The following is a 57,671-nucleotide window of genomic DNA, read 5'->3' on the forward strand; positions in this document are numbered from 1 at the left end:
TGAGAAAACTCCCCTCATAATAGACGTAGAAGTTTTGTTTTTTTCTACTGTCTACTATGGGGGGAGCATATCACATTGGCGAAAAAGGGCGTTCTTCAGTATATATCTATGCCGCATCGATGTGCTGTTGATGATTATGGGATCAATATTTGGCTGACTGTGCACCATCGATTGGAATAATAGCTCCATTGATAAATGGTGCTTCGCCGGACAGCAGGAAGGGAACGAGGCGCCTTTCAGGACTTCATAGCCTCATGGGCTGCAAGTAATTCCTCTACTTCTACTCCGTTGATCTTCATCCCGATCACTTGACACTGTTCCAACTGCACTCCAGATAGATCGCAATCGATAAAACGACTTCCCCCAAGATCACAATGCGCCCACTGCATGGGTACACGGTTAGATCCAAGGTGTGTATCTTGGAATTGAACGCCATCCAAAGCACAGAATTCAATCTTGCTGTCGGTTAGGCGTAAATCAGCTAGCAATATATTGGTCATATTTAGATTGGTAAATTTGCTTCCACTTAAGTTGCAGTCGGTTATCCGACTATTGGTCAGATTACTGGTGCTGTAACGGACTGAGTCCAGATTAGCTTGAACATATTCAACCACCGACTCACCCGAGTCCTTGGCTAATGTCTCATCACATGTTGGATCAAAAGAATCAACCAACATGTTCTTCTCATATACAAACTCATCCTCAGATGCATAGATACAAACATATCCCATTTTTTCGTAAAAATGATGATTATCCAGCTGCCGACCTGAGGTCTCCAGCTTCCAGGTTTCAATCTGCGGAAATTCAGCCTCAATAAGCCTCATGACTTGAGTTCCCACGCCACGGCCCTGGCATACGGGGTCAATATAGATCTTATCGATCCTGGCATGTTTTCGTCCAAGCACGTTAACACTCACTCCGCCAATAACACATCCATCTGATTCTACAACATAATAATCCCATTCACGGATCACGTAACGATGCATGCGAACTGACGAATAATCAGGCGGGCATAGATTGCTATCGATATCCTCCTCATTATCCGCCCAGAATTTTATGACATGATCAAAAACACGAGTGCAAATCTCTGTAAGTACAACAGCATCTTCCTGCTGTGCTCGTCGTAAGCGAATTTCAGAATGTATCTGCTTCGGTTGCACTGGTTCGGTCTTTACTTTGAGCAGTTCAAAATAATCGTAGCACTCCTTGTCCATAAACATTCTGCGAGAGATATAACGAAAACCCGCATGCTCCAGAACTTTGCGTGACGGCTGATTGAGGGGCTTCACAATGCCCACAATTCGATCCAGCAAGGTATGCTCAAATAAATATGCTGTTAGGGCTCGAACTGCCTCTGTAATGTATCCTTTATTCCGGTAATCCCGGGAGATGGCGTAAGCCACTTCACGGTCATCACGATCCAGCAGGTCATTTGGAAATACGCCACACCAACCAATGACACGCTGATCTTCATTGTGTACAACGGCAAACAGGATACGTACATCTTCCGGGTTGAACTGTTCATAACTGCCAACAACAAATTGTAAAAATTCGCGCAACTGCTCCTCGGTCATCTTCCAATCGGGCAGGATGTCTGTGATTTCAGGTTGTTGGGTTAATGCATACACAGCAGCCTGATCTTCCAGCGTAAATGGACGCAACGTAATCGAGTTTGAATGGATGAATAATTGGCTTTTCATATACAACACCTCTGGGGATTTATTTAGGATGACACAACAAAGAGGAGCACCTCTAATAGAGGCACTCCTCGATCCGTTTCATCATTTCAGAAACGCCGAAGTTCCTCGTAATGGGTCAAAAGGACACACGTATCCCGTTCATGGTCTAACGGAATTTTTGCGGTGTTCTTTTCACAATCATTACGAGAAATCTGGCATACTCTGAAATCCCCTCTCTAACTAAGGCTTACTTATAACGTCTCAATTAAGGACGGTCAATGTAAATCCAGCCTGTTTCTTGTTCCTTATCTACAGTAGCTCCAAGGGATTCAGCCATAAAGCGCAGCGGCACATACGTCTTGCCGTCCTTGCCTACATAAGCGGATTCCACCATGGTTACTTCTTTACCCGCAACGGTTGCCTTCTTGGAACCTACAGTCAGGACAATCTCATCACCAGTGATGTCGTCAATGACAACGATTTGGTTCGAGCCTTTGGTCCATTTCACTTCAGCATCCAATTCTTCAGACACGTAGCGAAGCGGAACAAATGTTGTATTCTTAACCGTGATCGCCCCAGCGTATTCATCATCCGGGAAGAGCACTACACTTTTACTCGTGATTCCAGCTTCATCTTTCAGCAATTGGTATGCCAGTGAATTGGAATCAAAATTGCGCAGCATCTGACCAGGTGTAATATCATCCTTCATCAGATCCATAACGCCACCCGATACATCCACTTCATCAACTGCAACCGTGCCACCGATATTCCACTGTTCACTATCTCCACTTACCGTTACAGAGTTCACCGGCAGATCTTCGGAAGCAGGCAACGCTACTTTCAGCTCAAAGTTTTGCTTGCGTACATCCAGCTTGCTGTCGAGATAAAAATCCAATTTCAGTTTGGTATCTGTGCCAAAGACCGTTTTGAATTCAGGGGTCTCATTCAACAGGTTGTTCAGCTCCTGATCATAATTGACCAGCATACTGTCCAGTCCTACTTTGATGATGGCATATAGTGATGCAACGGCTTCATCTTTCGATTCAGGAACGATGGAATTCAGCGTTTCATCTCCCCCGCCTTCTACCTCATTCACAGCTTCCAGTACAGGGTAGAACACATCGTACAGATCTCCAATCAGATCCTTGAGTCCCTGCTCATCCTTCGAAATACTCGTCAGGAACGGTTTAACCATGGCAAGCATCTCTTCACCACTAACTTCCAGATGCAGCTTGGAGAGGCTGAGTGCTTCGCCATTCACGGATTCCTGTACCGGTGTTACGGAAATGGTCTTCGGATTGGATAGATGCTTCAGGACAAAAGAGAACAGTTTCGGGGAAAGCTCCTCGAGTTGTTTCTCCAGAGCCTTCGTATCCACCATTGGAAGAGCCTGTGCATCCTGGAACGTATCCAGAGACATGTACAGCGGTTTCTGGGCTCCGTCCAGATCAATGACCAATTGGGACTCATTCATGGACAGGTGGAAAGGTAACTTCGTTCCCTCCATGCTCAGTGTACCTTTGATCGATGCAGTCTTCGCATCTTTCATTTTGGCTTGATCAATATCCAGGGATATGGAATTAATAAGTTCAATCATTTCAAGGTCTTTCTCTGTAGCAAATTCCTTAGCCGGTTCTACGTTTATATTCATGGATTGTCTGGATTCACCGGACTTGATACTCGCGCCATTGGCCATTGCTTTGCCAACGTCTACTCCACCCACAGCCTGACATCCTGTAAGAACAACCATTAATAATACAAGTGGCACTGCCATCCATTGGACTAACTTCCGATTCTTAATATGATCTCCTCCTCAGAAAAATATGGTTCATTTCCATTATGAAGGCATAGGTAATTCTTGTAAACGGATACGCAAAAAATAAACCAAAAGGCCGGAACATGTCCGACCTCTGGTCTATCTATATTTCAGCATATTGTATGTTTCGATAAAACATCCTGCTTCATTATGCAATGCTGGGAGTTATTCTTGCTCCTGATCTTCTGCGAGTTTCTCATCCGTTTCTTCATCTTCCGCAGTTGCGGGAGTCTCGAATTGATCCGGCTCGTCCTCTTGAATCGCTTTGTTCTCTTCGTTCTGATCCTGTGTCATATCGCATTCCCTCTCTTCTAACGGATTGTCATGTATCAAGGCCTGAGCCTTGTGTCTATCAATAACCCGAATAGGCGTAGTTCAAACCTGTCCCAATGTCGGCCTGACATTTTCCATCATCATTTCAGTGCTCACTTAGAAAACATAAAAGATGAACCCGTTCCCACTTGCAGCCGTGGCCTGAAACAAAACCTGGATATCATCCACGGTCTGAACGATCTCCTGAAATGTCTCTTCCGCGTCCCAATCTTCCATGACAGGATAGACACCTTCAGCGATCATCTGGTCCAGACTATACCGCTCCTTTAATTCTTCCGGTGTGAGCTGCTCCAATGCCATATAGGCCTCCAACACCTGCTCTAGGGTCAACGGTGAAAAGATTGACTTATGGAAACATTTGTCTCAGAATCGATCTTGTTACTGTACATTTTCAACCATTATATTGGAGAAAAGAGGCGCATCCGATTATGACAGATTCGTTTATCCACTTAAACACAGGCCAGAATATCAGTATCGACGAATTCACCCAACTTCGGGTAACTATTCAATGTACATCATCTCCTTCTCCCTTGGATGTTAGCTGCTTTATGGTGAACGAAGAGGGAAAAGTCCCATCTGACGACTATTTTGTATTTTATAATCAGAAGGCCGATCCCCATCAAAGTGTGCTTCTGCAACAAGCAGAGGAACTGAAATCCTCTTTTGTACTGGATACGAATACATTACGGCAGGCCCCTGTGGAAAAGTGTGTGTTTACGGCTACTCTGGATGCGGGAGGTACTTTCGCCGATGTTCAGGCATGTCAGGCGATTGTGCAAGCCGGTTCCCAACAGATCATTTATGAGATCACGCAGGTCACTGCGGAAACAGCTCTTATTTTTATTGAAATCTATAAGTATCGTGACGGGTTCAAAGTTCGTGCGATTGGACGAGGTTTCTTTGGTGGGTTGCAACCGCTGGCAGAGTCATTCGGTGTTGAAATTGAGAGTAACGACACCTCGGAAGCCGAACAGGTTCTTCTCACGGCACAAGCTGAAGTAGCAGCCGCCTCTCCAGAAGTCTTGACACCTGTTGCTGCGCCAAACACGAATCATGCGCCGCTTAACCTGACCAAGATCGATCTCCTTAAGCGTAAAGTAACCCTGTCTTTGCAAAAGAAAAAGATCGAACCAATACAGGCACGTGTTGCCGTTGTATTTGATGCATCAGGCTCCATGTACCATCTGTATCGCAAAGGTATCGTGCAAGAAGCCTTCGAGCGTATCCTGGCGATTGCATCAGCGTTTGATGATAACGGAGAGTTGGACGTCTGGTTCTTCGCCAAAGACTTTTTGCGTGCCCCAAGCGTCACCGCCAGGGATTTCGAGAATTATATTGAACGCACATATACGCTGGGAAGCAAAGGCGGTACCAATAACGAACCACCTGTGATGCAGGATGTCATTCGCAAATATACGATCGAGGAACCCGATGTGAAAATTCCAACGTATATTATCTTTTTTAGCGATGGTGGAGTCAGTCAAAAAGGGAAAATTATGCGGCTTATTACCGAAAGCTCAACCAAAAACCTGTTCTGGCAATTCGTTGGCCTGGGACAAGCCAATTACGGTATTCTGGAGAAACTCGATGACATGACTGGACGTTTCATCGATAATGCTGACTTTTTTGCTCTCGACGATATCTCCAAGATCAGCGATGAAGAATTGTACGATCGTCTGCTTACTGAATTTCCAGATTGGATAAAGGAAGCTCGGGCCAAAGGCATTTTGGCCTGAAGCTTTTACTCAATACCACTAATCAGACCTGAATATTTTCTGCTTTACCACCCTTGGAACGTGGACGGAGCATACTTCCTACGATTCGCAACATCAACTTGCGTGATATGAAGCGGGTGAACTGCGCTGTCCAATAATTCCTGGCCCCCGGCACAGCATAAGGTTTGCCTGACTCCAGTGCCCTCATGGCCACGGCCACGACATGCTCAGGTGTATCACGTTTGCCCACCGAGGCTTCATCAGCGCCCACTACATCAAAGAACGAGGTCTCGGTTGAGCCTGGGCATAGTGCCAAAAACTGAACGCCCCGCTTTCTGTTTTCTTCGTACAATGCCTCGGTAAAAGAAAGTACATATGCCTTTGTCGCTCCATACACAGCCATATACGGATCAGGTTGAAAGGCAGCCGTCGACGATACATTAATGACAGCACCATTTCGCTTCTGTAACATGTCTGGCAAGAAAAGATGCGTCATGTTCGTCAAGGCAAGCACGTTCAACATAATCTCCTCCTGCTGCCGGGAACCATCCAGTTGTTCAAAACATCCATGGGTAGCAAATCCAGCATTGTTGATCAGTATATCGATGTGTATTCCCCGATTCTTGCATTCCTCATATACGTTCTGAGGTGCCTCTACTTCGGAAAGATCTGATACGATTACCTCAGCCCTTACTTGATATGTACGTTCTATACGTTCTGCCAATTGAATCAGTTTGGACTCTGTTCTGGCCACCAGCACGATATTTTTACCCTTGGAAGCCATTTCAAGTGCAAAAATTTCCCCAATACCTGAAGAAGCACCTGTAATAAGTACCCATTGATGCTGTTCCTTTATCATCTCTCATCCATCCTCTGTGTATAATATGAACACTTGTTATCATTTAGAAACACTGTTTCTTTATAGAATCATCGTAACCAAAATCCATGGAGCTGTCAAATGCATTTGTTAATTTGAATCTGGAACGTGGTGCTTACTTACTAGATTCGGATTAAATTGACGTTATCCGGCGTAAAACAGTAGAATGACCATAAGAAAAAAATATATCGACGTACTTTCTTAATTTCTGTTCAACAACAATACGGTTACGAGGATGAAATCAATGAAGGATCTTAATTCGGGTTCCACGGAATCTGCACATACGGTAACAACCTTTCAGGAAGCCAGATTGCAGCACTCAGATAATCTGCGGCAAAATATTGTGCATGCTGCTGCTGCTTTACTGCAAGAGCATGGACCAGAAGCTGTCACAGTACGCCGTGTAGCTGAACGCATGGAGTGCTCCACCAAAATCATATATAATCTCTTCGGCAAAAAAGAAGGGTTAGCCAAACATCTATATTTAGAGGGATGTTCCCTCATGGCCAAGTATTTTGAAGTTATACCCCGTCAGGCATCGTTCGAACAATATTTCCGTGATCTGGCCTACGTCTATTGGGACTTCGGCATTTCTCAATCCAGCTTCTATCAGCTGATGTTTGGAGGATCTTTTTCCGAATTCAAACCAGACGGAGAGACCTTACAGGGAACAGCAACTGCACTGAAACAAGTGTCTGCCTTGGTTGAGGTAGCGATTGAACAGGGAATGCTTCAGGTGCACGATCCCCTGCTGGCGGTTCGGATGATCTGGGCTCCCTTACACGGTGTTATTCATCTGTATTTGGGAGGCCATATTGAGAGCGAAGAAGCTGCCAAAACCCTCTATGATCATACGTTGTCAATGGTTATACACTCCCTCGTGAGTACATCTGCGAATGGATAAGCATTAAATCTGTACTGTTTAAGATGCTTTTAGAAGATAACCGAAAAAGGAGCAGACCCATTGGCGTAATACGCCTAGGGCATGCTCCTTTATTTGGTTGACTCTATATAGTTCCGTATTGGTTTTAGTCGATTAACGTGCCTCTTCGTTCTCAGCTTCCCAACGTGCAATTTCTTTACGCACAATTGGAGCGACTTCTTTACCAAGCAGTTCGATCGCTCTCATGACCTCGTTGTGCGGCATTGTGCCGAGTGGGGTGTGCAACATGAAGCGTGTAATCCCAACTTCTTTACGCAGGTAAATAATTTTCTGAGCTACGGTCTCCACATCACCCACGTACAAAGCACCCTCAAGGCTACGCGCCGCATCAAATGTCGCACGGCTGTAGTGTCCCCATCCACGTTCACGACCCAGTATGTTCATGACCGCTTGCGCTGGCGGGAAGAATTTCTCCACAGCTTCGTCTGTTGTATCGGCAATGAAGCCGTGAGAGTGAGAAGCAACGGTCAGCTTGGAAGCATCATGTCCCGCATGTGCAGCTGCTTTCTTGTACAGTTCCACCAGTGGTGCGAATTGTACCGGACGGCCACCAATAATCGCAAGCACCAGTGGCAAACCGAGCAGTCCTGCACGAACTACGGATTCCTGATTACCACCACTGCCAATCCATACCGGAAGTTTCTCCTGTACCGGGCGCGGGTAGATGCCCAGATTGTTAAAGGAAGGGCGGTGTTTACCTTCCCAGGTTACTTTTTCCGAATCACGCAGTTTGAGCAGCAAATCCAGTTTCTCGTCGAATAACTCATCGTAGTCGTTCAGATCATAGCCGAACAGTGGGAACGATTCGATAAATGATCCCCGCCCTGCCATAATCTCTGCACGTCCGTTCGAAATGCCGTCCAGTGTCGCAAAATCTTGATATACCCGTACCGGATCATGCGATGACAGCACGGTTACAGCACTCGTTAGGCGAATATTCTTGGTCTGTGAAGCTGCGGCAGCCAGAATGACAGCTGGTGATGAAGCGGCGTAGTCAGCACGATGATGTTCTCCCACGCCATATACATCCAAACCCACCTGATCTGCCAAAACAATCTCTTCAACAACATCGCGAATGCGCTGCGCATGACTGATAAGTTCTCCCGTTTTTACATCCGGATTCGTCTCCACAAATGTACTAATTCCGATTTCCATTGTCTGTTCCTCCCTGGTATGAAGCGATCCGTTGCTCGTCTTACCTATTGTAAGTAGATCACCTTTTGTTATGTATCTTAATATTGAACTATTTTGATGAAAAACACAAGTACCCCCTGTTTCCAGAGGGCACTTTTATGCTTATTTTCTATAGATTACAGCTTATCTATACTTAGTTCCATTAGGTTGGCATTAATTACAACACCGGTCTGTTTCATAAAATTAAATCCCAGAATTCCGTCAATCTCTAAACCATAATTCATATTTCCTATTTCAACTTGAAAATCATTAATCGTTGTTTCATCTACAGTTATAGAATCGAGCGACTTGGTATAAACATACTCTATACCGCCTACACCTCTTATAATATCAACGAGATCATCCTCTTCAGGAACCATTCCTACTTCCCGAACTGCATCTGCATTCAACAATGTACTAGCTGATCCGGTATCCAAAAGGACTTTTTCTAATTGTAGTACTTCTCCTCTAAATTCAAGCTTTATGCTTACGAAGGGTAGACCATAAACCTCTGAAATTTTCATCGAGGACCTCTCATGCCAACATATCGTTCTCTTGCCACAACTTCTGGACGTGAAGTGTGAAAAAAGCAGTATTCCCGTCTGGGATCTTCCTGATGCAATTCACCATAACGTTTTAGTGCCTTCGTAGAATCATCAAATGAATCAATCACTGCCATCTCTTCGATATAACGCTGGCCTTCTCTAGAATGCGCCTTGGTTGCCTCAAAAACGACCCATTCATTAGGGAATCGCTCCTGAACTTCCTTCCATTGCATAGTGACACCTCCAGACCATTAGATAGAGATATTATATCATGTGGAAACAGTATTTTACGGGCTGACATTCTAAAATACATAGATTTTTAGAGCATTGCCTGTAAGTCTATTATTTCTTCCTCCCGATGTACAGCAGATGCGATGAGATTCCCAATATGGAAGGGTCTTTGGCGGCTTCAATCATATATTGCATGAGTTCATCATACTCGCCACGCTCTTTCCAGTATTGCTGCTGCTCGTCCGTGAGCATCGCTCTAAGGCTGGATGAACCAATCAAATCAACGGTTTCAAATCCATATATTGCTCCATGAAGGGCGTAACGTCCTGAATATTAAAATAGTATGCTCCCGTAAATCGTCCTTGATCCTGATGATCGAATATGCCCTTTTCTACAAAAGAACGGATGGCTGCCATGTTATCATTCGGTTTCCAGTGCTGCGGGGATTGCAGCGAATTGATACTCATGCGCATTCGGCTTTGCATGGCTACAAACACCACGCCCCCTGTCTTGGTCACACGGTACAACTCCCGTACAGCCGCCATGCGCTCGTCGTCTGTCTGCAGATGATATAACGGCCCCAGCATGAGGGATGCATCATACGTCTCGTCAGCCATACCGGAGAGCGAAGTGGCATCGAGAACATGGAACCCATCGAATTGCTTTGTCAAACCGAACTCCTGAGCCTTTTGCCGCGCAGTGTCCACGGAGGAAGGTGTCAGATCCGACAAAGTGATCTGGTACTCCAGCTTCGCAAGCTCCATGGCATACTTCCCCGGACCTGCGCCATTATCCAGAATACAACCAGTAGCAGGGAGATGTTCCCTGATGTAATGCATGTTAATGATGAATTCAATCGGTTCCCGCTCCAGTCTGCCCCACTCATCAAACCCGGAATAATATTCAATGATATGATCTCTCTTCATCGATCTGACACCTGCCTTTTCTTATATATAGACCACCTAACCATGTTCAGAATTTAATTCCAACCAGTATATATATACTAAATATTTCCTGTCAAACAAAAAACGTTCAATTCCCATTGAATGCGGAACTGAACGTTTCTCGATTTTATCTTATATCTTTTTCACAAACTCAGACTTCAACTTCATTGCACCCAAGCTGTCGATCTTGCAATCAATATCATGATCCCCATCAATCAGGCGGATATTCTTCACCTTCGTGCCCTGTTTGACTACAAGCGAGCTACCTTTAACCTTCAAATCTTTAATGACCGTAACGGTATCGCCATCACTTAGCACATTTCCGTTGGCATCACGGATTACTTTTGTATCCTCTACATTCTCATTGTCTGCTTCCAAAGACCATTCATGCGCACACTCCGGGCAAACCAGCAGTTGACCATCCTCGTACGTGTACTCCGAATTACATTTGGGGCAGTTAGGCATACTAGACATATGTATTATACTCTCCATTCTACGATTGGCTTTCCCGCAAGTATAAGGGATTTCGACGGTATATTCCATACGCTGCTCACTGCAAGGATGAATTTAAACCAAATTTAAGGTTCTTGCATCCCTCACTTTAAGGGTAACTACTTATGATGTAATTACTAGATACACACGACAACCACCTACATTCTCTATGTCTCCACGAATGTTACTATATTGAATACCAAAGGAGTGCCTGCTCATGTCCTCGTATGTTTTTCCTGTGCAAACGGCTTTTTTTATCTTCATCGTTGCGGCCATGTTCTTGCTGGTGCCGTGGCTGATCTATGGTTATCGCAAAGACGGCTTCTTCAGCTGGTCACGGTTTGGCGTCAGTTTTTCGTTTATCTTTTATATTCTGGCTGCCTATTGCCTCGTCATTCTCCCGTTTCCCACTACGCGAGATACTTGTGCGCAGCAAGCCGCTGACACGATCTACTACAATCTGGTTCCATTCACTTTTGTCAAAGACATCATGAAAGAAACACCCATTGTATGGACTCAGCCATCCAGCTATATCGGAATGATTCAGGGCAGAGCCTTTTTGCAAGTGTTGTTTAACGTCCTGCTTCTCATGCCGCTGGGTGTATATATCCGTTATTTTTTTCAAAAGAGATCGTTCTGGACGTATGCTCTGCTTGGTGGATTCGGACTTTCCTTATTCTTCGAGATCACTCAAATCACCGGATTCTACGGGTATTACAATTGTCCCTACCGTCTGTTCGATGTAGATGACCTATTATTGAATACTTCAGGAACCGTGCTTGGATTTTTCACAGCTCCCATCCTGCTTGCTTTATTCCCATCACGTGCAAGCATTCAGGCGAAGAGTGAACAGATTGTGGAGCAAAACCAAGTGTATACTATGCCTCAATTGCTCGCGTTAATTATCGATGGCGTCGTTGTTGTCTTCCTTTCAAATCTGATCTCCATCTTCACAGCATCTGATGTGATCAGTGATGCACTGAGTACGTCCATTGCTATGGTCATTGTGCTGTTCTTCATTCCTTGGGTACGAAATGGGGTAACTCCAGGCTCGGCCATCTTGCGATTCCGCTATGTGGATCGTCAGACCGGCACAACCACCAGTGAATCGTTATTCAAAAGGTTTGTCGCACTCTATGTTCCATGGCTGCTAGTTACGATCATTCGCCTGGTCAACGATTATGCTTTTTCCGGTAACCAGGATGTTATGCTTCAGCCTTATCAAATATGGATCTCCTTGGGGACATCTGGCATCTATATGTTAGTCTACGCCGTGCTCTTTGTTCATGTCTTGATCGTGCTTTTCTCCCGTGAAAAACGTTCCTTCTACTTCGATGAGGTGGCCCGCACGCAGGCCTCTCGTAAATAATGTTTGACATATAACAATGTATGATTTTCCTTGAATCGATTCTTACGTTCTGCTTCTTCGGTCAAATCAAAAAAAGACGACGTTTCATTGTAAAAATGAACGTCGTCTTTTGATTGGCTAATAACAGTTATTCAGAGTATCCATACACAATAACCGGCCTGGATTATAACCCCAACAGCTCTCGCTTGGCTGCATCCGGATCATGTACAACTTCAATCTCATGGTTAAAGATTAGTGTCGCACGATCCTGCTCATATTCAGGCCAGTTCACACCCGCAACTTCAGGTTGACCGTTCTTGGCAAAGGAAATCCAGGCATCCTGTACCTTGAGGGCAAGTGCCGCCGCAGCTTCATCCGGCTCGGCATTCATGAATTTGAGGACATGCAATGTATTAAACACAAAGAACATTTCGATGCTGTGAATCGCTCTTTTTAACAGGGGATGTTCCGGCATCACCCAATCAAATCGATACATCCACACCGGGGCATATTTCTGTTGTGCAGCAGCATATTGCAGCGCTGACCGCCAGAAGAACATATCGGTCATGACTTGGGCTTGTCCATCTGCCGTTTTGGGATAACTATCCGCGATGGCTACCCGGTTCTCCAGATCTGGTGTCATAAAGTCTACGCCCTGAACCATATCGATCTCTTTTGAATAAGGCACATGCGGCTGGATGAACAGTGCTCCCTCGTGCAATGTCGTACCAATCAGCACCGGAATGTTCTGCGCTGAGCCTTCGCTCACCGCCTGAAGTGGTACCTGTGGTAGTGTCTGCCCATCCATTACAGGTTGGAAAAATAATGCCATACCTGCTCCACTCTGCTGTTTGATCGTTTCACCCGCTGCAATAATCTGCTCTACAGGGATTGTATTTAGCTTCTGCAGGTTGTCCCGGTCCACCCCAAGAATCTTCAGCATCCCTTCCCGCATGGCTGAAGCTTGCTCCGCAGGCATGAACTGGGATGCACCACTCTCCATAATGGCACGTTGGAAGAGTCCTTTGGCCACTGGCATCGCCATCAGTGCTGCAATACTCATGCTGCCTGCTGATTCGCCGAACACCGTAACTTGATCCGGGTTACCACCAAAAGCAGAAATATTATCCTTCACCCACTGTAATGCCGCAACCTGATCCAGCAGACCTGCATTGGATACATATGAATCACCCAATAGAGCCATATGAAGGAAACCCAAAGGTCCTAATCGGTAGTTGATCGTCACAACAATGACGTCCCCCCGAACCGCTAACTGTGTACCATCATACATCGGCTGGCTACCCGAACCTGACACGAAGGAACCGCCGTGAATCCATACCATGACTGGCAATGTGGATGCTTCCTTTTTCCCAGGAGCCCAAATATTCAGATAGAGACTATCTTCTGACTCGTTCGGGAGTTCTGTCAGGCCTTCTGGTTGATGATTTCGAGGTTGTATATTCTCGGGTCCATATTGAGTGGCCTGTCTGATTCCATCCCATGACTCGGGCTGTACCGGAGCCTTGAAACGCAGCTCACCTACCGGGGGTTTCGCATAGGGAATGCCTTTCCATACGCTTGCACCGTGCAAAAGCTCGCCTTGAACGGTACCGTATTTCGTTTGAATCTCAAGTTCTCTCATGAGTCACATACATCCTCTCTACTGATCGATAGTTCCTACTTACGACTGGTGTTGCTCAGATCCAGTGTAAAATTGGGCTGCCGAAATTCTGTCTCAAGGTTTATTAAATATCGTACACAAAGAATAATCTTTCACTTGCTTCATCGCCCTTTCGTCTACTGGCAGGCGCGTTTCCACTTATTTGAGTATAGATCTCCGCGAGACCCATTTACAAGTTTGTCCAGATTCAAGCGCTAAAGCTACGTTTCACGTGGAACTTTTACAGGAATAATAAAGACTTCGTATAAACTCTCACTACCCTCAAGGTGCTCATCCTCATCCGTTGCAACTCCTGACATTCTTGCAGCACCACGGCCGCTATACCATCATGGGCAGATTGCCGAAAGCATTCACAAGCGAGACTGTACTGCACCTGTGCTTTCATCCGCCATTGATACATAACCTAATTCGATTGAGTGACAGATTCCCCTCTCCCTCGTGTCTTAATTTTGTTCAGATTTTGTTCAGATGTACTTCGTTAAATTAAGGACATAACTTATCAAACTGAAATTAAACTTCATGAGGAGGAAATTGTGAGATGAATAAAAACACAGTATTATATGACAAATTTTTCAAAATAGCACTTGCTACAACGATAGCAACAAGTGCACTTAACGTTGTGGCACCGGATTATATAAAAGCGAGTGAGAATGGGGAAACTTTTACAGATATCAAAGTTGCTTCGGATTATTATGAATATGTGAATGAATTATTTGAGCGTGGTTTTGTTAGTGGTTATAAAGATGGTTCATTCAAACCAGGAGGATTGTTAACACGTGCAGAAGCTTCAAAAATTTTGGCACTCAATCTAGGATTAAATATTACTAAATCTTTTAATCCTACGTTTAAGGATGTTCCAGCGAGTGACTGGGCATACCCGTACATAGAAGCATTAAAAGAAGCAGGTGTTATCGATGGATTTCAGGATGGGACATTTAAACCAAACTCACCTATTACACGAAATCAAATGGCAAAAATTATTGTCAATGGCTATGGTCTAGAACCTGCTAAAGAAATTAATTTACCATTTACGGATACACAATTAAAAAATAATTGGGCTGCTCCATATATTCAAACCTTATTTGATCTAGGTATTACAAACGGACAATCTGCCCAAAAATATGGTGGAATTTCGACAGTAACACGTGGGGAAATGGCAGCAGTTACAATAAGATCCGAGAAAACAACGGAATATCGTGATAACCGCCAACCAGATGAGAAAGTTATTTCTGATATTAGCGGCAATAAAATGACTATGGGTGGTCAGGTATATTACATCAAAAAAGAACTTCAGCCATTGCTTCATACAAAAAATTTAGCAGCATTAAATGAGGCGAATTTAGATTTTATCAAAATTGGCACAAAAATTATCGGTATTCGTAACCTGGAATTGACCAATGGAGGAACTATTGATAACCCGCTAACATTGGATTTGGCTGGAGGTACTGTCGAAGCCAATATAAGCATTGCGGGCGATTATATTAAGCTGGAAAATGCCAATATTAATGGTGATATTACGGTTAAACAAGGTGACCAAAAGCAAATTGAATTCAATGGGCTTTCATTAAACGGGCACTTGATCATTAAAGGGGAAGCAAAACGTGAGCAAAAATCAGTTATTAAGCTTACGAACACGACAGTAGGCGAAATTGTTGTGAATCGTGACAACATTGAAATTGTCACGAATAATGCTACACCATCTATTAAGGTTGGTAATAATGTCTCAGGTATCGAAGTTGCCGGTAAAATTAATTCAATCCATTTTAATGGGAATCAGAACGTAGTCGTAAAAGGACAGCTTGAAACAAACCATTTAACAATTGACACGCCAATAAAAGTAACACTTGAAAACAAAGCCCAACTGTCGAAAGTAGAAACGAAACAATACGGAAGTCAACTGATTGTGCCAAAAGACACTACAATTGATACTTTAATTAAGCCAGTAAATATAAAGCCTGAAGAAGCTGTAAAATACCCGGGAGGTATATCTTCAGCAATTAAAAATGTGACTAATACCGCGCAGGTAGAACGCTCTACCCCCCCGATAATTCCAACAACACCGACAGCACCTTCGAGTGGAGGCGGATCTAATGGTGGCGGATCAACAGACGGTGGAAACAATGGGAGCACACCGAATCCATTTGTTTCTCAAACTTTAAAAGCCAATAATATTGAAGATACAGACAACGAAGACCCACTTGCTGTAGGCATGATTGGTACAACAGTTACATCAAGTAATGAAATGGTCGCAACCGCTGCCTTAAAGGATGGAGAAATCGCCATCACATCCAAAGGTCCGGGTACAGCTACTATTTCGATTAAAGAAGATGCACCTTCCTTAAACGAATCACAAATTATTGTAACAGTGGATGCTAATGGTAAAATTACACATACGATTAAACGCCCTGTAGAGGTAATGCAAGATAAAATCAATGCAACACCAGCACCGGGTGCAGATGTTTTAATCAAACTATTTGCAGGCATTGATATTAAGGGTGTTACGCCGGAAACTATCACAGATGTAACCACAGCAGTGAAAAAAGCGATTGTTGAAAAAGGTAAACCGTTAACAGAGAATGAATTAAAGTTAGTAGTTGATACGGCATTGCTTCCATCACTTATTAAAAAAGACAACCCAAGCTTAGAGCAGGTGTCTACTCCACTTGATTTAGTTACAGTGGGACCGAATGGTACAATCTTTAAATGGGATTCAGCTACAAAAGTGGGTGACCATAACGCAAGCATTGATCTTTCAACAGGAAACGTAATGCAAGATGCTGCAGATAATGAGAATGATAAACTTTTGTTAAATGTTACAGCAACGAATGGAAATGCAATCAAAGAGGCTTCCATCGAAACTACAGTGTTAGAATCGAAAAAGCCTTACCTAGTGAGTGCCATTTTAAATGATATCGATAAAGACGGAGATACTTCACCAGGAGATACAATTACATTCAAATTTAGTGAACCCGTTCGATATAGCGGGAACACAGAGGATCATAGTATTGATGAGCATCTTTTTGGGAAAGATTTCGTCTTTGGGATGGGTACTGATCACTATCCAATCCAAGCTGTTTGGTCTGAAGATGGGACAAGCCTCACCATGACAATCGGTGGAGACACTACCAGTGCTAATGTTTTTAAAGTTGGCTCTGAAATTTCCCTAGTGGAAGGCTCAGTAAAAGATGCAAATGGTGGTCAAAGTATAACCAATTCGGTCAAATTACAGCATGTACCATTTGCCTATGAAATGGTTCAAAATAACTTAACAGGTGACTTTATTTGGGAGAATGGTGCAGTTGTAAGTGAAGCAGCTGGGAAAATAAAAAATTCGATTACTTTCTCACAGAATGGGGAACCCGTTGAAGGCTTAGAAATCTCATACACAGATGAAGATATCGCTCAAGGTTCCATCGCATCAGGTACATTCTCTCTCAAATCTGTAACTGTTACAAAAAACGGTAATTCGCAAAAAATCACTTTTGCAGACGGGGAAATTCTTAAGGTTACCACTTCTACTGTTTTACGTGTAAAAGACCATACGGAAGTAGTAAATAGTGTTAATCATAACTATGTGAAAAATGGTTTGGTAAAAACAATAACAGTGGATGATTCCGTGACAGATACTATTTCAGTTCCTAGAGTCGACCTAGCTAACCCCATTATTATTGACGGTCAGAATAAATTGGTATTTACGGCTGGAGTGGCGGTCACAGCAAGTTCAAGTGAAGTTTCAATGAAAAATCTAACAGTTAAAGGTAACTATTCGATTATAGCTCAGGATGGAGAACGTGGACCAGTTTATATAAGTGGATCTGCAGACGTTATACTTGATCATGTAACGGTGGATTTTCCAGCAGGTGGTGGTTTTGGAGCTTCAGGGGTTCTATTAAAAAATGCTAATGCAAAACTAGAAATAAAAGATACAACTATTTCAGTTCATTTTACGAATTCTGACAATATTTCTTATTATGCATCTGGAGTACGAGCTGATGTAGAAGGTGCTTCAATAGACATTATTAATTCTACAATCTCATCAAATGGTGCAAACGGAGGTTCCAATGGTATTAAAACTGCCAAAGGTGCTACTGTAAATATCACTGATAGTAAAGTAAGTGTGGAAGCAAGTACTTTCACTGGTGCCGTATATGGAATTCTTTTAGGAGAAGGCTCTAGTTTAACAACGAGTGGTGCAAGTGAGATTGTTGTCAAAGCTCCAGTTGCTAATGGATTTGGGATTGGAAATAATATTAACTATGCAAATTTAAACGTTTCAGATACTACTATATTTGATATAGATGCTGCTGGTTCTGGAAAAAGAAAAGATGCGTATGAGTATGATCCTGAAGCTTTGGCAACACTTGATGAGGCCCGGGCAAAAATTGATGAAAACTTAATTAAAGCCAATAACCCAACCTTACAGGGAGTAACTGAAGCTTTAGAATTACCAACGGATGTAGATGGCGTTGCAGTCGAATGGACTGCAGATACAGTTGATGGTGCAACAGTCCATGCTAATGGTACGGTAACTAGAAGTAGCAATGACGATGCAGATGATCTGGTGACATTAACAGCCACACTTACACACAATGGGATGCAGAAAACGAAAGTTTTCCAAGTCACTATTAAGGAAAGTAAAGCTCCAACCATTACTTCAGCAACATTAGTTGATAATAATGCTGATGGAAAAGGTACTATGGGTGAAAGTGTTGAGCTGACATTTAGTGAACCTGTAACTTTCAGTCAGTTATTTATCGGTGACCAAGAATTCAATTCAGAATCGGGAGTTTGGTCAGAAGGTAATACGAAGTTGACTGTAACTTTGCAAGCTGATATTACAACGGCTGATACAGTATCTGTGAAGGTTACTAACTTAGAAGATGCTGCCCATAATACTAAAGATGAAAGCGTAGTGGAATTAACCGTTCTATAGGTGTAAGTGCTGCAAAGGTAATATCTGTATATAAGAAGTGTGGCTAAAGGATAACACCCAGTCCAGGATCTTAACCTTGACTGGGTGTTTTTGATATGAATACATGTTTTAGAACCATAATCCGTTGTTCAGATTTTGTTCAAGCGCAGTATGATAACATTCCAAAAGGAGTTGATTGAAAAAAACATTAACCATATGATGTAAACATACATAAGAATTCACTCGTATATGGAGGCATGATAATGAAAAGGAATATCCTAATCATTTTGAGTATTATCATGCTGTTTGTTATTGTCTTTTCACTTGGCAATTGGCATTATATTACCAGTAACCATTCCAAAATTGTACATAATGGAATGGTAAAGATAGCTACTGAGCAATTACAAAGACCGGTTAAGCTGAAAGGCGATTGGGATTTTTACCCAAACGTTTTAATTCCTTCTATGGAAGAACTCGATAACGATCAGAATAAACGAATCACACTTGAAGTGCCATTTAATTGGAGGGAGTACGTAGAGCCCAATAAAGAGGGAATTTCAGTCGGAACCTATCATGTCAAGGTACATGTACCAACGGAGGGATTCTACGGTTTGTTTATACGGACTATTCGTCAAGCGAATCGTGTATTTATAAATGATGTAGAGGTAGGAGCGAAGGGGAAGACAAGCACAGTTTTAAGTGAATATGGGTCCGAGAATGATGATAAATATACAGTATTTGCTCGTAGCGAACATAAAGAACTGAATATTGTTATCCATGTAACCAACTACAATTCCCCACAGGCTGGTATTGTTTATCCTATTGAATTTGGTACGATGGCAGCCATTCAGCACCAATATCGTTGGAAAGTATTTTTAGACGCATTAGTATCTATTGGGCATGTGTTATTCGGAATCATTTATATCTTTACATTTTTACAGAATCGGAAACGCAAAGAAGAACTGTTTTTTGGTATTTTTACCATTTCATTAGGACTTTATATGTCATTTATTAACCAAAAAGTGTTTTTCCTGTTATTTCCGGACATCCTCCCTTTCAATCAATTGCGTCTACAGCTCAGTATTATCCCGGTAGCGCTACTAGCTTTAACACTGTTTATTAATTCGATGTACCCGCATGTACAAAAACGAAAAACAATATATATGCTTATGATTTTACTTGGGTTTGTAATTATTTTTTATGGTATTTATAACCCAATTACCCAAAATCAAAGAGCTTCTTCAGATTTGGAGTTATTCCTTAGAAAAATAGCGTATATCTGTGTTACGGCACCAGTAATATTCTATAATTTATGGGCTCTTATTAAAGTAACGCTGCATCGTCTAGAAGGCGTTCGTTATATTCTAATCGTGATTTCGGCTATTAGTTGTTATACCATTTTACTGACTTTTAACTTTATAATGGGCGTTCCCATAGATTACACAGAATTCGCATTATTTTTACTTATATTATTCGGGTTTGCTTCGTTATTAAATTTCCGTGCGAACCAGGCTATTTTGAAAATCCAGGCACTATCAGAGGAATTGCTTGCACATAATCAAATGAAGGATGTATTTTTACTGAACACTTCTCATGAATTACGCACGCCTCTTAATGGTATTTTAAATTTATCAAAATCCTTAATGGAAGGAGCTCAGGGACCCTTAAAACGGGCTCAACAGGAGCAAGTCATTTTAATTCATAGCGTCACTCAACGTTTAGGACATTTAGTAGAGGATTTGTTGTTCTCTTCAAATCAAATGACAGGAGAAGTACGGGTTGACCCTTGTAGTGTTCCACCCTCTGTTATTACTGAAGTCGTGTTGGAAATTCGCAGTGTGATGCCAAAGAATCATCAAGTAAGTGTTACTGCAGAAGTGGATTCGGAATTACCGAATATATACACAGATGAATTACGTTTTAAGCAGGTTCTATACAACTTGCTGCACAACGCTATTAAATATACAGAGGTTGGGGAAATTGCTGTTACAGCCTATGTCCATCAACATCAGATGGTCATCCAAGTAAGAGATACAGGTTGTGGTATTCCGGCACAAATTATTGATCGTATCTTTGATGCCTTTTACCAAGGAAATAATCATCATAAAAAAGAAGGGCTCGGTTTGGGATTAAGTATTACTAAAAACATTGTCGAAAAGTTAAAAGGCGAGATTTATGTTACAAGTACGGTAGGAGAAGGTACTACATTTACATTTACAATGCCATTGGCCACTGACGAACAGATGAGCATTGAGCAATCATCTACAATTAACGGGCATGGAGCTAAAGAATTACAGCTTCAATTGCCACTCATTTATAAAGGAAATAATAAAAAAATACTTGTGGTAGACGATAACCATGTCAATATAAAGGCATTAGCTGAGGCACTAAAACTTAATGGATATACAGTTATTGCAGTAGATAATGGTTTCGATGCAGTAGACTATATTAAAACGAATCAGGTAGATTGTATGTTAATTGATTTAATGATGAACGGAATGTCAGGGTATGAGCTGTGTAAGCGAGTACGAAAACAATATGATATGCTGGAACTACCGATTATTATCTTAACAGCGATCATGAAGCATTCTGATTTAGTGTTATCTTTAAAAGTCGGTGCAAATGATTACTTACAAAAGCCTATTTCAATGGATGAACTATTTATTCGCATTGAATCTTTGTTAGCCGTCCGGCAATCTTCAATCGATGCAATAGAAGTAGAAATGAATTATTTGTATTCACAGGTCACACCGCATTTTGTTTATAACACGCTTAATACAATTATTGGTTTAAGCTATACGGATATGGACAACACGCGTGAAGCACTTTACTGTTTGGCAACCTATTTCCGTGCCAAACTTAATGTCCATTACCGAAATAGCTTTGTCTCTGTTGAAGAAGAGATGGAGCTTGTCAAAGCATACTTATATATTGAAAAGATGCGTTTTGGTGATCGTTTAAATATTAAATATGATATTGATGAATCCATTCAATTGATGATTCCGGCACTTTCCATTCAGCCATTAGTTGAAAATGCTGTTTTCCACGGTATCTCTAAGAAACAAGCAGGCGGTACTATCGAGGTAAGTATTCAGCGGGAAGGTCAATTTGCCCGAATTAAAATCTATGATAATGGTGTAGGTATTCCAGAGGAAAAACTTCAGAAGCTGATTAATGAAGAAAGCACACGCATTGGCTTTATGAATCCATTAAAAAAATTCAAATTAATGAAAAATGCAAGTTTACGTCTATACAGCGAGGAAGGAAAGGGAACAACTATTGTCGTTTTATTACCAGAGGGTGGTGGAGCATGAACATAATTATTGTTGATGATGAAAAAATGGCGATCGATGTATTAAGTATTATGATTAAACGGCTAACACAATTCCAGGTTTCAATCCAAGGGGCATTTACAAATGCAGTAGATGCCCTTCGTTTTCTGGAGAAAGAGGCCATTGAACTTGTATTTTTAGATATCGAAATGATCGATGTGCACGGTATGCAAATAGCTAGACAAATGTTACAAAAACACCCCTCCTTACAAATCATTTTTGTGACAGCACATTCGCAATTTGCAGTGGATGCTTTTGAAGTAGAGGCTACCGATTATTTATTAAAACCTGTACATGAAAAGCGATTGATTAAAGCGCTAACAAAGGCACAGAAAAAATCGCAATTACAAGGTAAGGTGCCCCCTATTAATAAAAAAAATCTGTTATACGCTCATACTTTAGGCAGTTTTTATCTGCTTGATCCTCAGCAAGAGGTAGTAAAATGGCGTACAAGGAAAGTACGCGAACTTTTTTTATATTTATTATTTCATCAAAAAAGACCAATGTTAAACGCCATCATCGTAGAAGAGTTATGGCGAAATTTGGACTTTGAAAAGGCCTCAAGTAATTTACATACATCTATTTATCAATTGAGAAAGCTTTTAAAAGAAAGGGGAATACAAGATCCAATTCAATTAGTAAATAATCACTACCAATTAAATGTCGAAATTGAAAGTGATTATGAGGAGCTCTATCAATTGTTAGAGCGGGAAAATCATGATGAAAAATCTATTCAACAGTTAATTAATTGCTATGAGGGAGATTTTTTAGTGGAGGAGGAATACTTATGGGCTATCCAAATAAGACTCCGGTTAAAGCAAGGCGTATTGCATGCGCTTGAACAATATGTTACTTGCACAAACTCAGTTAATTCCTTATTAAAATACAATTGCTTACAAATGCTGCTTGAACTAGATGAATTCAATGAACAATATATGTTTATATTATTAGAATTCTTAATTGAACAAAACAAAAAACAAGATTGTATAAAATTCTTTGAAACTATACAGGCCAAATTAGCTGAAATTAGTCTTTCTGTTCCCGAAAGGATTTATAGGAGATTTAACGAATATCTGGCCAATACGTAAATTAACATAAGACCAAGATAAGTGACGGATGTGGTAGAATATTCAATTTCCTCATCCGTTTCTTCTTAATTGAATTTAATTCTTTGTTAGCGTTCGTTACGGATGCAATGATCTCCGGTAGCAGTCTGTTCATGTTTTCTGCGCAGTGTCAGCTCCACACAGTGGGACTGATGCTGATGGTGTTTGGGCTGAGCCACTTGGCCTATTTCCCGTTCGCCACACCTGAGTATGGATCCAAGCTGGTCCTGTTCCTCGTCGTGTTAACACAGCTTAACGATGTGGTACATTATTTGTTCTCTCTATCTGGGCAAACGAAAAGTGGTGCCCACCGCCAATCCGTTTGTCACCTGGGAAAGGTTCGCCTGTGCATTATGGTAACCGACAGCAACTTCTTCTTTCATCCATCACTACCTGACGCCATTCGATTGGAAATTCTCGCTGTTCATCGGGGTACTGATCAGTCTGGCCGGATTTTTTGGCAGTCTGACCGTTTCTGTACTGAAGCGCGATCTGTTAATCGGGGATGACAACAAGTTTGATTCGCTCAAAAAAAGTTACCTGAGCCGGGTTGACAGCCTGACGTACACTTCTCCTGTTATGTTCCACGTGGTCCGTTATTTCTTTGACTTTATGTAGCAACTATATAAAATGAACTTAAAAATAGTATTTACACTTGGCACTCCGATGACAGAACAACCTTCAGATCGCTGTTATCCTCCAATTTTTTTATACTTTTATAAAGGTGAAAATCAGGGGATAAAGGCGAACGGCCTAAACGGCCTTCTTGGCCTGCCGGTCGAGGGAATACGAGTACTTGGATAACAAAGAAACCGAACTCTCGAAAGAGAACCGGGTTTCTCGACAATCTGAGGGACACTCTTAGAGTGCCCCTCCTCCTAATTACCCCAGAATATGCGCTACACTCGGATATCGCACCGTAAACTCAGCACCCTCGATCCATTCGCCCGCGACAAAGTCCCGTCCTTTCACAACGACTCGATCCTTATAAATCTCCACATGAAGCCCTTCGCTGCCCTCCAGATGTTCATCCTGATCCGTCCAGAGATAACCTACAGACGACGCATTGAACATCGTTGGCATGTGGCCTGCACCATCGTACATCGTATGCTGTGCCTCCAGCTGCCAATGGGTGTGACCTGAGAAAAGGATCGCTTGCGGGTATTTGGCTAGAACGGCCTTGAGTTCTGCATCCTGATTCACACCATACCAGCCTTGTTCCTTCATCGAACCTGCCACCGTATCCATAAGCGGCTGGTGTAAGAAAATGAAGATGGGATGATCTAGTGTTGCACGTTCAGACAATTTCGCATCCAGCCACTCCAATTGTTCGGCCGACATATCACAATCCTTCGGATGAGGTTGCTCGGTGCCCAGGAAAATATAATGATACCCATCAATCCAATGGTCGTGGTAAGAGCCCTTCATGCCTGTTGTCCCTTCAAAATCACTTAATCGACGATGCCATAACCCTGCGACTGTAATGGGGTCCACTTCTGAAGAGATCGGTCCCCCGTCTTGGCCCTCCTGCTCAGAAGTTACAGCAGACAACGTATAGGTTCCGCCGGATAGTTGCTCAATTAGTGCAGCTGATTCAGCAGCGGTTTGTTTTGTGACCAGTTCCATATCTGCTTCCTGTTCCAACAACTCGGCCACTTCACCCTCTTTCATCTCAAGCAAAACGATCGGTGGATCTTGCCATACCACGGCGCCAATATCATGATTACCTACCGTGTAACGAATGTTCGGCAAACTCTCCGCATGTTGCTTCCATATGCGTTGCAACTCACGATATTCGCTCGGCAGCCCCCGATCCGTCACATCACCCACATGCATAATCCCGCTGCTGTCCTGACTGAATGTAGCTATGTCAGCTAATGCTTGCTCCAGATGCCGGTTATGAATATGATCTGATTCATCACGCACATGTGTGTCCGTAATCACCTGGAAGCTGGCAAGAGGTTGCTCAGGTGTATGTTCATTTCTCATCAGGAATCACTCCATTTCAGTCCAATAATGCCAATCAGAATAAAACTGATCCATACCATCGACGTGAGCCGCAGACGTTCACCAAAAAAGTAATGCCCCACGACGCCAATGAGTGTAATGCCCACGCCAGACCAGATCGCATAGGCCACAGCCAGCGGCATATACTTCACTGCAAAATTAAGAAAGGTAAAGCTTGCACCATAACAGACAAACATCAACACCGAAGGCCATAACCGTGAGAATCCATCCGATACTTTTAACAAAATGGTAGCGCTCAGCTCCAGCCCGATGGCCAGTGCCAACAGGACCCAGCCTAGGTAGGCGTGACTGTTCGTCATCGATTCAGCCCACCATTCAGCAATTCATGGAAAGATTGAATCGTTCTATCCGCCAAGTGGATTCTTCCTGGTTCTCCAATGCCAATCCTGTGCCCCGCACCAGCGGTTCGTGCCATCTCCATGTCTCCGTCCGTATCTCCAATAACCACCGTATTCCCTACAGACACACCTAACCGTTCACAGGCAAGCAGAAGCATATCGGGAAAAGGTTTGCCCCGCTTCACCATATCCGTGCCAATTACCACGTCAAAAAAGGAATCCAGCCCCATCCACTGCAAGTGCTTGACTGCACTAGGTGTATCATCTGCTGTCACTACACCCATAACGACACCTTCGCTACGGCATTGTTCAAGGAATTCAGGAACGCCCGGTAACGGACGTGCCGGACGATGCTTCTCCATCTCTTCCTCCACCCGCGCCAAACATGCTCTGACCACAACCTTGGCTTCCGCCCAGCTGAGACCTGCGAGATATCCATGCCACGTCAGCACGGCATACACTTCATCCATCGTGCCCATGGCAAGTGGACCTCGTACGTCATACCCATTCATCCGGCCCTGATCATCGTGGAATGTACCCCAGATCTGTGGGAGTTGATCTGTGTCGATACGCAGTCCTCGGGTCGCCAACTGATCTCTGAAGTCACCCAACACACCATCGGTCCAGAACCCCCACATGCCCGTAAAATCAAGTAATGTGCCGTCCTTGTCAAACAAAACCGCTTCAATCGGATTCGGTAATCCGTCCACATATGTCTTTTCTTGCATTGGTTAAACTCCTTGTCTACGATCTTGTATGAACGGAAAGGACGGTACAGCATGTACCGCCCTCTTCGCAATAGTTACTTTTAGTGATACGTTTTTGCTTGCAATCTGAGCAGGTTCACAACGAATCTCGCGGCAGCATTTCATCGATATCGTTACTTCACAATACGATCCAGTTCTTTCTGCGCTTTCTCTTTTGCTTCCTTCAGCGCTTGTTCAGCTGGCATATTATTGATCTGCACCTGATCCGCTGCATCCTTCAATGCATCATTGATTTTGCCACCCGTTGGATCCTGGAATGGAGCCGAAGCGTGAGCTGCCTGTTGCAGTGGTACAGTGATCTGTGGATTTTCCTCACTGAATTTCATGAACTCTGGATCTTGTTGAGCCGATTGACGCACTGCAATATATCCGGTGTTCATGGACCAGGAGGCTGTGTTCGAAGTTTCAGAGAAATACGTAAGCCACTTGTAAGCTGCCTGTTGTTGCTCTGGACTTGCTGCTGACGGAATACCTGCAGATATGGCACTTGCTACCGGTTTTCCTTCACCAACGCCTTCCCAGCCTGGTTGTTGCATCGCAGCGACTACGCTAAAGTCCAGGTCGCCTTGGTCCCCACTAGATCCGGTGTAGCCCGCTGCTTTATTCTTCATCACATCATCAATCGTTTTGTACCAGTATTCCCAGCCCTGGCCTCCATAGTGAATGCCCATAATCTTGTCTTCGTTGATCCATTTACGGAACAGGTCCCATGTCTCGATCCATTCCGGGGAGTCAATCATGACCGTTTTACCATCGTCGCTAAGAATCTGTCCGCCCTTACCCAGCACAGCATCAATCATATTGTCTCTACCCCACATCGGTTCCCAACCGTAGAAGGTGGTTTTGCCATTCTCTTGCTTGCTCATCTTCGCAGCTGCCTCAGCCAGCTTCTCCCATGTCGTCAGACTCGCTGGATCGATTCCGTTCTCCTTGAACGTATCCATGCGGTAATACATGATCTGAGTTGTACCGTACATTGGTAAAAAGTACTGCTTTCCATCCACCTGTCCCTGGTTCAGGAATGTCTGGATAAAATCATCTTTCTTAAAATTTGGATCAGCGGCAATCATCTCATCCATGGGTGCATAATATCCTTTGCGCGCCCAGTCTATATTGGAGCTGAGTACAGCTGCCGGAACCTTCTTCGAAGCAATTGCTGCTTGCAGCTTCTGTTCGGTTTCCGTGTAATCTGCCTGTACAATCCCCTTCACAACGACTTCGTTCTGGGAGGCATTGAACGCATCAATCGTCTTTTTCATGTTATCGCCCAGATTACCACCCAGACCATACCAGAATTCAATCTCCACCGGATCTTTTGCCTGGGCTTCGGTTCCACTGGCGGCAGCTGTCGTGCCTGATTCTGCGGGTGCTTGTGTTCCACAAGCGGTCAGTAGTGCAAAGCTGGTTGCAAGTACCAGCGACATGCCACCCTTCCAGTTCAACCTCAATCTCTTTTTCCATGTCATGATTGCCTGACTCCAATTCATTGTTGTTCCTCCCGTTTTAGGTGAATGGTGATTCATATCAGTTCTTGTTCACACCAGCCGTGATATTCACGCTCTGCATGATGGTCTTCTGGGTGAACAGGAAGAGAATAAGTAGGGGTGCGATGGTGAAGGCACTCGCAGCCATAATCTGTGGCCAAGCCAGACCATATGCCCCACCTTCTACAAAGAAGCTGCGCAGACCCGCCGATACCAGCTGTAAGTCAGGGTCTTTGGTGATGAGCATAGGCCAGAAATAGTTGTTGTACTGTTCAATGAACGTAATTAGCACCATCACGGCGAAGCTTGAGCGAACAAGCGGCGTGATAATTGTCCAGAGAATCCGGAAATGAGATGCACCGTCCAGCTGTCCGGCTTCCACCAATTCATGAGATACCTGCATGAACGCCTGGCGGATCAGGAAGATCGAGAACACGCTGACACAGTTGGATACAATCAAGCCTGTGTAGGAATCTAGCAGGTTAAGTTCGCTAAGTACCAGGTAACTAGGCAAATACACGGCTGTACTTGGTATCATATAACCCACCAGAATCAGGGATGTCAGTACACCCTTGAGACGGAATTTCATATGTGTCAGAGCGTACGCCATCATACTGGAGTTGACGATCTGAAATAGACAGATGGCTAAGGCTACCCCGGTACTGTTCAGGATGTAACGGGCAAATGGCGCTGCATTCCAGGCGTCCACATAATTGCTCCACAGGAACGTCTCCGGCCAGAAGGTCGGCGGGAATTGCCAGATCTCATCATTGGTTTTGAATCCGCTAATGACCATCCAATAGAAGGGAAAGGCTGTACCCAGCGCGATAATGGCTAACAGGAGGTAGCGGATCAATTTACTTATTTTAAAATTCGGTTGTGACACGTTCTGCAACTCCTTGCGCTTCATCCGTTTAGACTTTTTGTTGGGCAATGTCATTGTCATTAGTAGTGCACCAGACGTCTGCCAAGCAGGAACGATACTCCCGACAGCAACACGCAGATCAGAATAATCACAACGGCGATAGACGAAGCTTCACCTACATTAAAGGATTCGAATGCAGACTGGTAATACATATACAGCAACGTTCTCGTTGATCCCGCCGGTCCACCCTGCGTCATGACATTGATCTGGTCATAGGCTTGCAAGGACTGGATGGTAAGAATAATTGAGAGAAAAAACGTCGTTGGTGAGATCAGCGGCAGTGTGATACTTCTGAACTTGTCCCAACCGTTTGCCCCGTCGATTGAAGCTGCTTCGAGCAGATCGGAAGGTAGATTTCGTAGCGCAACGAGATAAAATACCATCGCCCACCCAATCGACTTCCAGAGCGTGACGATCAGAACTGCAACCAGTGCCCAGTCTGCGTCACGCAGCCAGCCAATGGGAGATACACCTACCCAGCCGAGCATAAGATTAGCGAGTCCGACTTCGGGCTCGAAGATCCAGGACCACGCAATGGACACCGCAACTGTCGGGGTGACCCAAGGTGAGAAGAGTAATGTCCGGAAGATACCGGATGATTTGATTTTGCTATTCATGAGCATCGCAAGCGCTAATCCTCCCACAATGGTTGGGATTACACTGCCCAGTCCGAATAACAAGGTTACTTTCAGTGATCGATAGAATTCAGAGTTTGTCAGCAGATAACTGTAATTGTCCAAACCAACAAACAGCTTGTCCGGGCTCATGAAGTCCCAGTCGGTGAAACTGAGATAAACGATATATCCCAAAGGTCCCAGCCAGAAGATCAGCAATGGGATTAGAGCTGGCAGCGTGAATAGTACCGCTTCAGACTCCCTCCATAATTTCAAACGCAAATCCCCCACTCCTTACTGTCCAATTTTTCTTTAATGATTGGGAATTTTTGATTATAATCGACTTTATATTTATTCTGTACAAAATTGATTGTACACTCGTATTGAAAATTCTAATTCCGGCTTATGTTAAAATTGGAGCAAGTCATGTAAAATATGAGGCAGCTAGTGGGAACGCTATCATAAACCAGAGGTGACATTGTGGGAAAAGAAACTGCCGGGAACCCGAATCATTCTTCGTTACCTGATCGGCATGCGCTGAGGGAGAGAGTCATTGAGGCCATCGCCAATACGATGGATCTATATGGGGTTAATCATACGTTTGGCAAATTATACGGCATCATGTATTTTGAGGATCGACCGATGACACTTGAAGAGATGAAAACCTCGATGAATATGAGCAAGAGCAACATGAGCTATGCGGTTCGGTCACTTACGGAGTCACAGATGATTTACAAACTGGAGGAGAAAAAGGAGCGCCAGGATCAGTATCTGGCTGAGACCGACTTTTATCGTACATTTCAGAACTTCTTCGGTTCCAAGCTGCAACGGGAAGTAGATGTGATGTTAGAAGGAATTCGTGAGGTCATTCCGGACCTGTCAGCCATCATCCTCTCTGAGCATACTTCTTCCGAAGATCGGGATGCTGCACTGCGCGATCTGCACAAACTTCAACATGCGGAGCAGTATTATGTCTGGCTCCAGGGATTCGTGGATCAGTTGCGGGACGGTAAGTTTTACGAAAATGCTACACACACGCCCGACAAAGAGTAGTACAACTCCGTAAACAGAATAACTAATGGGTAACCAAGCGCTAACGAACCTAGACGATCTGACGTACCATTGTTGAGTCACACTAAACCGCAAAAAGGAGCTGTTCCTAGCCAATGTATGGCTTTTGGAACAGCTCTTTTATTTATTCTATCTATTGTATTGTCATATCCTATCCGTCATTAGTGGTTCTCTTTTCCATATACTACTGCATTAATGGTCTCTGCTCTTCCTTGGTTTACCTTGATCAGACTACCTGGCGCCTAAGCTTCAACCATCAAAACCCTTTTTGTGTTGTGCCGCAACTTCAATATCTGCATCACACAACGAGAAGCTCCAGGTTCATTCATTTCCCAGCATATAATCCCTTAATTTCCCTTCATAGACCAGTTGCAATCGTTCACTCTGGCGAAAATCATCCGGTGTCACCAGCGCCGGCAGCTTGTTCCACAACTTGATTCCCGAACGCTGTAGAATCTCGGCTACAAATTGGGAGCAGAAGTAGGAGTTGCTGAACTCCACCGGCTCCTTGAGCGTAATGCCAATCACACCTAGCAGATTGTACATATATTTCTGGCGGCTGCGGATGAAGATGTGCAGCACACGTTTCATCTTTTCCACTTCACGATCCGTCACCTGAAGCTCATATATGACACATGTGGTATTGGGATACTTGCTGTATGTACCTGTCTGAATATCTTCCTTCACAAACCCGCCATTCAGCGGATTACTCGGATGCTTGCGGCCGAAGCTGTACAGCTCGGTTAACTCCTGGTCAAATGAGATCGATGCGTGATTATATGGGGCTCGGGTGTAACTCTGAATAACCTTGGTAAACAGCGTTCCTGTATTCGTAAGCAGGATATAGATGGAGCGTTCATCTGTCATAGCAAAATTTCCCCTTATCAAGTTGGTACTATTCCTTCATAATAACATAGGTACCCTATAATGGAATCTTACTTTGAATAAGCAGGTGATCGGTACGTGAGCAGTTCACTCTTTACACTAACGTTAATCTTCACAGCTTTACTTGTGATACATATCGTGTACAAAATTATTGCAAAGCTTCAGCCAAGCAAAGACTATTCAGGCATCGGCCAAAAAATCAAAACCTGGTGGGGTATGTTTGTGATCTTCTGCCTCGCTACCCTCTTCAATCCTATTGTGTCCCTGATCTCCCTCATGGTGCTTGCATTCTTCTCCCTCAAAGAATACTTCTCCATGATTCGCAGTACACGCAAAGCCGACCGCAGGCTGTTCCTATGGGCGTATCTGGCGATTCCGGTTCAGTTCTATTGGATCTACATTGGGTGGTATGGCATGTTTATCGTGTTTATTCCACTATATGTGTTCCTGGTGCTTCCCTTGCCACGCCTGATTAACAAAGGTACAGTCGGCTTCCTGCGCAGTGTCAGCTCCACACAATGGGGACTCATGCTGATGGTGTTCGGACTGAGCCACCTGGCCTATTTTCCCTTTGCCACACCGGAGTATGGGTCCAAGCTGGTGCTGTTCCTCGTTGTGTTAACACAGCTTAATGATGTGGTGCATTATCTGGTCTCTCTCTATCTGGGCAAACGAAAAGTGGTGCCTACCGCCAATCCGTTTGTCACCTGGGAAGGATTCGCGTGTGCATTTATTGTAACGACAGCAACGTCTTATTTTATCCATCCCTACCTGACGCCATTTGATTGGAAATTCTCGCTGTTCATCGGGGTATTGATCAGTCTGGCCGGATTCTTCGGCAGTCTGACGGTGTCTGTACTGAAGCGCGATCTGTTAATCGGGGATGACAACAAGTTCGATTCGCTCAAAAAAAGTTACCTGAGCCGGGTCGACAGCCTGACTTACACCTCTCCGGTTATGTTCCACGTAGTCCGTTATTTCTTTGACTTTATGTAGCAACAGATAGATCGGCGATATTGAATGATACATGATTGATGTCAAAAAAAGCAGCCACTTGGGCTGCTTTTCCTGTTCATCAGGCTTCAGACGGAGCCTTCATGATGTACCTGCTACTTCAACGTAATTTCCTTCTCGGACATGATTTCGTTCCCCTCATCATTCGTGAAGACAAATGTCGCTTTGCCCCGCTCGCCCTTCATCTCATCCGAATAGATAAAGCCGGAGAATTGTCCATTGCCGCTAATGTAAAAGCCGTCTTCACCATTTCCACCATGTTCAATGGCTTCCTGTAACGAATTTACAATCGTCACCGTGTTAGACGTCCATCGCATCTCCGTAAGTGTATAGCCCTTCGGAACCTGTTTAATTCCAAAATCAAAGCCGTTACCCTCGCTCGGTTTCTCCGACTGGTCAATGACGATATCAATCTGCTCAGACGGTTTAGTGGATTCCGATTGAGCCGTAGGCTTGCCCTCATCACCACTGGCACTGCCTTGGCTATTGTTATTCCTCGCATCCGCATTAGGAACAGAATTTTCTCCAGCTTCCTCTACAGGTTGCTTCGATTGCGGATAGGCGTGCTCCTGAACAGATTCATTATTATTCTTGGCACCACAGGCACTGACGAATAGCGAAATACAGAGCACAGACATGCAAAGTGCAGATTTCTTTATATTCATGTTCATCATCTAGTTCTCCCTTCATTCTTCTACAGAACATAGATCTATATCAGTTGAACTAATCATTTACACGATAACGGAGAGGACAGAAAAAACCTGAAAAAGCGAAGCGCTCGCCTTTATCACCGGATTTTTCCCTTAAGGAAAGGGAATCGAAAAAAATCTGGGGATAACAGCGATTGGAAGGTTATTCTGTCATCGTAGTGTCAGTGTAAATATTCTTTAGTTCAACTTATATAGCACACCACTTATTAATCACTACACCATATCGTCCCACATGAAGCTCCATTATATGTAAATGATTAATAAATTCAGTATGTAACTGCACCTCGATGAGTAAAGAAAGAACTCGGTTAATGACGTCATGCATATTTTATTGATCAAACCCAGGCAAGACCAACACTTGTCCAATCTGGATGGCGTTATGCTCAATTTTGTTCACTTTCTTGATTGCTTCTACATACACACGAGTGTCCATCTGCTGAGGTTTATGTGCCAATGAAATGCCCCACAGTGTATCTCCCTGAGATACAACGATCTGGTCCCCCGATAACAATCGTTCATCCCCGGCAAAAGCAGTGAATACAGCACTACACCCTATGATTATAATTAGAGTTATGGTGACGATCTTCATTAGCCAGGTTGGCGTCTTCACACGCTGCAAGAATTGCTCTTTAACATACATGGTACGAGACTTGGACGTCTTGGTATAAACGGATTCATAAATACTTTTGTACGTAGAATATCTCATTCTAGTCGACCTCCAGACTTTCATTCCGCTAATCTTTAATTTCATGTTTACCTATGTATTTTTCCTATAACAATGAATGATCAACAATTAACTTTTCCACTATATAGGCATCTTTGCCTAATTCACCCTACCCTGATAGGTCTATACTACCAGTTCACTCTAAACAAATTCTGAACAACCAAATTTCAATGTTATATCCGATTTAATATATCCAATATTCATGCCTGATTTTCGGCGATGCTTGCTACAACGTTTTTCTATAATAGGTTATAGATAATGATTCTAATGAAGTAAGGACGTGCGCCCATGATTTCTGCTGATCTGAAGGAACAATATTACGAGGCGCTTGTGGCCAAGGATTCGGAATACGAGGGTTTATTCTATGTTGGAGTCCGAACCACGGGTGTGTTCTGTCGCCCCACATGCCCTGCGCGAAAGCCAAAATTCGAAAACTGCGAATTCTATGAGACGGCACAGCAGGCACTCCTGGCCTCTTATCGCCCTTGCCAGCGCTGTCGCCCGCTCTCTCACCCCAACCAAGTATCCGATGTCGTTCGCATATTAGTGGAAGCTGTAGAGAAAAATCCGGAGAAACGCTGGAAAGGACAGGATTTCAAGGCACTCTCCATCGATGAATCCACGGCGCGCCGACAGTTCAAGAAGCGGTTCGGCATGACCTTTGTTGAGTATGCTCGCGCTCGCCGCATGGGACTTGCCCTGAAAAATATTCGCTCCGGGCGCACCGTTATTGATAGCCAATTATCTACTGGATATGAATCAAGCAGCGGCTTCCGCGATGCCTTTTCACGGATCATGGGTGCCGCCCCTACACAAGTCGATGAAGGACATATCCTGAAAGCGTCCTGGATTGACACCCGCCTCGGCCCAATGATGGCCATTGCAGATGAAGAGGCTCTATATTTACTTGAATTTGTGGACCGCAGAGGTCTGGAACGCGAAGTTGAGCGCCTGCGCAAACGGACCAAATCTGCTATTGTGCCTGGCACCACGACTCCAATTCAGTCCATAGAGCGTGAACTAAATGAGTACTTTCAAAGTATTCGGACAGCATTCGACACACCGTTGTTCTGTTTAGGAACACCATTCCAAAAGCGTGTATGGGAACAGCTAATGGCCATTCCGGCTGGTGAAACGAGGTCATATCAGGATATCGCAAATGCACTGGGAAAACCGACTGCTTGCCGATCCGTGGCACAAGCAAATGGAGCCAATCAGCTTGCGATTGTGATCCCATGTCACCGTGTAATCAATGCCAGTGGTGAGCTGGGCGGATACGGCGGGGGATTAACTCGTAAAAACTGGCTTTTGACTCACGAGAAACAAGAACAGGGTAGCTGAATAATGGAATGAAGTATGCAACAGGTGTTCAAAGGAATGCATGTATATAACAAAGGAGAGTTAAGATATATGAGTACGCTAGAAGAAAAAGCAGCGATGTTTCAACAATACCATGTAAAAGGAAAACCTCTTGTTCTGGTCAATGTGTGGGACGCCGGAAGTGCGCAAGCCATTCAATCCGCTGGAGCAACGGCCATTGCTACTGGAAGCTGGTCCGTTGCTGCGGCCCACGGTGAATATGATGGTGAATCCATGCCATTCCATCTGGTGCTTGCCAATCTTGCACGGATTACAGCGAACGTAGATCTGCCTGTAACGATCGATATAGAGGGAGGGTATGGGAGGTCTGTGTCAGAGGTGAAGCAAAATATCCTGCAAGTCATCGATCATGGTGCTGTAGGAATCAACATGGAAGATCAACTTCCCGCTGGCTTGGGATTGTACACCGTGGAGGAGCAATGCCCGAGATTGTCCGCCGCCCGGGAAGCTGCGGAGCAGGCAGGCATACCGTTGTTCATTAACGCTCGCACAGATATTTTTCTTCAACATGCACCTGAACACCATAACCACTCTCTCCTGGAGGAAGCAATTATACGTTCGAGCCATTACGCAGATGCAGGAGCGAGTGGTCTGTTTGTACCCGGCTTGCAGGATCACCAACTGATTCAGGAATTGTGTGAACTTTCACCGCTGCCAATTAACGTCATGGTTACGTCTCCTGAGCCTTCACCAAAACAGCTTGCCGCACTGGGTGTAGCACGTGTAAGTTATGGGCCATATCCCTATCTGCAAGTCATGGAACACCTGAAAGAACTGGGGAGAAACATTTTATCGGGAAATTAACAGGAGGGCATGTTATAATCACCTCTATTGAACATTTACAGGAGGCAATTATGCTTAACGTGGACCAAAAGCTTGAAGTTCTACACTCATATCCCCAACTGCAACGCAAAGATGTTTCTCTCGGTCGTGTTAACTTTCACTACGAGGAAAGTGCGTATGATAAAAAAATTGTTGCCCTCCATATTCACCCTAATGGTAACGGTTATATCTATGCAGGGCTACTGCCTGACTATGAGACCGATGCTAAAGGATTCGTCAATATTCGTGATTACTCCGAAGCAGATCTGCGCACCTTGTTAGATCAAACGATCCAAGCGATGTCTCACAACCCCAACGCAGTTGAATTTAAAGAATCAGAACAAGTACAAGCTGCTGCTCCTGCTTTGTCTACAACCTCCACGGGTGGCGGAACGTGGATCGATGAAGATGGACATACGCTGACTTTAAAATACGAAGATGACATGTGGTATGTGTATTCCGGTGTTAATCTGGATATGGCTTTTGAAACGCGTAGCGAAGCCGGTGAGTACCTCAAAGACGAAGGATTCAAACCGCAAGCTCAGGCTTAACACATACACATTCAATTTGGATTGCACAAAGATTGCCGAATAGGTATATTCAGTGATTTAGGATGATACCAAAAACACGAGGCGTGTTCGCACTCGTGTTTTTCTGGTTACTGGAAGTTTCGCTTAGATTCCTATATAACGGTTTCCTGTCAGTCTTTTTTGGATTTCATGGTAAGCGGCGCATTCTTCATCATCGGGTACGTAGACAGAAGTAGCGCACCACCAATGCATCCCAGAACGGTGAACAATGTCATGCGATTGATCCTGGCAATCCACAACATAAGCTCACCAAGATCGCCCAATGTAATTATGAGCGTAATGACCAAGCCAATCCCAAAGAACATAATGAAGAAGTTACGCATCCCCAATCGCATCCAACAAACCGTTGGAAAAACAGATATTCCCAATACAAGAAAGCCGCACATCAGATCGATCCACAGGTAAGATAAGAAGTGATATTCCCTTGAATACAACATACCTGGTTGATAGAGGGTTACGTCAACCATTCTTTTTTCCTGAAGCAGATGTATGAGGAAATACACCACATGTAGAATGACCATGGTACCTGCAACCATCCATACCGAGTTCATATAGAAGGATTTCATGAATTGAATTCGTGTACTGCCCATACCGATTGCAACCGGAAACAGTGTAATAATTCCCCCGATTGCAAACGCACATATCCCTCCGTACATTGGACCAAACAGTTGCGTAGCATACGAGACATCAAATATGAAGCCAATGGCTAGATATACAACGGTGAGCATTAGAGCGATGGATGAAAATATGCTCAGATATAAACGCATATCATCGCGAATCAGTCGGTTCGTACCTTTTACTGCGTTCATGGTTTGACCCCCTCTTGATTACGGGTCCTGTTAACCAAATAATCTTGTAATGTCGCTTTCTCAATGGAAAGACCCTGCGCATGAGCGATGTCCTTCCACATTTTCGAGTAGGGCTCATCCATCATCACTTTCACAGTCGATCCCATCTGGGAAGACTCTATAACTTTAACACCTGCTGTAATCCGATTAATATCGTCAATTCCCCCTGTTAGAAGAACTCCTTTTTCGCGCATTTCTTCCATAGGCTGATTTAACAACACCTCTCCGGCTTGCAAAACGATAAGGGATTCACACAAGGGCTGAATCTCCTCAATATGATGGCTGGATATCAGGATCAGACGCGGGTTATCTTCGTAACTTTCCAGTAGCGCATTATAGAAGAATTTACGCTTCTCCGCATCGAGCCCATTGGTGGGTTCATCCAGAATGGTTATCTTGGCATTACTGGCAAGACCTAATATAATCTGGGTGGCAGTCTTCATACCTTTCGAAAATTTAATGATCTTCTTCTTCGTGGGTAGTTCAAACACATTGATTAAACGTTCTGCCAAATCCTGATTCCACTGCGGATGAAAATATTGCCCCATTTGAACCATGTCACTAACCGTCCAGTTTTTACCCAAGGGATGATTCTCCTGGATGTAGCACAGATGCTCTTGGGCAGCCAGATTATTATAGGGGTCTTGACCCATGATCTGAACGGTTCCACTGTCCGGGCGGTTATGCCCTGCGAGTAAACTCATCATTGTTGTTTTACCCGCTCCATTTCTTCCCCAGATTGCACTAATGATTGGCTCACTCTCATGTAACGTAACCTGGTTCAGAACGGGTGTCTTCTGGTAGCTGTAGTTGACCTGCTCCATATGAATCATAAGTCACTCTCCTTATCCTTCTTGCCGCGAATCAGATCAATGATCATGTCTTCATTCATGTGAATCCGTCTGGCTTCTTCAAGTAAAGGCTTGATGTATTCTTCATAAAAATCTTGCTTACGTTCAACGAGCAATGCTTCTCTTGCTCCCTTTGCAACAAACATTCCAACACCTCGCTGTTTGTATATAATCCCCTTGTCCACGAGTTCCTGCAGTCCTTTGCGGGCTGTAGCCGGATTGATATTGTAGAACCGTGACAGTTCATTGGTTGAGGGAACCTGTTCTTCCACCTTTAATCTGCCCTCCACAATATCGTCCATAATCATTGTGGCAATCTGATGAAAAATAGGCTGAGATTCATCCAAAGTCGATTTCATGTGCTTCCAACTTTCATACGTATTCATTAGTTACTTAGTCGGTTAGTTACTCATGTAACTAACTATAGTATACAAAAACACAAATGTAAATAGGCGAACTTAATTCATCACCTTTCCAACCTTGGCTCTGTTGTATTGATTAATAAGACCGTCCAGGACTACGGATTGCTGGATCACTTCCGGATGAAGCAGACTGCCGTATTCCATATGCAGGCGATATAACAACTGTCTGGCATCTTCGATCCGTGATATCAAATCCAGGCGATCCATAGTATCCCTCCTTTTTGTCATATTTTAGTGTATTATGCCAATCAAAAGCGGGTGTAAGATACGACATACTTATGCTTCCACTTCGATATACAAAAAAGAACGCCTCTGAATTGAATTCAGAAGCGTTCTTTGGTTCAGGCTTATGTCCCTAAACCGTGATCATTCGTTCGGTAGATTGGAGGATTTGGACTTTCCACAGTTGGGGAAGGTCCAGTAACAGGGGGTACGATGCTAACCACAATACTACATGTAACTATCAGCAAAGCTAGCTTTCTCTTCATTGAGTTTCTGCACCTCACCAATCAAGATTTTGTACTGCTGTATAGCTGTGTCAGACGCATATTCCCTATATTGCTCAAACAGTCCGACACTTCTAAGCATACCTCGTCCATCGCTAATTTCAATAGAAAATCTCAAGCTATTCAGGACAAAATCTAAACCCTCCGCAAACCTGTCTTTTTTAAGACAATACGTGCCTAATCCAGCTAAAAGACGAACGTATCGATCATCGGTTACCTGCTTGCTTACTTTCCCAATTCGATTGCTCTGTTCCTGATAAGTGAAGTAAGATTCATACTGCTCAAGTACATGATCTATGTTCATATCATAACGGTTTGCAGCCGTTACAATATCACAAAGCGCTGGGAATATCTCATTTTCCTTCGTTGAAATATACGCGAGGTAGTCAGGTAATACCTCAAACTGTCCGGCCATTAATTGATATATATAACGATTACCCTCAGCCCATTCCTGAAATTGATGAATGACCACTTTTTCTTCAGGTTGAGGCTCTTTCACCCAACTGTAATCGGAGTACAATGCAACATACTTCAATGCCATTTCATAGTTGTTCAAGTGGAAGTGGGCACTTCCAGATGCTAAATAAGCATACATAATATAAAAAACGATAGGTCGTTTGGTCTCTTCCTGTTTTCTTCGGCCATTCATCTCATAATGGATGGCTGCTTTCACCTTCAGCTTTTCGGATAGTTCCTGAACTTTACTCCATCTGTGGAGTGATGCAAAAGCATTAATCAGTTCGTTAAGCGCATCCAACTGGTAGCGTTCATCCAGCCGATCCACATAGTATTCGAACCGAGCTGCGATAATCAGATTCCGCTGCTGATCATTGGTCAGTCCCAACCGGAACAGTCGATACTGGCAGAGGGCAAGCCGTTCGGAATGTTGCATTTTCTCACTTTCAGCGATGTTCTCATATAGAAGAATGGCCGGTTTGAATTTACCTGCTTGGTAGAATTCTTCAGCCACATCAAATAACAAAGGAATATAGGATAGATTATCCATCATCAGACGAATAACCTCTTCAATGCAGTTTAACTTGTCCAACTCGGCACAGCGATGAAGGAAGGGTCCCAGTCTTCGCCAGTCCGGGGTTGCGTGTACAAAACACTCATCTATGTATAACTCATAGAAGTAACCTTCTTCCAATCTCATGGCAGAAGTAATGCGATCCAACTGCTGCATGGCAATAGGTCGATTTTTATTCAAAATATTGCTGAGCGTACCCGAATTAATCCCTGACGTTTCCGAAAAATGACTAATGGACATCTGTTCACGCTTCAGATAACTTTCCAAGTGATCGCGTATCGTGGTTGTCGACTCCAAACGAACACCACCCTCCAAAATAAAAAACATAAACAGGATTATCGGTATGCAAAAGTAATTATATGTAATTAGAAAGTATCGGTCAATATAATATTTTCAACTAATTTGTATTAAAACCATTTTAATCCTTTTATAAAACAGACAATCCTATCTTTATTTTATATCGGAAACACGTCTGGCATCAAACCTGAAAATAGACAAAAAACACGAGCCATCTGCGGGCTCGTGTTCTCAACTGACTTAGCAGTCAGTATGCTCACTATAACTTGAATTTAAGGCAGTATATTGCCTGCCGCACGGTAAATTTCATACCACTCTGGACGCGTAAGATGAACATCTCCTGCTTTTACACAGTCTTGCAGACGTTCAATATTCATCGTGCCTGTCACAGGTTGCATCTGCGCAGGGTGACGAAGCAACCATGCGATTGCAATCGTTGTATTGCTCACGTCATACTTCGCAGCAATCTCGTCGATCTTTGCATTTAATTCCGGGAACTTTTCGCTACCCAGGAATACACCTTCGAAGAATCCGTACTGGAACGGGGACCACGGCTGAATGGTGATATCATGCAGACGACAGTAATCAAGAATGCTACCATCACGGTTAACCGCGGCATCGTTCTCCATGTTCACGTTGATGCCACTGTCAATCATCGTGGTATTGGTAATACTCATCTGCAACTGGTTGGCTACCAGTGGCTGTTTCACGTATTTTTTCAACAATTCGATCTGGTTCGGATTCTGGTTGGATACCCCGAAGTGACGCACTTTACCTTCGCGCTCCAGTTGATCAAAGGCTTCAGCCACTTCTTCCGGTTCAACCAATGCATCCGGACGGTGTAGCAGCAGAACGTCAAGATAGTCCGTTTTCAGACGTTGCAGGATACCATCCACCGAATTCAGGATGTGCTCTTTGGAGAAATCAAACATGCCTTTACGGATACCGCATTTGGATTGAAGAATCAACTTTTCACGAACTTGGGGATTCATCTGTACCGCTTCGGCGAAGATCTCTTCACAAGTTCCTGTACCATAAATGTCAGCATGGTCAAAGAAATTGGCGCCAACCTCCATTGCAGAACGAACAAAATGTTCGGCTTCCTTGCCATCTAATGAATTAATCCGCATGCAGCCCACCGCGACTACAGGTACTTCAAGTGTGCTGTTGCCTAATTTCATGGTTCTCAAGATGTTTCCCCTCCATATTCGAATGTTATCGTGTATCTTACCTTTAATTGTGACACAAATCTGCAATCGGTTTCAATAGAATTATCCTACATTCATATGGAGAAATGATAGGTTCTGAGTCTCCGCCTGTAATCACACAGGAATGAGCTATACTTCTTCCGGTACGATTACCTCAATATGTCTTGGCAGAACACGGATATGAATCGGCAGGGCAGGACCTTCCTCCCCATCTACATTGGTGCGAATGGTTTCGGCTGAGCGGACATGAACTTCTTTGGCTGTAAAATAGTCCACGTCCTTATGCTCTTTCAGACTACCAAATAACAGGGAGGTGCCCAGGGTCAGGCTGTTGAACACACTGATATTACGAATAACAAAACAATGTATCAGACCATCGTCCACCTCTGCATCCGGGGACAACTTCTCGAATCCTCCGACCGAGTTGGTCAGCGCCGCCAGAAAAAGTGGCGATTCCCCCTCCCAGATCTGTCCGTCATATTCGATGGTTAGATGATTGGCTGGTGTATTCACCAGGTCTTTCAAGCCTTCTTTGAGATATGCGAATGATCCCAACTTCGACTTCTCTTCCGAGGATACGGAGAACAGAGCTTCTGCCAAAGAACCTGCAGCCACAACGTTGGCAAACAGGCGATCATTGATTTTCCCCAGATCCACGATATGGGTCTTATTCGAACGTAACTGCCTAATGGCTTCTTCCGGGTCAAGCGAGATATTCAGCGCACGCGCAAAATCATTCACCGTACCTAGCGGTACAACGCCCAATCGGGGACGATAATCCTGATCCATCATGCCGTTAATCGTCTCATGCAGTGTACCGTCGCCTCCGATGGAGATGACCAGATCACAGCCGTCTTTGCAGGCGCTTAGACAGTAGTTGGTGGCATCACCTTCCCCGGCTGTCTCATTAACCACCACCTCATACTGCTGTGACTCCAGAATCTCTCTGACTTGGGACACATATTGCTCGGCCTCTTCCTTACCTGACGATGGATTACTAATGATCATGGCTTGGCGCATACGCACATCTTCCCCTCCAAATTGGCATCTTTATTTTATCTATACCCGTTTCAAGGGTGGGTTGAATAGGGGCTGCGGGAGATGTTCTATTTTTTTTGATAAACATGTCTCTGAAGAGTGCAGAGCAGGGTTTGTTTCATATAGAATAGAAGTATAGGAATACCCCTTACGAAATTTCTTGTTCCTTTTCCCTGTTGACGGGTTAATAACTATAGATGTGCTTTTAGCCGAACCTGCATATGTAAAACTCTTCAATTCACACTGAACACTCCGTGGGCAGAACAACCTTCCGGTCGCTGTTATGGTGTAAAAACTATACTTATCTAACTCAATCTGTTCGGATTTTTTTATAATTCTAAAAATCGGAGGGAATGCATGCAATGAGAAGAATGACGCTACTATTTCTAGTATTCATCCTGAGTCTCGGGGCATCGGGCCAAGCCATGGCTTACACAACTACAGACTTGGGCGAGGGAATCATTGAAGATCCCGCTTTGGAGGACGGACTGAAGCTAATCCTGAACAAACCTTTGGATGTGCCATTAACTTCAACTGATCTGGAGCAGCTTGAGGTGGTAGATCTAAGCAATGCAGGTATTCACAGCCTGACCGGTCTCGAATATGCAACCAACCTGACTCACCTCCTATTATATGGGAATGAGATTGAGGATCTCACACCGCTGGAGCACCTAACCAAGCTTCGTGAGATCGATGTTCGCAATAATTACATTACATCCATAGACGCACTTACTGAATTGAAAGACTTGGGACGGCTGTATATCAGCAACAATTCCATTTCTTCCATAGAGGTTGTACGTGGGTTCAACCGATTACATACGTTCCACGCCAGCGGTAACCAGATTGCCAGTCTTGCGCCCCTCTTGGATGCGGATGCACTGAAGTGGCTTGAGATCTCAAACAATACGATTAACGATCTGACACCGCTCATGGGTAAAACCCGGCTCCAACAACTCAATGTAGCAAACAACCAGATTCAGACGCTGGATGTACTGGCTGAACTGCCAGATACACTGCGCAAACTGAATGTGGCAGGCAACCAAATCACGGATCTGACACCACTGGAGCACATGACACGGCTTCGGACACTTGATATCTCTGGTAACCAAGTACAGCACCTCAAGGGGCTTGAAGGACTGACTGGGCTGACGGAGCTGAATGCAGAATTTAATCAGATCTATGATCTGGAACCTTTACGGCAGCTTTCCAGCCTGGACGTATTAAAATTATCCAACAACCGGGTGTGGGATCTGACACCGATTGCAGGTTTTACGTTTACCCGTGATCAGTCAGCGACAACTGCTATACAGGATATCTCAGCGTCCACCTCATTATCCTCCGGTATTCAGACTTCTGTCTCAGAGGTTGAGCCTGCCGGACTCACGGTGCAGAACAACTATCTGGATGTTGCAAGGGGCAGTCAGACGATGCAGCTTCTAAACCGGATGAACGTGCGGGAGCAGAAACGAACGCCGCAGGGCAGTTTCCAGCGTCTAATTGAAGGGTCCACCACTGCCTATGTCGGGGATCGTGCTTACGTACTGGATGCAGCACCTTTTATCGATGAAGGACGGACCTATGTGCCTCTGCGTTTTGTCTCGGAGCAGTTAAATGCTCGTGTGAACTGGAACAGCGGTACGCGCGAAGCTGTGATCACACAGAATGACAAGACCATCCGTTGGAGCGTGGGTAACAAACAAGTTGTCGTGAATGATACGCTTGCGATCAATGATGCTCCTCTTCTGATGAAAAATGGTAAAGCTTTTGTACCGGTACGCTTCATTTCAGAGCAATTCAATACCTCTGTTGGTTATATCGGAAGCAGCAAAACGATTCTGATTTTTGAAAATAAACAACTTGGTGAGAGTGTACAGCCTTAAGTCGTGTCTCACGTTCATTTCAGTCATAAGAGAATATGAGAAACATAGCGAGAGTCCCTGTCTGAACAATCAGCAGGGATTTTTATTGTGCCATAACAGTTGTGTTATGACATTGGATAATGGTATATGGACATCGCCAATCAAAAGCAATACAGCATACGAACTGTCTGTACGAAAACGAACTCTTAATGCTCAATCTTGGATTAGGGTAAATTTCACACGGTTTAGCATATCTTCTTTTGTAGTGGGAGTTGTTATACTGAACGTAATATATGACAACTGAAGTTCAAGCGAGGAGTAAATTCACATGACATTCACGTTTACTGGTTATTCCACAACCCAAGACAGCCCGTGGAGAGAGCTATCTTTTGTGCCCACTAATGAAAGCGCCAACCTAAAACTGACGGGTGAACAGCACCAGCTTGTTGAAGGGTTTGGTGGCTGTTTCAACGAGCTTGGTTATATGGCTCTGTCCCACTTGAATGAGGAGCAGCGTCATGAGGTATTTCATTCCCTCTTCCATCCGGAAGGTGAGCACAAGTTTAACATCTGTCGCCTGCCCATCGGCGCAAGTGATTATGCAGAGCAGTGGTACAGCCACAACGAGGTGGACGGCGACGTGGCCATGGAACATTTTTCGATCAAACGTGATTTCAAATATCTGATTCCTTACATCAAGGAAGCTCTGAGGTATAACCCGAATCTACAATTCTTCGCCTCCCCTTGGAGCCCGCCAACATGGATGAAGTCTCCGAAAGCCTATAACTACGGCACGCTTCGTTGGGAGAAAGATATTCTGGAGGCCTACGCCCTGTATTTCGTAAAATTTGTACAGGCCTACCGTGACGCAGGCATTACGATCCATCAGGTGCATGTGCAGAACGAAGTGATTGCAGATCAAAAATTCCCTTCTTGCATGTGGACAGGCGAGCAGCTTCGTGAATTTATCGCCGATTATCTGGGACCGGCTTTTGACAAACACGCTCTGGATACGGAAATCTGGCTAGGCACGATCAACGCCCCTGATCCATGGGAAGAATTGATCAAGAAAAAAACAAATGACTTCGATGAATACGCCGGGCTTGTCCTCAGTGATCCGAAGGCCTATTCCTATATCAAAGGTGTTGGGTATCAATGGGCAGGCAAACATGCCATTCAACGTACCTCGGCGAGTTATCCGGAGCTGCGTTATATGCAGACCGAGAACGAATGCGGCGATGGCAACAACTCATGGAACTACGCGAAATATGTATATAACCTCTACCAGCATTACTTCAGCAACGGAGTGAACGCGTACATCTACTGGAACATGGTTCTGGAACCCAAAGGTCGCAGCACATGGGGCTGGGAGCAGAACTCCATGATCACCGTAGATCCGGAAAATAAGGAGGTTACTCGAAACCCGGAGTATTATGTGATGAAACACTTCGCGCATCATATTGTTTCTGGTGCTCGAAGGGTCGGCCTGTCTGGTGCATGGAACGGCAAATCCGTTGCTTTCCGCAACCCGGATAACAGTCTCGTCATTGTCATCAACAATCCATTCCAGGACCGTCGTGACCTGTATCTAACCCTTGAAGAGGGACAGACCCTACACGTGGAGCTGGAAGCCGATTCATTCAACAGCATGGTGATCCAACCGAAATAATAACTCAACATATCATTGAAAACGCAGTCATCAATAGCGTCGTATTCAGGAATTCCTTGAGCCGGCGCTATTTTTCATGCGTCAGACTATGTTTATTGTCACCATTATCGCTCTTGTAGAGTGCATGCTGTGGAGGACTTAGCGGTAAGTCGTTTTACCTTTTATATTTACAAATCTATAAATCTCGCTTTACATGAAATCACAACAGGTCAACCCGCTCCTTATCCTGATGCTGGCACTCGGTGTATTCGGGATCATTACAACAGAAATGGGAATTGTGGGGGTATTGCCTCAGGTTGCGCATAAATTCAACATTACGGCTGCACAGGCAGGTTGGCTGGTCAGTATATTTGCACTGGTCGTAGCCATTGCGGGTCCCTTTCTCACCTTGCTGGCGTCCGGGATTAATCGCAAAATCATCCTTTTAACCGCTGTGCTGATGTTTGCAATCTCGAACGTTGTCTATGCCTGCGCCACAACATTTGATACCATGCTTATCTTCCGTATCATTCCCGCGTTATTCCATCCCGTCTTTTTTTCCGTAGCCCTGGTCACAAGTGCCCAACTCGTTCCGGCAGAGAAGAGCAGCAAGGCCGTCGCCAAAGTATTTACCGGAGTTACCGCGGGCTTTGCCTTTGGCGTGCCGCTGACATCGTATCTTGCTGAACGCCTATCCCTCGAAATCGCCTTTCTGTTTGGAGCGATGATCAGTGTCGTCGCCTTGATCGGCATATGGATCTGGTTACCCTCGTGCCCGTGAAGGAAAAGATGTCCTATGGCAAGCAGCTCGGTATTCTGCGCAAACCTGAATTATGGCTAAATGTTGCCGCAGTCATTTTTATATTCGCCGCCATGTTCTCCGTGTACAGCTATTTCGCCGAGTATCTTGGACAGGTCACCCAAATGAGCGGATCATGGATCAGCGTCATGCTGACCGTCTTTGGTGTCGTCATGATCATCGGGAATTTGGGGTTTGGACAGTTTCTGCGTAAGAGCGTGGTCCGAACTGTCCTCATGTTTCCCCTGCTGTATGTAGCAGCTTACGCACTCGTCTATTGGGCCGGTCCCCACTTCATGTGGATGGTTATTGTAGTCATCCTCTGGGCATCCGTGCATTCAGGAGGATTGATTGTAAGCCAAACCTGGTTAACCGCTGAAACGCAGGAAGCGCCTGAATTCGGCAACAGCTTATATGTATCCTTTTCCAACCTTGGTATTACGCTGGGTACTGCCATCGGCGGATGGTTCATCTCGAACCTGGGAATACATCAATTGATCTGGAGCGGAGTGATATTTGCGCTGATCGCTTTTGTCTTGATTTGGATTAAAATTAAATGCTTCACCCCCGCAGCCTTGGGTAAACAGATATTCAGGAATGGGACATTTGACGATCAATTAATTCCTTCTCCACCCGGTCCAATGGCTTATGTCTCCTCATACAATGAGCTGTTCAAAGAGAAAACAGCGCCTTGGGTGCGGTGGAGGAAGACGTTTAAAACGGTTAACACATAGAATCACACTTCTGTACACCAAATAGCGCCATATTCCCATGCTTAACATGTGGAACAGGCGCTATATGATGTTATATAAATAACGAATTCACAAGGGATACTCAGATTCGTGCAAACGCACGCTTAAGGATTGTTCGCCAGGTAATTTCTCAGCCATTGCAGAGCTGGACGCTCTGTACCGTTGCTATTAACCAGATGTGAACCATTTACCCACGTTTGCCCCTGATTGTAGCCCCACAGCGTCACGCCTTTAACGGCAGAATGCTTCCAAAGCACAGGGAATTTCTGTTGATAGCGCTGCAACTGTGTATTATCGTCTCCCGTCATATCCAGTTCGGATACATAGACCGGCAGACCTGTCGCAGCCAGCTTATTCAGTACTATGTTCATCGTGCTCACAGAGACGTTGTCCATATTGAAGTGATGCGCTTGAATACCAATACCATCAACTAGACCTCTGTTTTTCAGAAGATTGATAATCTGGATATATTGGTCCGCTTTAGCCGGATCACCGATAATTCCGTATTCATTAATTAACAATTTAGAGTTAGGGAAGGCTTGTCTCGCCTGTTGGAATGACCAGATGACCCAGTCCCAACCCGTTGCCCCATCTCCACCAATGGCATTGCGGTAGGATGGTTTCGCATGCAGAGGTTCGTTCACCACATCAACGAAGGCAGACTTCGAATACCGCTGTCCTGCGGCTTTAATCCATTGGGTCACTTCAGCCTTCTGATCTGCGGCTGATAGACTGTTAATCCAATTTGGCTGTTGATTTCCCCATACGAGCGTATGGAACTTGAACGGGAATCCGTTGTTGTTAGCATAATTGTATGCCATATCTGCCTGACCCCAGTTCATCACGTTGCGCGTGCCTTCCACAGCATCCCACTTGGTGGAATTCTCTGGAGTTACCTGGTTCCAGTAAGGACTAAAATTAGAAGGAACCTGGTTGGCAATAATATTGCCAACGAATTTGCTGCCTTTCGCCAAACCAGCACTCACACTACCAACCGCAACAGAAGCAGCGAGAATCCCTACCAATGCCAATGAGCCGACTGTTTTGAACCACTTAGACTTAATCAATGATTTTCCTCCTTAGTTTTCATTTTTGTTAAGCGCTTACAAAATCATTTTACTGGATAATTTTGGTTTTTAACACCTGTCAAATTATAGTATTTTATTGTAAAAAAATAGATTCACTCTCTTAAATCCAACATAACTCTTACAGTGCGAGTTCAACAAGTTTGGTTTTCAGTACCGAGAAGATGGAATGAAGTTAGAAATGGAGTAGCGGAGCGTAGGGAAAACTACGTGAGCAACGGACATTTCGGCTGAATTTCAACTTCGATGCTGATGATGCCGCTAGGCATGATTCGTAATCAAAAGCGGACTTTTTGAATAACCTCTTACATTGGAGTTTACATTCACCACATGTTTATCTAGTATGAAATGATACATATCTTTACACACACTAGATAACAAGGGAGATTACAACATGCGCAAAATTTCAACGAAACGTTTCGCCGGATGGCCTTTATCGTTCCTCTTATGTGCCTCCATTTTGTTTGCCCCTTTTGCTTCCACTCCGGTTCAGGCTGCTGAGGCAGACAAGGAGACCAAGATCACGTTGCTGGGAACATCCGATATTCATGGTCGATTTATGCCGTGGGACTATGCTCTGGACGGTCCAAACCCAACCGGTAGCATGACACAGCTATACACCATTGTGAAAAAAGTCCGTGCGGAGAATCCCAACACGATCCTGCTGGATGCAGGAGACATGATTCAGGATAACTCAGCTGAGTTGTTTAATGATCAACCTCAATCTCCCATGATGGTTGCAATGAACGAGATGAAATATGACGCATGGGTTATGGGTAACCATGAGTTTAACTTTGGACTGGACGTACTGGAGAAGATCTCTTCCCAATTCAATGGACAGCCTCTCGTGGGCAACATTTTCAAAGAAAACGGCGACCGCTACATGCCTGCCTATACGATTATCGAGAAAGACGGAATCAAAGTGGGTGTTATCGGAATGAACACACCGATGATTACCGAGTTTGAGAAAGGGACGGATCACCTGGACGGTATCATCGTCAAAGATCCTGTGGAAGAGACCAAAAAAGCCGTTGCTGAGTTGAAAGGCAAAGTCGATGTCATGGTTGGACTTATGCATATGGGGTTGGACAACGAGAACGGAAATCCGGGAACCGGAGTGACGGATATCGCCAACGCCAACCCGGAGCTGGCTGCCATTTTTGCCGGACACATGCATACCTTGATTGAATCCCAAACGGTTAACGGCGTATTGATCTCCGAACCCAATAAATATGGCTCACATATTTCGCGAATCGATCTGACATTTGAAAAAGACGGCGACAAAGTTGTGCTGAAAAGCAAGGAAGCTCAAGCTCTCGCTGTAAAAGCAGCAGACGGAACGTATGAAGTCTCCGATCCTGCGCTGGAAAAGACCTTGCACCCGTTCCACGAGTTCGCTCGTGCCGATGCCAACATCGAAGTGGCTGAACTGAAAGGAACAAACCTGGTCCCTGCTGATGAGATTAAGGGTATCCCTGCGGTGCAGATCCAGGAAACACCCTTGTCTGACTTTTTCACCGAAGTGATGCTGCATTACAGTGATGCCGATGTGGTCGCCCACCAGATTGATAACGACAAGGCTAAGCTGGATGTAGGCCCGATCAAGAAAAAGGATATTGCGTTCAACTACCAATACACCTTTGGTGAAGTGACCGTATATGAAGTAACCGGACGTGATCTGATGGATTATATGGAGTGGTCTGCGGGGTACTTCAACTCCACACGCCCGGGTGATGTGACCGTCAGCTTTGATCCGAAACGGCGCGCTTCCAAATACAGCACCGATGATTTCTTCGGCGGCGTAACGTATGAGATTGACCTGACCAAGCCATACGGCAGTCGGATTACGAACCTCAAGTACAGCGATGGGTCAGTAGTCAAAGAAAACGATACGCTGAAGCTGGGCATGAATGCCTACCGAATGGAAGCCCTGATTGCCAAAGGCGGCGCATTGGAAGGACGTAAGTTCAAGCAGCTCTGGTCCTCCAAGGATGCCTCGGCATTTGGCGAGATTCAAGGTACGATTCGTAACCTGTCCATCGCCTATCTGAAAGATGTCATGAAAGGTGTCTACGAACCGAAGATTCAGCACAACTGGAAAATCACTGGTGTAGACCTGACTGCACCGGAGCGTGAAGATGTAGTGGAGTTAATTAACGATGGCATTATGTCTGTACCAACAACAGAAGATGGCAAGTACACCAACATTGCCTCCATTAACATTTTGGATGCAGTGACGCAAGAAGAGATTGATGCACTTTCTGCCAAAGCAGGCGTGAGTACATCACAATTCGCAGGTGTGAAAACCAAGGGAGCATTCTATCAACAGCTGAACAAAGCTCGCAAAACGGCAGCAGGTGGCGATGGTGGCACGACAACACCTAAACCTGAGAAACCGACAACGCCAACCGTACCTAAACCAACACCGACTCCAGGCACGTCTAAACCTGGCAAACCATCCACACCAAATACTGGTAAACCAGGTAGCGTCAACAAAGGTAAACAAGCCAAGGTTACTGCGGCTTACCTGAACGTACGCGCTGGCGCTTCATCCAAAGCCAAGGTCATTGCTGCCGTACCGAAAGGCACCGTACTTGAAGTGATTAGCACAGACAAGTATGGCTGGGTAAAAGTGAAGCTGGATGGACGTGTAGCATTCGTATACGGGAAATATGTGAGTGTTTTGAAATAGCATAGCCGCTACGCACCACGCTTAACGAAAAAGAAAAAGGGCGATTCTCCCATGGAACTCATGGTCTGGATCGCCCTTTGTTATGTTAACGAAACGTTTTTTCACGTGTAACGCTTGATACACATTCACCCTTCAGAAGTTAAGGGTATTCTCTTGCGAACAGCAACGGCTGGTTGCTCCTAAAATCGGAAATGATGAGAACAATTTAATCACTAGAAGCAATTACTCCGTTAGCTTGCCTGCATATAGAGTATAATGAAGAGGTATACGATAAATGTACGGTGCAATGCTTGTATGTAGAGTATTCAAAACTAACGCAAAAGAGGTAAACAATGAGCGAGCAACAATTTAAAGATTATGGACTTGGTGAAGAGATCGTAAAAGCACTGGACAGTCTGGGCTATGAGACACCAACCGAGGTTCAAACTAAAGTTATTCCCGTAGCACTGGAGAACCAGGATCTTGTGGTCAAATCACAGACAGGTAGTGGTAAAACCGCCGCCTACGGCATTCCGCTCTGCGAGCTGGTGGATTGGAATGAGAATAAACCACAGGCTTTGATTCTTACACCGACCCGGGAATTGGCTTTGCAGGTTAACGAAGATATTACGAATATCGGCCGCTTTAAGCGTATTAAAGCAACCGCACTATACGGACAGTCCCCTTTTCATATCCAAAAAGCAGAGTTAAAACAAAGAACCCACGTGGCTGTTGGTACACCAGGTCGGGTACTGGATCATATCGAACGCGGCACGCTGCCGCTCGAACGGATTGCCTATCTCGTTATTGACGAGGCCGATGAGATGTTGAATATGGGTTTTATTGAGACAGTACAGTCCATCATTCAGAAACTGCCGCAGGAGCGAGTAACGATGTTGTTCTCCGCTACGTTCCCTGAAGACGTAGCCAAGCTGTCACACAAATACATGAACAAACCGGTGGAGATCGAGATCAAGGCAAGTGGACTGACAACAGCTACCATCGAACATGCTGTGATTCACGTGCCAGAGGTGAACAAAACCGCGTTGCTTCAGGACTTGTTCATTGTGGAAAATCCGGATAGCTGCATTGTGTTCTGCCGTACGCAGGAGAATGTGGACAAACTGTTCCGTGTCCTGGCTGACCTTGACTACCCAGCAGATCGTATCCATGGCGGTATGGAGCAGGATGAGCGGATCGAAGTCATGAATGCATTCAGACGGGGACAATTCCGTTATCTGATCGCGACGGATGTAGCTGCACGTGGTATTGATATCACGAATATTACCCATGTCATCAACTACGATATTCCTTTGGAAAAAGAGGGATATGTTCACCGTACAGGACGTACGGGTCGCGCAGGCAAAACAGGTAAAGCCATTACGTTGATTACACCGAAAGATGGCAGACGTCTGGCGGAGATTGAATCCTATATTGGATTCGAAATTCCTGTTGTGAAAGCACCTTCTGAAGAAGCTGTAGATCGCCGCAGAGAAGATTTTGAGAAGCGATTGAAGATCGTTCCTGAACGTAAAAAGGACAAGCGTGAACAGTTGAATCAACAGATCATGAAGCTGAACTTCAACGGAGGCAAGAAGAAGAAACTTCGTGCCGTGGACTTTGTAGGTACCATCGCCAAGCTTGAAGGGGTAACCGCAGACGACATCGGGATCATTACGATTCTGGATAATGTGACGGATGTGGAGATCCTGAACGGCAAAGGCCCTCTGGTACTGGAGCTCATGCAGAATACAACGATCAAAAAGATGCAGCTTAAGGTTCGCAAAGGTCATAAATAGCAGGATCACATCGAAAATTCGATTCAATGGTAGCTGGACTGTGCAGCTACCATACAAAGAGAACTACGCAAACGCAACAAAAAGATAGAAAAATCATACCAGGCAACAGATCTACCTCATCCGGTTACAAAACAAGGGATAACAGGCCAATAGCAGGTCGTTATCCCTTGTTTGCTCTTTACGTTGAGAATCATTATCCCTGATCCTGTCAGTTCAAGTGATACATTATATGGAGCAGCATTACATGAAACCCATCACACTGCAAGCTCTGGCGGATCAACAGCCACCAACAACGTTGGATCAGGGCATTCGCACCTAGTTCACCTGACTTAGCGTCTGCACCCGTCATACCCATAATCAAGCACATTCATTGAGCTGACTACGCTGAATCCCCCCCCTCCTCCAGAAGAACACCTGAGCATTCCCCTCGATTACAAAGTGATTCATAGATCCGTTCTTCCACAATCCTTGTATACACTTCACATGTTATAGATGCGATCCCCCACTGGCATCGAGACATTGTCCGGTAACCCAGCGGCTGTCTGCTGACGCAAGAAATGCAGCTACATCTGCGACATCCTCCGGCTCTCCCCAGCGATTAAGAACAGACAAACCTGCTGCATATGCCTGTCCTTGCGGGTTCGTGAGTGTGCCTGCATTCATCTCGGTATTAATAATGCCCGGCTGGATCGCGTTGACCGTAATCTGGCGATTTCCCAGCTCTTTCGCCAGTAACTTGGTGAAGGTATCCACCGCCCCCTTCGTCATGCTATAGGCGAACACGCCCGGGGAAGCCACTCGGGTAACAAAAGAAGAAATATTAATGATTCGCCCGCCATCCCGCAGACGCGGAACGGCCTGCTGGCTTACAAACAGGGGGGCTTTGACATTTATGTTCATCACCTCGTCGAAGGAAGCTTCTGTCGTCTCCTCCAGACCAAGAATCTGTCCGATTCCTGCATTATTTACCAAAATATCCAGCCTGCCATCTCGTCCATGCTTCCGAACAGCATCATCGACCTGTGCAAATAATGCATGAATTCCATCCAGCGTGCGCAAATCCGCTCCAATGGATTGCGCCTGTCCACCATGTTCTGTAATATGCCGCACAACCTGCTCCGCTTCGTCTTGTCGTGTCCCGAAGTGCACAAGCACATATGCACCCTCCTGTGCTAGACGCATAGCAATACTGAGACCGATGCCTCTGCTTGCTCCTGTTACCAAGGCCATCTGCCCTTCAAGTCTTCTGCATATCTCGTTCATAACGTCATCCCCCTACTGAATAAGTAGCACCCGTCACGGGCACATGACAGTTATATCACGAGACGACATACACAATGTTGCTCTCCTATTCGGCACGGACACTCCGCTCAGCGATAACGATCATATCCGTATACCCTCCGAGTGAGGCCGAAGCTCCAGCAGGTTCGTTGGCTGGACCTCCTAATGACACTAGGCAGTTTCATTTACATTCTGCATTCGTGCCCTCGCTCTTGCTGCTCTTGTCTCTACCTGCTGCTAATTTCATCTCTCATTGAAATGTTCACTTGCGAAAGATTGTAAATCAACTACAATAAAAATGAAATCGCTATTATATTTCTATTCTCTGTGGAGGTGTATGTAATGGGTAACAGGAAAGCCGTCTGGTTTCTGGTCTTTGCACTCACGTTCACCCTGTTTGGACTTCATCCTGAACGGACAAGCGCAGCAAGTGTCACAATAACCAACGGTACCGATTGGCTCGACACCGCAGTCAACCCCATCCATGCGAACAGTGGCAACATTCTGCAGGTAGGCTCGACGTATTATCTGTACGGTGAACATGCGGTAGGCGGCAGGTTCGATAGTGTGAACGTCTACACCTCCACTGATCTGAAGAACTGGACTTTCAGCAACGCTATTCTGACGAAAGATTCCGCAACCGAGCTGGCCTCCAGCAAGATCGAACGCCCTAAAGTCATCTATAACTCCTCTACCAACCAGTATGTACTATGGGCACACTACGAGAACGGTACGGACTACAACCTCGGGCGTGTAGCGGTCGCAACAAGTAATACCCCAAATGGCAAATTCACGTATGAGGGCAGCTTCCGCCCAACGAATTATGAATCCCGTGACATGACCGTCTTTGTTGATACAGATGGCACAGGTTATCTGGTTACTGCTTCACGCAAAAATGGCGGTGCCAATGATACGATGGCTATTTTCAAAATGAATGCAAGTTACACCGGAATACAATCCTTCGAGGGCTGGTTGTTTGAGAACGCCTATCGTGAAGCGCCTGCTGTTGTGAAAAAAGGCAACCGTTACTACCTTTTCACCTCCCAAGCCGCTGGCTGGTATCCGAATCAGGGTGCTTATGCTACAGCAACTTCCATGACGGGTCCATGGACTGCGCTTACGCCATATGGCAATCCATCTGCCTTCGGTTCGCAGATTCATGATATTGCCACGATCACAGGCAGCAACACCACATCCTATATCTACATGGGGGATCGCTGGAATCCAATGAGCATTGGAGAGCACAAGCATATCTGGCTGCCGCTAACCTTGAACGATTCCAACGGAACTGCATCACTGGAGTGGTACAAAGAGTGGAACATTGATGCAGTAACGGGCACGGTAACACCGCCTGCTCTCGTCAATCATGCACAAGGCAAAACAGCTACCGCCAGCTCCACAGCCTCCGGCTCGTCCGCATCTAATGCCAATGATGGCAACTACCAGACTTCATGGGTGGCTTCCTCCAATAGCTGGCCCGCTTGGTGGCAAGTGGACTTCGGCGCACCGAAGACGATCACCGAGATCGATACGTCCTGGTTTATGTATAAGGGTTCCGAAGGCTACTACAAATACAAAATTGAGATTAGCAACGATGGTGTCAATTACTCCACCTTGGATCGCACCAACAATCTGACCTATGGCTTCACCACGGACGCCGTGCATTTCACAGCCCGTTATGTACGGATTAATATGGTGAACGCCGTCTTGTGGAATAATCCGGGTAACTGGTACACCCCAACCCTGCACGAGGTCAAAATGTTGGGTTCTGCAACACCGGAAGCCACAGGTTACAGCCGGTTCAGTTCACACAACGTTCCGGATCGATACATCCGTCATGCCAATTACACCGCTCGCGTGGATGCCAACGTCTTACCTGTTCTGGATTCACAGTTCCGCGTCGTGCCAGGTCTTGCCAGCTCCATGGGAATATCACTGGAGTCCATCAACTTCCCGGGTTACTTTCTGAAGCGCAACACCAGCAATAAAATTGTACTTGAAGCTTATGCCGACACCTCCGCCTATAAGGGAGATGCTACGTTCCTAAGCAGTCCTGGTTGGGCTGACAGCACCAAAGTATCCCTTCAATCGTACAGTCAGCCCAGATATTACATCCGGCATTATGATTACGCATTACAACTCGATGCCATCAATGCATCCAGCAGCTCAACGGTGAAAAGTGATGCCACGTTTGGGCGAACCAATTTTTAAACTAAACTGGACAGTAATAGGATGAAATCAATGTTGAACACCCACAACTACGTCATAGCCAACAAAGGCCACTTCTTTAGAACAGAAACTTCTGAGAAACGGCCTTTCTTTTGGCTGCGGACGCACTACAGAGCAGGTGATTGCCAACCAACACGTGAACTACAGTGAACTATTGATGATTTCTGCGAAGGGCTTCATGTTGTATGTATCATCCTGAATGCGCCATTCTCCCTGGTCCTGCAAAAAGGTGATATCGCCCGATAACGGAATAGACTTGAACTCCTTGCCGTTCTCATCTGTAAATTTCAGATCGAGCGTGTATTCCACAAGAATCCAGTCACTCTTGCTATCTTTGATCTTGGTTTGTATATTTTCAGGATGCAGCTTCGCTTGTTCGATGTGTGCAACCTGAAGTGGCAAGACAATATATCGATTAACCATGTAAGCCTCATAATTTCTGGAGGTCAGGAATGGTTTCATGGTCTCTCCTTTGGCCAATAACCCTTCCATCTCTAGCGTATCAACATAGTCCTTGCTATCCACGGTCAGTTCTGTCGTCTTATACTCCAGCGACATTTCAAGCGCTTGTAGCTGCTCCTCCGCCGTCGCCTTTTGATCACTCACATCACTCGGCTGTTCCGTTGCTGGTGGAGTTACGGGTTTAGTGCTTTCCGCTGGTTCAGATGGTGTACATCCCACGAACATGGCGGCAGAAAGAAATAATGTACTCATTACATAAGCCAACTTGCGCATGGTTAATCCATCCCTTTCTCGTTTATATTACTCTCAATTATCCCTTCAATAGGATATAATGTCCAGTTAATGGAGACATCTGAACAGATATCCGCATATCCGTTGTTACCGAGAACGAACGCGCTTTGAATCTG

Annotated in this window: 47 protein-coding genes and 2 pseudogenes; 18 read left to right on the forward strand and 31 right to left on the reverse strand. The window is 44.7% G+C overall.

Annotated elements, in window-relative coordinates:
• Positions 1 to 236 precede the first annotated feature (236 nt).
• The 4 genes from J7E78_RS25495 to J7E78_RS25505 form a co-directional block, all read right to left on the reverse strand.
• Positions 237 to 1,700: a GNAT family N-acetyltransferase gene (locus J7E78_RS25495; RefSeq protein ID WP_215079143.1), complete on the reverse strand. Its 1,464-nt coding sequence runs from the start codon at positions 1,698 to 1,700 to the stop codon at positions 237 to 239.
• Positions 1,701 to 1,944: 244 nt separating this feature from the next.
• Positions 1,945 to 3,453 (reverse strand): copper amine oxidase N-terminal domain-containing protein, encoded by a 1,509-nt coding sequence (locus tag J7E78_RS25500; protein ID WP_215079145.1) that lies wholly within the window; start codon positions 3,451 to 3,453, stop codon positions 1,945 to 1,947.
• Positions 3,454 to 3,660: 207 nt separating this feature from the next.
• Entirely contained in the window at positions 3,661 to 3,789 is a 129-nt protein-coding gene (locus J7E78_RS29750; protein ID WP_017691584.1) for a hypothetical protein, read from the reverse strand.
• A 135-nt stretch (positions 3,790 to 3,924) separates the two neighbouring features.
• Positions 3,925 to 4,158, reverse strand: a complete 234-nt coding sequence (locus J7E78_RS25505) for a DUF1877 family protein (RefSeq protein WP_285229471.1) — start codon at positions 4,156 to 4,158, stop codon at positions 3,925 to 3,927.
• A gap of 98 nt (positions 4,159 to 4,256) precedes the next feature.
• Here J7E78_RS25505 and J7E78_RS25510 point away from each other — a divergent pair, with 98 nt between their 5' ends.
• On the forward strand, positions 4,257 to 5,564 hold the full coding sequence (locus J7E78_RS25510; protein ID WP_215079150.1) for a VWA domain-containing protein: 1,308 nt from the start codon (positions 4,257 to 4,259) through the stop codon (positions 5,562 to 5,564).
• 22 nt (positions 5,565 to 5,586) lie between these two features.
• Here the strand turns inward: J7E78_RS25510 and J7E78_RS25515 are convergent, their stop codons facing one another.
• Entirely contained in the window at positions 5,587 to 6,402 is an 816-nt protein-coding gene (locus J7E78_RS25515) for an SDR family NAD(P)-dependent oxidoreductase (RefSeq protein WP_215079152.1), read from the reverse strand.
• A 262-nt stretch (positions 6,403 to 6,664) separates the two neighbouring features.
• On the opposite strand from J7E78_RS25515, the gene J7E78_RS25520 reads away from it, so the two are divergent.
• Positions 6,665 to 7,324: a TetR/AcrR family transcriptional regulator gene (locus J7E78_RS25520; protein ID WP_215079154.1), complete on the forward strand. Its 660-nt coding sequence runs from the start codon at positions 6,665 to 6,667 to the stop codon at positions 7,322 to 7,324.
• A gap of 132 nt (positions 7,325 to 7,456) precedes the next feature.
• Here the strand turns inward: J7E78_RS25520 and J7E78_RS25525 are convergent, their stop codons facing one another.
• From J7E78_RS25525 to J7E78_RS25545, 6 genes are all read right to left on the reverse strand, one after another.
• Entirely contained in the window at positions 7,457 to 8,518 is a 1,062-nt protein-coding gene (locus J7E78_RS25525) for an LLM class flavin-dependent oxidoreductase (RefSeq protein WP_036612299.1), read from the reverse strand.
• A 155-nt stretch (positions 8,519 to 8,673) separates the two neighbouring features.
• Positions 8,674 to 9,060, reverse strand: a complete 387-nt coding sequence (locus tag J7E78_RS25530) for a retropepsin-like aspartic protease (protein WP_215079156.1) — start codon at positions 9,058 to 9,060, stop codon at positions 8,674 to 8,676.
• The gene (locus J7E78_RS25535) at positions 9,057 to 9,314 is read right to left on the reverse strand and encodes a hypothetical protein (RefSeq protein WP_047840923.1); all 258 of its coding nucleotides are present in this window, start codon (positions 9,312 to 9,314) and stop codon (positions 9,057 to 9,059) included. Before J7E78_RS25535 ends, J7E78_RS25530 begins: the two co-directional genes overlap by 4 nt.
• Positions 9,315 to 9,423: 109 nt before the next feature.
• Entirely contained in the window at positions 9,424 to 9,591 is a 168-nt protein-coding gene (locus J7E78_RS29860) for a hypothetical protein (RefSeq protein ID WP_311518022.1), read from the reverse strand.
• Positions 9,588 to 10,238: a class I SAM-dependent methyltransferase gene (locus tag J7E78_RS25540; RefSeq protein ID WP_311518024.1), complete on the reverse strand. Its 651-nt coding sequence runs from the start codon at positions 10,236 to 10,238 to the stop codon at positions 9,588 to 9,590. Before J7E78_RS25540 ends, J7E78_RS29860 begins: the two co-directional genes overlap by 4 nt.
• A 150-nt stretch (positions 10,239 to 10,388) precedes the next feature.
• Positions 10,389 to 10,730 (reverse strand): zinc ribbon domain-containing protein YjdM, encoded by a 342-nt coding sequence (locus J7E78_RS25545; RefSeq protein ID WP_215079159.1) that lies wholly within the window; start codon positions 10,728 to 10,730, stop codon positions 10,389 to 10,391.
• A 235-nt stretch (positions 10,731 to 10,965) separates the two neighbouring features.
• Between J7E78_RS25545 and J7E78_RS25550 the strand changes: the two genes are divergently transcribed.
• On the forward strand, positions 10,966 to 12,117 hold the full coding sequence (locus J7E78_RS25550) for a VanZ family protein (protein ID WP_215079161.1): 1,152 nt from the start codon (positions 10,966 to 10,968) through the stop codon (positions 12,115 to 12,117).
• Between the two features lie 163 nt (positions 12,118 to 12,280).
• Here the strand turns inward: J7E78_RS25550 and J7E78_RS25555 are convergent, their stop codons facing one another.
• Entirely contained in the window at positions 12,281 to 13,738 is a 1,458-nt protein-coding gene (locus tag J7E78_RS25555) for a carboxylesterase/lipase family protein (RefSeq protein ID WP_215079163.1), read from the reverse strand.
• A 577-nt stretch (positions 13,739 to 14,315) separates the two neighbouring features.
• On the opposite strand from J7E78_RS25555, the gene J7E78_RS25560 reads away from it, so the two are divergent.
• From J7E78_RS25560 to J7E78_RS25575, 4 genes and pseudogenes are all read left to right on the forward strand, one after another.
• Positions 14,316 to 18,710 (forward strand): S-layer homology domain-containing protein, encoded by a 4,395-nt coding sequence (locus J7E78_RS25560; RefSeq protein ID WP_215079165.1) that lies wholly within the window; start codon positions 14,316 to 14,318, stop codon positions 18,708 to 18,710.
• 242 nt (positions 18,711 to 18,952) lie between these two features.
• Positions 18,953 to 22,003, forward strand: a complete 3,051-nt coding sequence (locus J7E78_RS25565; protein WP_215079167.1) for a sensor histidine kinase — start codon at positions 18,953 to 18,955, stop codon at positions 22,001 to 22,003.
• Positions 22,000 to 23,109 (forward strand): response regulator, encoded by a 1,110-nt coding sequence (locus tag J7E78_RS25570; RefSeq protein WP_215079169.1) that lies wholly within the window; start codon positions 22,000 to 22,002, stop codon positions 23,107 to 23,109. Before J7E78_RS25565 ends, J7E78_RS25570 begins: the two co-directional genes overlap by 4 nt.
• 135 nt (positions 23,110 to 23,244) lie before the next feature.
• Positions 23,245 to 23,745, forward strand: a pseudogene (locus J7E78_RS25575) (phosphatidate cytidylyltransferase); the annotation flags it as partial.
• 264 nt (positions 23,746 to 24,009) lie between these two features.
• Here the strand turns inward: J7E78_RS25575 and J7E78_RS25580 are convergent.
• The 6 genes from J7E78_RS25580 to J7E78_RS25605 all read right to left on the reverse strand — a co-directional run bounded on the left by J7E78_RS25580 (position 24,010) and on the right by J7E78_RS25605 (position 29,565).
• Positions 24,010 to 25,116: a metallophosphoesterase family protein gene (locus tag J7E78_RS25580; protein ID WP_215079172.1), complete on the reverse strand. Its 1,107-nt coding sequence runs from the start codon at positions 25,114 to 25,116 to the stop codon at positions 24,010 to 24,012.
• Positions 25,116 to 25,454 carry a DMT family transporter gene (locus tag J7E78_RS25585; protein ID WP_215079175.1) on the reverse strand — a complete coding sequence of 113 codons (339 nt, stop codon included), beginning with the start codon at positions 25,452 to 25,454 and terminating at the stop codon, positions 25,116 to 25,118. Before J7E78_RS25585 ends, J7E78_RS25580 begins: the two co-directional genes overlap by 1 nt.
• On the reverse strand, positions 25,451 to 26,221 hold the full coding sequence (locus J7E78_RS25590; protein ID WP_215079177.1) for an HAD family hydrolase: 771 nt from the start codon (positions 26,219 to 26,221) through the stop codon (positions 25,451 to 25,453). Before J7E78_RS25590 ends, J7E78_RS25585 begins: the two co-directional genes overlap by 4 nt.
• A gap of 152 nt (positions 26,222 to 26,373) precedes the next feature.
• Positions 26,374 to 27,747, reverse strand: coding sequence for an ABC transporter substrate-binding protein (locus tag J7E78_RS25595; RefSeq protein ID WP_215079179.1), 1,374 nt, complete (start codon positions 27,745 to 27,747; stop codon positions 26,374 to 26,376).
• A gap of 37 nt (positions 27,748 to 27,784) precedes the next feature.
• On the reverse strand, positions 27,785 to 28,630 hold the full coding sequence (locus J7E78_RS25600) for a carbohydrate ABC transporter permease (RefSeq protein ID WP_223199815.1): 846 nt from the start codon (positions 28,628 to 28,630) through the stop codon (positions 27,785 to 27,787).
• 59 nt (positions 28,631 to 28,689) lie between these two features.
• Positions 28,690 to 29,565 (reverse strand): carbohydrate ABC transporter permease, encoded by an 876-nt coding sequence (locus J7E78_RS25605; RefSeq protein ID WP_036671737.1) that lies wholly within the window; start codon positions 29,563 to 29,565, stop codon positions 28,690 to 28,692.
• A 198-nt stretch (positions 29,566 to 29,763) separates the two neighbouring features.
• Here J7E78_RS25605 and J7E78_RS25610 point away from each other — a divergent pair, with 198 nt between their 5' ends.
• A complete protein-coding gene (locus J7E78_RS25610; RefSeq protein ID WP_215079181.1) occupies positions 29,764 to 30,336 on the forward strand; it encodes a GbsR/MarR family transcriptional regulator in 573 nt (190 codons plus the stop codon).
• 339 nt (positions 30,337 to 30,675) lie between these two features.
• Here the strand turns inward: J7E78_RS25610 and J7E78_RS25615 are convergent, their stop codons facing one another.
• Entirely contained in the window at positions 30,676 to 31,221 is a 546-nt protein-coding gene (locus tag J7E78_RS25615) for a hypothetical protein (protein ID WP_215079183.1), read from the reverse strand.
• Between the two features lie 96 nt (positions 31,222 to 31,317).
• Between J7E78_RS25615 and J7E78_RS25620 the strand changes: the two genes are divergently transcribed.
• Entirely contained in the window at positions 31,318 to 32,235 is a 918-nt protein-coding gene (locus J7E78_RS25620) for a phosphatidate cytidylyltransferase (RefSeq protein ID WP_076213755.1), read from the forward strand.
• Positions 32,236 to 32,348: 113 nt separating this feature from the next.
• Here the strand turns inward: J7E78_RS25620 and J7E78_RS25625 are convergent, their stop codons facing one another.
• Both J7E78_RS25625 and J7E78_RS25630 read right to left on the reverse strand, forming a co-directional pair.
• On the reverse strand, positions 32,349 to 32,927 hold the full coding sequence (locus J7E78_RS25625; RefSeq protein WP_215079185.1) for a hypothetical protein: 579 nt from the start codon (positions 32,925 to 32,927) through the stop codon (positions 32,349 to 32,351).
• Between the two features lie 364 nt (positions 32,928 to 33,291).
• Entirely contained in the window at positions 33,292 to 33,669 is a 378-nt protein-coding gene (locus tag J7E78_RS25630; protein ID WP_215079187.1) for a LysM peptidoglycan-binding domain-containing protein, read from the reverse strand.
• Positions 33,670 to 33,975: 306 nt separating this feature from the next.
• Between J7E78_RS25630 and J7E78_RS25635 the strand changes: the two genes are divergently transcribed.
• The 3 genes from J7E78_RS25635 to J7E78_RS25645 all read left to right on the forward strand — a co-directional run bounded on the left by J7E78_RS25635 (position 33,976) and on the right by J7E78_RS25645 (position 36,440).
• Positions 33,976 to 35,028, forward strand: a complete 1,053-nt coding sequence (locus J7E78_RS25635) for a bifunctional transcriptional activator/DNA repair enzyme AdaA (protein ID WP_215079189.1) — start codon at positions 33,976 to 33,978, stop codon at positions 35,026 to 35,028.
• Positions 35,029 to 35,097: 69 nt separating this feature from the next.
• The gene (locus tag J7E78_RS25640) at positions 35,098 to 35,871 is read left to right on the forward strand and encodes an isocitrate lyase/PEP mutase family protein (protein WP_215079191.1); all 774 of its coding nucleotides are present in this window, start codon (positions 35,098 to 35,100) and stop codon (positions 35,869 to 35,871) included.
• A gap of 50 nt (positions 35,872 to 35,921) precedes the next feature.
• Positions 35,922 to 36,440, forward strand: a complete 519-nt coding sequence (locus J7E78_RS25645) for a hypothetical protein (RefSeq protein ID WP_215079193.1) — start codon at positions 35,922 to 35,924, stop codon at positions 36,438 to 36,440.
• 149 nt (positions 36,441 to 36,589) lie between these two features.
• Here the strand turns inward: J7E78_RS25645 and J7E78_RS25650 are convergent, their stop codons facing one another.
• The 7 genes from J7E78_RS25650 to J7E78_RS25680 all read right to left on the reverse strand — a co-directional run bounded on the left by J7E78_RS25650 (position 36,590) and on the right by J7E78_RS25680 (position 42,661).
• Positions 36,590 to 37,288: a hypothetical protein gene (locus J7E78_RS25650; RefSeq protein WP_215079195.1), complete on the reverse strand. Its 699-nt coding sequence runs from the start codon at positions 37,286 to 37,288 to the stop codon at positions 36,590 to 36,592.
• On the reverse strand, positions 37,285 to 38,160 hold the full coding sequence (locus J7E78_RS25655) for an ATP-binding cassette domain-containing protein (protein ID WP_215079197.1): 876 nt from the start codon (positions 38,158 to 38,160) through the stop codon (positions 37,285 to 37,287). The genes J7E78_RS25650 and J7E78_RS25655 overlap by 4 nt, the downstream gene beginning before the upstream one ends.
• On the reverse strand, positions 38,157 to 38,537 hold the full coding sequence (locus tag J7E78_RS25660) for a GntR family transcriptional regulator (RefSeq protein WP_062837083.1): 381 nt from the start codon (positions 38,535 to 38,537) through the stop codon (positions 38,157 to 38,159). Before J7E78_RS25660 ends, J7E78_RS25655 begins: the two co-directional genes overlap by 4 nt.
• A 99-nt stretch (positions 38,538 to 38,636) precedes the next feature.
• Complete coding sequence (locus tag J7E78_RS25665) at positions 38,637 to 38,807, reverse strand: aspartyl-phosphate phosphatase Spo0E family protein (RefSeq protein ID WP_215079199.1); 171 nt, start codon at positions 38,805 to 38,807, stop codon at positions 38,637 to 38,639.
• A 243-nt stretch (positions 38,808 to 39,050) separates the two neighbouring features.
• Entirely contained in the window at positions 39,051 to 40,433 is a 1,383-nt protein-coding gene (locus J7E78_RS25670; RefSeq protein ID WP_215079201.1) for a transcriptional regulator, read from the reverse strand.
• A 272-nt stretch (positions 40,434 to 40,705) separates the two neighbouring features.
• Complete coding sequence (locus tag J7E78_RS25675; RefSeq protein WP_215079203.1) at positions 40,706 to 41,623, reverse strand: aldo/keto reductase; 918 nt, start codon at positions 41,621 to 41,623, stop codon at positions 40,706 to 40,708.
• A gap of 147 nt (positions 41,624 to 41,770) precedes the next feature.
• Positions 41,771 to 42,661 carry a diacylglycerol/lipid kinase family protein gene (locus J7E78_RS25680; protein WP_215079237.1) on the reverse strand — a complete coding sequence of 297 codons (891 nt, stop codon included), beginning with the start codon at positions 42,659 to 42,661 and terminating at the stop codon, positions 41,771 to 41,773.
• A 380-nt stretch (positions 42,662 to 43,041) separates the two neighbouring features.
• Between J7E78_RS25680 and J7E78_RS25685 the strand changes: the two genes are divergently transcribed.
• From J7E78_RS25685 to J7E78_RS25695, 3 genes and pseudogenes are all read left to right on the forward strand, one after another.
• Positions 43,042 to 44,559: a leucine-rich repeat domain-containing protein gene (locus J7E78_RS25685; protein WP_215079205.1), complete on the forward strand. Its 1,518-nt coding sequence runs from the start codon at positions 43,042 to 43,044 to the stop codon at positions 44,557 to 44,559.
• Positions 44,560 to 44,866: 307 nt separating this feature from the next.
• The gene (locus J7E78_RS25690) at positions 44,867 to 46,207 is read left to right on the forward strand and encodes a glycoside hydrolase family 30 protein (RefSeq protein ID WP_215079207.1); all 1,341 of its coding nucleotides are present in this window, start codon (positions 44,867 to 44,869) and stop codon (positions 46,205 to 46,207) included.
• A 193-nt stretch (positions 46,208 to 46,400) separates the two neighbouring features.
• Positions 46,401 to 47,629 (forward strand): annotated as a pseudogene (locus J7E78_RS25695) (MFS transporter); the annotation flags it as partial.
• Positions 47,630 to 47,841: 212 nt separating this feature from the next.
• On the opposite strand, the gene J7E78_RS25700 reads toward J7E78_RS25695, so the two are convergent.
• Complete coding sequence (locus J7E78_RS25700; protein WP_215079209.1) at positions 47,842 to 48,804, reverse strand: endo-1,4-beta-xylanase; 963 nt, start codon at positions 48,802 to 48,804, stop codon at positions 47,842 to 47,844.
• Between the two features lie 577 nt (positions 48,805 to 49,381).
• On the opposite strand from J7E78_RS25700, the gene J7E78_RS25705 reads away from it, so the two are divergent.
• Together J7E78_RS25705 and J7E78_RS25710 are read left to right on the forward strand one after the other, a co-directional pair.
• Positions 49,382 to 51,514, forward strand: a complete 2,133-nt coding sequence (locus J7E78_RS25705; protein WP_397330618.1) for a 5'-nucleotidase C-terminal domain-containing protein — start codon at positions 49,382 to 49,384, stop codon at positions 51,512 to 51,514.
• Positions 51,515 to 51,846: 332 nt separating this feature from the next.
• Positions 51,847 to 53,292 (forward strand): DEAD/DEAH box helicase, encoded by a 1,446-nt coding sequence (locus J7E78_RS25710; RefSeq protein WP_215079214.1) that lies wholly within the window; start codon positions 51,847 to 51,849, stop codon positions 53,290 to 53,292.
• A gap of 486 nt (positions 53,293 to 53,778) precedes the next feature.
• Here the strand turns inward: J7E78_RS25710 and J7E78_RS25715 are convergent, their stop codons facing one another.
• Entirely contained in the window at positions 53,779 to 54,555 is a 777-nt protein-coding gene (locus J7E78_RS25715) for a glucose 1-dehydrogenase (RefSeq protein ID WP_215079216.1), read from the reverse strand.
• A 360-nt stretch (positions 54,556 to 54,915) separates the two neighbouring features.
• Between J7E78_RS25715 and J7E78_RS25720 the strand changes: the two genes are divergently transcribed.
• Positions 54,916 to 56,784, forward strand: coding sequence for an AbfB domain-containing protein (locus tag J7E78_RS25720; protein ID WP_215079219.1), 1,869 nt, complete (start codon positions 54,916 to 54,918; stop codon positions 56,782 to 56,784).
• A 159-nt stretch (positions 56,785 to 56,943) separates the two neighbouring features.
• Here the strand turns inward: J7E78_RS25720 and J7E78_RS25725 are convergent, their stop codons facing one another.
• A complete protein-coding gene (locus J7E78_RS25725; RefSeq protein ID WP_215079221.1) occupies positions 56,944 to 57,537 on the reverse strand; it encodes a hypothetical protein in 594 nt (197 codons plus the stop codon).
• Positions 57,538 to 57,671: the final 134 nt, after the last annotated feature.

It is taken from the genome of Paenibacillus polymyxa, from assembly GCF_018614975.1.
GTDB lineage: Bacteria > Bacillota > Bacilli > Paenibacillales > Paenibacillaceae > Paenibacillus > Paenibacillus polymyxa_E.

Bases quoted from the DNA above. Each gene is read 5' to 3' on its own strand.
- J7E78_RS25495 (WP_215079143.1), bottom strand. From the start codon at position 1,700: ATGAAAAGCCAATTATTCATCCATTCAAACTCGATTACGTTGCGTCCA.
- J7E78_RS25500 (WP_215079145.1), bottom strand. From the start codon at position 3,453: ATGGCAGTGCCACTTGTATTATTAATGGTTGTTCTTACAGGATGTCAG.
- J7E78_RS29750 (WP_017691584.1), bottom strand. From the start codon at position 3,789: ATGACACAGGATCAGAACGAAGAGAACAAAGCGATTCAAGAGGACGAG.
- J7E78_RS25510 (WP_215079150.1), top strand. From the start codon at position 4,257: ATGACAGATTCGTTTATCCACTTAAACACAGGCCAGAATATCAGTATC.
- J7E78_RS25515 (WP_215079152.1), bottom strand. From the start codon at position 6,402: ATGATAAAGGAACAGCATCAATGGGTACTTATTACAGGTGCTTCTTCA.
- J7E78_RS25520 (WP_215079154.1), top strand. From the start codon at position 6,665: ATGAAGGATCTTAATTCGGGTTCCACGGAATCTGCACATACGGTAACA.
- J7E78_RS25525 (WP_036612299.1), bottom strand. From the start codon at position 8,518: ATGGAAATCGGAATTAGTACATTTGTGGAGACGAATCCGGATGTAAAA.
- J7E78_RS25530 (WP_215079156.1), bottom strand. From the start codon at position 9,060: ATGAAAATTTCAGAGGTTTATGGTCTACCCTTCGTAAGCATAAAGCTT.
- J7E78_RS25535 (WP_047840923.1), bottom strand. From the start codon at position 9,314: ATGCAATGGAAGGAAGTTCAGGAGCGATTCCCTAATGAATGGGTCGTT.
- J7E78_RS25540 (WP_311518024.1), bottom strand. From the start codon at position 10,238: ATGAAGAGAGATCATATCATTGAATATTATTCCGGGTTTGATGAGTGG.
- J7E78_RS25545 (WP_215079159.1), bottom strand. From the start codon at position 10,730: ATGTCTAGTATGCCTAACTGCCCCAAATGTAATTCGGAGTACACGTAC.
- J7E78_RS25550 (WP_215079161.1), top strand. From the start codon at position 10,966: ATGTCCTCGTATGTTTTTCCTGTGCAAACGGCTTTTTTTATCTTCATC.
- J7E78_RS25555 (WP_215079163.1), bottom strand. From the start codon at position 13,738: ATGAGAGAACTTGAGATTCAAACGAAATACGGTACCGTTCAAGGCGAG.
- J7E78_RS25560 (WP_215079165.1), top strand. From the start codon at position 14,316: ATGAATAAAAACACAGTATTATATGACAAATTTTTCAAAATAGCACTT.
- J7E78_RS25565 (WP_215079167.1), top strand. From the start codon at position 18,953: ATGAAAAGGAATATCCTAATCATTTTGAGTATTATCATGCTGTTTGTT.
- J7E78_RS25570 (WP_215079169.1), top strand. From the start codon at position 22,000: ATGAACATAATTATTGTTGATGATGAAAAAATGGCGATCGATGTATTA.
- J7E78_RS25580 (WP_215079172.1), bottom strand. From the start codon at position 25,116: ATGAGAAATGAACATACACCTGAGCAACCTCTTGCCAGCTTCCAGGTG.
- J7E78_RS25585 (WP_215079175.1), bottom strand. From the start codon at position 25,454: ATGACGAACAGTCACGCCTACCTAGGCTGGGTCCTGTTGGCACTGGCC.
- J7E78_RS25590 (WP_215079177.1), bottom strand. From the start codon at position 26,221: ATGCAAGAAAAGACATATGTGGACGGATTACCGAATCCGATTGAAGCG.
- J7E78_RS25595 (WP_215079179.1), bottom strand. From the start codon at position 27,747: ATGAATTGGAGTCAGGCAATCATGACATGGAAAAAGAGATTGAGGTTG.
- J7E78_RS25615 (WP_215079183.1), bottom strand. From the start codon at position 31,221: ATGACAGATGAACGCTCCATCTATATCCTGCTTACGAATACAGGAACG.
- J7E78_RS25625 (WP_215079185.1), bottom strand. From the start codon at position 32,927: ATGATGAACATGAATATAAAGAAATCTGCACTTTGCATGTCTGTGCTC.
- J7E78_RS25630 (WP_215079187.1), bottom strand. From the start codon at position 33,669: ATGAGATATTCTACGTACAAAAGTATTTATGAATCCGTTTATACCAAG.
- J7E78_RS25635 (WP_215079189.1), top strand. From the start codon at position 33,976: ATGATTTCTGCTGATCTGAAGGAACAATATTACGAGGCGCTTGTGGCC.
- J7E78_RS25640 (WP_215079191.1), top strand. From the start codon at position 35,098: ATGAGTACGCTAGAAGAAAAAGCAGCGATGTTTCAACAATACCATGTA.
- J7E78_RS25645 (WP_215079193.1), top strand. From the start codon at position 35,922: ATGCTTAACGTGGACCAAAAGCTTGAAGTTCTACACTCATATCCCCAA.
- J7E78_RS25650 (WP_215079195.1), bottom strand. From the start codon at position 37,288: ATGAACGCAGTAAAAGGTACGAACCGACTGATTCGCGATGATATGCGT.
- J7E78_RS25655 (WP_215079197.1), bottom strand. From the start codon at position 38,160: ATGATTCATATGGAGCAGGTCAACTACAGCTACCAGAAGACACCCGTT.
- J7E78_RS25660 (WP_062837083.1), bottom strand. From the start codon at position 38,537: ATGAAATCGACTTTGGATGAATCTCAGCCTATTTTTCATCAGATTGCC.
- J7E78_RS25665 (WP_215079199.1), bottom strand. From the start codon at position 38,807: ATGGATCGCCTGGATTTGATATCACGGATCGAAGATGCCAGACAGTTG.
- J7E78_RS25680 (WP_215079237.1), bottom strand. From the start codon at position 42,661: ATGCGCCAAGCCATGATCATTAGTAATCCATCGTCAGGTAAGGAAGAG.
- J7E78_RS25685 (WP_215079205.1), top strand. From the start codon at position 43,042: ATGAGAAGAATGACGCTACTATTTCTAGTATTCATCCTGAGTCTCGGG.
- J7E78_RS25690 (WP_215079207.1), top strand. From the start codon at position 44,867: ATGACATTCACGTTTACTGGTTATTCCACAACCCAAGACAGCCCGTGG.
- J7E78_RS25705 (WP_397330618.1), top strand. From the start codon at position 49,382: ATGCCGTGGGACTATGCTCTGGACGGTCCAAACCCAACCGGTAGCATG.
- J7E78_RS25710 (WP_215079214.1), top strand. From the start codon at position 51,847: ATGAGCGAGCAACAATTTAAAGATTATGGACTTGGTGAAGAGATCGTA.
- J7E78_RS25715 (WP_215079216.1), bottom strand. From the start codon at position 54,555: ATGAACGAGATATGCAGAAGACTTGAAGGGCAGATGGCCTTGGTAACA.
- J7E78_RS25720 (WP_215079219.1), top strand. From the start codon at position 54,916: ATGGGTAACAGGAAAGCCGTCTGGTTTCTGGTCTTTGCACTCACGTTC.
- J7E78_RS25725 (WP_215079221.1), bottom strand. From the start codon at position 57,537: ATGCGCAAGTTGGCTTATGTAATGAGTACATTATTTCTTTCTGCCGCC.